General features: G+C 50.2%; 51 protein-coding genes, 3 tRNA genes and 1 pseudogene (1 of these 55 running past the window's edge). 47 read left to right on the top strand and 8 right to left on the bottom strand.

The window, feature by feature from the left end; all coding sequences use genetic code 11:
- Positions 1–591, top strand: partial view of a beta-galactosidase, LacZ type gene (gene lacZ / locus H6A13_RS02090; protein WP_204907965.1) — the 3' end only. It extends 2460 nt beyond the left edge of the window; the window shows 591 of its 3051 coding nt (coding positions 2461–3051); the start codon falls outside the window, past its left edge; the stop codon is at positions 589–591.
- Positions 592–611: 20 nt separating this feature from the next.
- On the top strand, positions 612–2705 hold the full coding sequence (locus tag H6A13_RS02085; protein ID WP_204907964.1) for a beta-galactosidase: 2094 nt from the start codon (positions 612–614) through the stop codon (positions 2703–2705).
- Here H6A13_RS02085 and H6A13_RS02080 read toward each other — a convergent pair.
- Positions 2634–3239, bottom strand: a complete 606-nt coding sequence (locus H6A13_RS02080) for an ATP-binding protein (RefSeq protein WP_204907963.1) — start codon at positions 3237–3239, stop codon at positions 2634–2636. The two genes, H6A13_RS02085 and H6A13_RS02080, sit on opposite strands and share 72 nt — an antisense overlap.
- Here H6A13_RS02080 and H6A13_RS02075 point away from each other — a divergent pair.
- Positions 3172–3732: a Crp/Fnr family transcriptional regulator gene (locus H6A13_RS02075; RefSeq protein ID WP_243424707.1), complete on the top strand. Its 561-nt coding sequence runs from the start codon at positions 3172–3174 to the stop codon at positions 3730–3732. The two genes, H6A13_RS02080 and H6A13_RS02075, sit on opposite strands and share 68 nt — an antisense overlap.
- Before the next feature lie 14 nt (positions 3733–3746).
- Here H6A13_RS02075 and H6A13_RS02070 read toward each other — a convergent pair whose 3' ends face one another.
- Both H6A13_RS02070 and H6A13_RS02065 read right to left on the bottom strand, forming a co-directional pair.
- On the bottom strand, positions 3747–4592 hold the full coding sequence (locus H6A13_RS02070) for an ABC transporter permease (RefSeq protein ID WP_204907962.1): 846 nt from the start codon (positions 4590–4592) through the stop codon (positions 3747–3749).
- Complete coding sequence (locus H6A13_RS02065; RefSeq protein ID WP_204907961.1) at positions 4570–5328, bottom strand: ABC transporter ATP-binding protein; 759 nt, start codon at positions 5326–5328, stop codon at positions 4570–4572. The genes H6A13_RS02070 and H6A13_RS02065 overlap by 23 nt, the downstream gene beginning before the upstream one ends.
- 272 nt (positions 5329–5600) lie before the next feature.
- On the opposite strand from H6A13_RS02065, the gene H6A13_RS02060 reads away from it, so the two are divergent.
- From H6A13_RS02060 to H6A13_RS02050, 3 genes are all read left to right on the top strand, one after another.
- Positions 5601–6254: a sialate O-acetylesterase gene (locus tag H6A13_RS02060; RefSeq protein WP_204907960.1), complete on the top strand. Its 654-nt coding sequence runs from the start codon at positions 5601–5603 to the stop codon at positions 6252–6254.
- Positions 6255–6284: 30 nt separating this feature from the next.
- Positions 6285–6470, top strand: a complete 186-nt coding sequence (locus tag H6A13_RS02055; RefSeq protein ID WP_204908006.1) for a GNAT family protein — start codon at positions 6285–6287, stop codon at positions 6468–6470.
- 596 nt (positions 6471–7066) lie between these two features.
- Positions 7067–8755, top strand: a complete 1689-nt coding sequence (locus H6A13_RS02050) for a carbon starvation CstA family protein (RefSeq protein ID WP_204907959.1) — start codon at positions 7067–7069, stop codon at positions 8753–8755.
- A gap of 236 nt (positions 8756–8991) precedes the next feature.
- Here H6A13_RS02050 and H6A13_RS13540 read toward each other — a convergent pair.
- Positions 8992–9282: pseudogene (locus H6A13_RS13540) on the bottom strand (IS1634 family transposase); the annotation flags it as partial.
- Between the two features lie 265 nt (positions 9283–9547).
- Here H6A13_RS13540 and H6A13_RS02040 point away from each other — a divergent pair.
- The 11 genes from H6A13_RS02040 (at position 9548) to H6A13_RS01990 (ending at position 22231) form a co-directional block, all read left to right on the top strand.
- Positions 9548–9841, top strand: a complete 294-nt coding sequence (locus H6A13_RS02040; protein WP_204907957.1) for a hypothetical protein — start codon at positions 9548–9550, stop codon at positions 9839–9841.
- 426 nt (positions 9842–10267) lie between these two features.
- A complete protein-coding gene (gene hrcA, locus H6A13_RS02035) occupies positions 10268–11314 on the top strand; it encodes a heat-inducible transcriptional repressor HrcA (protein WP_204907956.1) in 1047 nt (348 codons plus the stop codon).
- A 62-nt stretch (positions 11315–11376) separates the two neighbouring features.
- A complete protein-coding gene (gene grpE / locus H6A13_RS02030) occupies positions 11377–12027 on the top strand; it encodes a nucleotide exchange factor GrpE (RefSeq protein WP_204908001.1) in 651 nt (216 codons plus the stop codon).
- Positions 12028–12066: 39 nt separating this feature from the next.
- The gene (gene dnaK / locus H6A13_RS02025; RefSeq protein WP_204907955.1) at positions 12067–13956 is read left to right on the top strand and encodes a molecular chaperone DnaK; all 1890 of its coding nucleotides are present in this window, start codon (positions 12067–12069) and stop codon (positions 13954–13956) included.
- A gap of 21 nt (positions 13957–13977) precedes the next feature.
- The gene (dnaJ, locus tag H6A13_RS02020) at positions 13978–15168 is read left to right on the top strand and encodes a molecular chaperone DnaJ (protein WP_204907954.1); all 1191 of its coding nucleotides are present in this window, start codon (positions 13978–13980) and stop codon (positions 15166–15168) included.
- A gap of 296 nt (positions 15169–15464) precedes the next feature.
- Complete coding sequence (locus tag H6A13_RS02015; protein ID WP_204907953.1) at positions 15465–16847, top strand: carbohydrate ABC transporter substrate-binding protein; 1383 nt, start codon at positions 15465–15467, stop codon at positions 16845–16847.
- An 83-nt stretch (positions 16848–16930) separates the two neighbouring features.
- Positions 16931–17821 carry a carbohydrate ABC transporter permease gene (locus H6A13_RS02010; protein WP_204907952.1) on the top strand — a complete coding sequence of 297 codons (891 nt, stop codon included), beginning with the start codon at positions 16931–16933 and terminating at the stop codon, positions 17819–17821.
- Between the two features lie 17 nt (positions 17822–17838).
- Entirely contained in the window at positions 17839–18711 is an 873-nt protein-coding gene (locus H6A13_RS02005; protein ID WP_204907951.1) for a carbohydrate ABC transporter permease, read from the top strand.
- Positions 18712–18723: 12 nt separating this feature from the next.
- The gene (locus H6A13_RS02000) at positions 18724–18891 is read left to right on the top strand and encodes a DUF6903 family protein (RefSeq protein WP_204907950.1); all 168 of its coding nucleotides are present in this window, start codon (positions 18724–18726) and stop codon (positions 18889–18891) included.
- Between the two features lie 31 nt (positions 18892–18922).
- A complete protein-coding gene (gene gnpA, locus H6A13_RS01995; protein WP_204907949.1) occupies positions 18923–21085 on the top strand; it encodes a 1,3-beta-galactosyl-N-acetylhexosamine phosphorylase in 2163 nt (720 codons plus the stop codon).
- 15 nt (positions 21086–21100) lie between these two features.
- Positions 21101–22231: a radical SAM/SPASM domain-containing protein gene (locus tag H6A13_RS01990; protein ID WP_204907948.1), complete on the top strand. Its 1131-nt coding sequence runs from the start codon at positions 21101–21103 to the stop codon at positions 22229–22231.
- On the opposite strand, the gene H6A13_RS01985 is transcribed toward H6A13_RS01990, so the two are convergent.
- Both H6A13_RS01985 and H6A13_RS01980 read right to left on the bottom strand, forming a co-directional pair.
- Entirely contained in the window at positions 22228–23064 is an 837-nt protein-coding gene (locus H6A13_RS01985; RefSeq protein WP_204907947.1) for an AraC family transcriptional regulator, read from the bottom strand. The two genes, H6A13_RS01990 and H6A13_RS01985, sit on opposite strands and share 4 nt — an antisense overlap.
- A 54-nt stretch (positions 23065–23118) precedes the next feature.
- Positions 23119–24579, bottom strand: coding sequence for an arylsulfatase (locus tag H6A13_RS01980; protein WP_204907946.1), 1461 nt, complete (start codon positions 24577–24579; stop codon positions 23119–23121).
- A 177-nt stretch (positions 24580–24756) separates the two neighbouring features.
- On the opposite strand from H6A13_RS01980, the gene H6A13_RS01975 reads away from it, so the two are divergent.
- The 27 genes from H6A13_RS01975 to pdxR all read left to right on the top strand — a co-directional run bounded on the left by H6A13_RS01975 (position 24757) and on the right by pdxR (position 53647).
- Entirely contained in the window at positions 24757–25551 is a 795-nt protein-coding gene (locus H6A13_RS01975; RefSeq protein ID WP_204907945.1) for a sulfite exporter TauE/SafE family protein, read from the top strand.
- Between the two features lie 18 nt (positions 25552–25569).
- The gene (glgX, locus tag H6A13_RS01970) at positions 25570–27678 is read left to right on the top strand and encodes a glycogen debranching protein GlgX (RefSeq protein WP_204907944.1); all 2109 of its coding nucleotides are present in this window, start codon (positions 25570–25572) and stop codon (positions 27676–27678) included.
- Entirely contained in the window at positions 27675–28625 is a 951-nt protein-coding gene (locus tag H6A13_RS01965; protein WP_204907943.1) for an ornithine cyclodeaminase family protein, read from the top strand. The genes glgX and H6A13_RS01965 overlap by 4 nt, the downstream gene beginning before the upstream one ends.
- A gap of 2 nt (positions 28626–28627) precedes the next feature.
- Positions 28628–29002: a RidA family protein gene (locus H6A13_RS01960; RefSeq protein ID WP_204907942.1), complete on the top strand. Its 375-nt coding sequence runs from the start codon at positions 28628–28630 to the stop codon at positions 29000–29002.
- Between the two features lie 43 nt (positions 29003–29045).
- On the top strand, positions 29046–29876 hold the full coding sequence (locus H6A13_RS01955; RefSeq protein WP_204907941.1) for an Mrp/NBP35 family ATP-binding protein: 831 nt from the start codon (positions 29046–29048) through the stop codon (positions 29874–29876).
- A 321-nt stretch (positions 29877–30197) separates the two neighbouring features.
- The gene (locus H6A13_RS01950) at positions 30198–31511 is read left to right on the top strand and encodes a putative DNA modification/repair radical SAM protein (protein ID WP_204907940.1); all 1314 of its coding nucleotides are present in this window, start codon (positions 30198–30200) and stop codon (positions 31509–31511) included.
- Positions 31508–32308, top strand: a complete 801-nt coding sequence (locus tag H6A13_RS01945) for a TIGR03915 family putative DNA repair protein (protein WP_204907939.1) — start codon at positions 31508–31510, stop codon at positions 32306–32308. The genes H6A13_RS01950 and H6A13_RS01945 overlap by 4 nt, the downstream gene beginning before the upstream one ends.
- A 36-nt stretch (positions 32309–32344) precedes the next feature.
- Entirely contained in the window at positions 32345–34723 is a 2379-nt protein-coding gene (locus H6A13_RS01940; RefSeq protein WP_204907938.1) for an ATP-dependent DNA helicase, read from the top strand.
- Positions 34720–35436: a TIGR01906 family membrane protein gene (locus tag H6A13_RS01935; protein WP_338042983.1), complete on the top strand. Its 717-nt coding sequence runs from the start codon at positions 34720–34722 to the stop codon at positions 35434–35436. Before H6A13_RS01940 ends, H6A13_RS01935 begins: the two co-directional genes overlap by 4 nt.
- A gap of 92 nt (positions 35437–35528) precedes the next feature.
- Entirely contained in the window at positions 35529–39326 is a 3798-nt protein-coding gene (locus H6A13_RS01930) for a phosphoribosylformylglycinamidine synthase (protein ID WP_204907937.1), read from the top strand.
- A 246-nt stretch (positions 39327–39572) separates the two neighbouring features.
- Positions 39573–40907: an NADP-specific glutamate dehydrogenase gene (gdhA, locus tag H6A13_RS01925; RefSeq protein WP_204907936.1), complete on the top strand. Its 1335-nt coding sequence runs from the start codon at positions 39573–39575 to the stop codon at positions 40905–40907.
- Positions 40908–40991: 84 nt separating this feature from the next.
- Positions 40992–41064 (top strand) — tRNA-Val (locus H6A13_RS01920).
- Between the two features lie 8 nt (positions 41065–41072).
- A tRNA-Met gene (locus H6A13_RS01915) sits at positions 41073–41146 on the top strand.
- Between the two features lie 157 nt (positions 41147–41303).
- Entirely contained in the window at positions 41304–41633 is a 330-nt protein-coding gene (locus tag H6A13_RS01910) for a hypothetical protein (RefSeq protein ID WP_204907935.1), read from the top strand.
- 2 nt (positions 41634–41635) lie between these two features.
- Entirely contained in the window at positions 41636–42184 is a 549-nt protein-coding gene (ispF, locus tag H6A13_RS01905) for a 2-C-methyl-D-erythritol 2,4-cyclodiphosphate synthase (RefSeq protein ID WP_204907934.1), read from the top strand.
- An 82-nt stretch (positions 42185–42266) separates the two neighbouring features.
- Positions 42267–43250: a GNAT family N-acetyltransferase gene (locus H6A13_RS01900; protein WP_204907933.1), complete on the top strand. Its 984-nt coding sequence runs from the start codon at positions 42267–42269 to the stop codon at positions 43248–43250.
- 235 nt (positions 43251–43485) lie between these two features.
- Complete coding sequence (locus H6A13_RS01895) at positions 43486–43659, top strand: hypothetical protein (RefSeq protein WP_204907932.1); 174 nt, start codon at positions 43486–43488, stop codon at positions 43657–43659.
- A 1-nt stretch (position 43660) separates the two neighbouring features.
- On the top strand, positions 43661–43948 hold the full coding sequence (locus tag H6A13_RS01890) for a hypothetical protein (protein WP_204907931.1): 288 nt from the start codon (positions 43661–43663) through the stop codon (positions 43946–43948).
- Between the two features lie 168 nt (positions 43949–44116).
- Positions 44117–44818 (top strand): response regulator transcription factor, encoded by a 702-nt coding sequence (locus H6A13_RS01885; RefSeq protein WP_204907930.1) that lies wholly within the window; start codon positions 44117–44119, stop codon positions 44816–44818.
- Complete coding sequence (locus tag H6A13_RS01880; RefSeq protein ID WP_204907929.1) at positions 44790–46856, top strand: sensor histidine kinase; 2067 nt, start codon at positions 44790–44792, stop codon at positions 46854–46856. The genes H6A13_RS01885 and H6A13_RS01880 overlap by 29 nt, the downstream gene beginning before the upstream one ends.
- 156 nt (positions 46857–47012) lie before the next feature.
- The gene (cysS, locus tag H6A13_RS01875) at positions 47013–48419 is read left to right on the top strand and encodes a cysteine--tRNA ligase (RefSeq protein WP_204907928.1); all 1407 of its coding nucleotides are present in this window, start codon (positions 47013–47015) and stop codon (positions 48417–48419) included.
- Positions 48404–48868, top strand: a complete 465-nt coding sequence (locus H6A13_RS01870; RefSeq protein WP_204907927.1) for a Mini-ribonuclease 3 — start codon at positions 48404–48406, stop codon at positions 48866–48868. Before cysS ends, H6A13_RS01870 begins: the two co-directional genes overlap by 16 nt.
- A gap of 7 nt (positions 48869–48875) precedes the next feature.
- Complete coding sequence (gene rlmB, locus H6A13_RS01865; RefSeq protein ID WP_204907926.1) at positions 48876–49631, top strand: 23S rRNA (guanosine(2251)-2'-O)-methyltransferase RlmB; 756 nt, start codon at positions 48876–48878, stop codon at positions 49629–49631.
- 11 nt (positions 49632–49642) lie between these two features.
- Positions 49643–50254 (top strand): RNA polymerase sporulation sigma factor SigH, encoded by a 612-nt coding sequence (gene sigH / locus H6A13_RS01860; RefSeq protein WP_207751828.1) that lies wholly within the window; start codon positions 49643–49645, stop codon positions 50252–50254.
- A 75-nt stretch (positions 50255–50329) separates the two neighbouring features.
- Positions 50330–50402, top strand: a tRNA-Thr gene (locus H6A13_RS01855).
- A gap of 151 nt (positions 50403–50553) precedes the next feature.
- A complete protein-coding gene (locus H6A13_RS01850) occupies positions 50554–52221 on the top strand; it encodes a glutamine--tRNA ligase/YqeY domain fusion protein (RefSeq protein ID WP_204907924.1) in 1668 nt (555 codons plus the stop codon).
- Positions 52222–52225: 4 nt separating this feature from the next.
- Entirely contained in the window at positions 52226–53647 is a 1422-nt protein-coding gene (pdxR, locus tag H6A13_RS01845; protein WP_204907923.1) for a MocR-like pyridoxine biosynthesis transcription factor PdxR, read from the top strand.
- Between the two features lie 41 nt (positions 53648–53688).
- On the opposite strand, the gene H6A13_RS01840 is transcribed toward pdxR, so the two are convergent.
- On the bottom strand, positions 53689–54024 hold the full coding sequence (locus H6A13_RS01840; RefSeq protein ID WP_204907922.1) for a hypothetical protein: 336 nt from the start codon (positions 54022–54024) through the stop codon (positions 53689–53691).
- Between the two features lie 154 nt (positions 54025–54178).
- Here H6A13_RS01840 and cls point away from each other — a divergent pair, with 154 nt between their 5' ends.
- The 3 genes from cls (at position 54179) to H6A13_RS01825 (ending at position 57437) form a co-directional block, all read left to right on the top strand.
- Positions 54179–55741 (top strand): cardiolipin synthase, encoded by a 1563-nt coding sequence (gene cls / locus H6A13_RS01835; RefSeq protein ID WP_204907921.1) that lies wholly within the window; start codon positions 54179–54181, stop codon positions 55739–55741.
- Between the two features lie 72 nt (positions 55742–55813).
- Positions 55814–57088 (top strand): adenylosuccinate synthase, encoded by a 1275-nt coding sequence (locus H6A13_RS01830; RefSeq protein WP_204907920.1) that lies wholly within the window; start codon positions 55814–55816, stop codon positions 57086–57088.
- Between the two features lie 190 nt (positions 57089–57278).
- Complete coding sequence (locus H6A13_RS01825) at positions 57279–57437, top strand: hypothetical protein (protein ID WP_204907919.1); 159 nt, start codon at positions 57279–57281, stop codon at positions 57435–57437.
- Here the strand turns inward: H6A13_RS01825 and H6A13_RS01820 are convergent.
- Positions 57407–57625, bottom strand: coding sequence for a hypothetical protein (locus H6A13_RS01820; protein ID WP_204907918.1), 219 nt, complete (start codon positions 57623–57625; stop codon positions 57407–57409). The genes H6A13_RS01825 and H6A13_RS01820 overlap by 31 nt on opposite strands.
- Positions 57626–57671 lie beyond the last annotated feature (46 nt).

Below are 57671 nucleotides of genomic sequence, written 5' to 3'. Positions count from 1 at the left end.
TACACCTATAAAATGCCCACAAAGCCTGCCAGTGAATGTATGCTTTCCTATGAGGTGCTGGGCGACGGAACGATCCGGACCAGGCTCTCCTGCGACCCGGCAAAGGAACTGGGAGATATGCCTGAGTTTGGCGTGATGTTCAAGTTTGACGCAGATTACGACCATGTGAAATGGTACGGCCTGGGACCGGACGAAACCTACGCGGACCGCATGAAAGGAGCCAAGCTTGGCATTTATGAGAATCTGGTAGAAGACAATATGGCCAGGTACGTAACGCCTCAGGAGTGCGGGGCAAAGCAGCAGGTCCGCTGGGCAAAGATTACGGACAGAAGCGGCCGCGGCATGATCTTTGAGATGGAAGAAGAGAGCGGCCCGATGATGTTTTCCGCTCTGCCTTATACACCTCACGAGATTGAAAATGCAAAGCATGCCTATGAACTTCCGCAGACACATTATACAGTGGTGCGCGCGGCGCTTGGACAGATGGGCGTCGGCGGCGATGACAGCTGGGGATCCTGCACCCATCCGGAATACCTTCTGGATGCAGGAAAGAAGATGGAATTTTGCTTCTCCTTCAGGGGAGTCTGCTAGAGAGATAAGGAGGACAGATTATGTTAAGAGGACATCTGCTTCACGGCGGAGATTATAATCCGGAACAATGGCTGGATCATCCGGAGATTCTGGAGGAAGACATAAGACTGATGCAGGAGGCCCATGTCAACTGCGTCTCGCTTGGCATCTTTTCCTGGGCGGTTCTGGAACCATCAGAGGGAACGTATACATTGGACTGGCTGGAAGAGATCATTGACAATCTGGGAAAGGCGGGGATCCAGGTGATCCTTGCCACCCCTTCCGGCGCCATGCCGCACTGGCTGACCGCCCGGTATCCGGAAGTGATGCAGGTGCAGGCGGACGGCCGCAGGAATCTGCCGGGAAAACGCCACAACTTCTGTTACACTTCCCCGGTGATGCGGGAAAAGATAAGCGCCCTTGACCGGGAACTTTCCAGACGGCTTGGGATGAAAGAAAATGTGATCCTCTGGCATCTTTCCAATGAGCTGGGCGGAAACTTCGCGGATGGCGCCTGCCACTGTGAACTCTGCCAGCAGGCATTCCGCCAGTGGCTGAAAGAACGCTACGGAACGCTGGAGGCCTTAAACAACGCCTGGTGGACCAGGTTCTGGAGCCGTATGTATACAGACTGGGATCAGATCCACAGCCCGGCTCCAAACGGGGAGACTACCATTACCGGACTGGTGGTGGACTGGCGGCGGTTTGTGTCAGACCAGATCAGCGATTTCTGCGGGATGGAGCGCCGTGCGGTGGCGGAGTATTCCGACCGGCCGGCGACAGCGAACTTTATGTACTTTTTCAAGAGCATAGACTATCACCGGCTGCAGAAAGAAATCGACATTGTGTCCTGGGATAATTATCCCTGCTGGCATAAGAAAAAGGACGAGGTGCCGGTGGCGGTGCAGGCTGCTTTGAATCACAGCCAGATGCGCAGCCTGAAAAAAGAGCCCTTCCTCCTGATGGAGAGTACGCCTTCCCAGGTAAGCTGGAGGACCTGCAATCCCCTGAAACGACCGGGTATGCATATGCTTTCTTCCATGCAGGCCGTTGCCCATGGATCCGACAGCGTGCTGTATTTCCAGTGGCGTAAAGGCAGAGGGGCGTTTGAAAAATTTCACGGGGCAGTTGTGGATCATAAGAACGGCAGCAATACCCGCACCTTCCGGGAAGTGACGGAGACAGGAAAGAGACTGGAAGGGTTAGGAGAGATTCTGGAAGGAACAGTGAACCGGCCAAAGGCAGCAGTCGTTTTTGACTGGGCCAACTGGTGGGCGGTGGAAGATATGTCCGGCCCCAGACTGGATCTGAATTATCCGGACTGTGTGACAGAGCATTATCGTGCGCTCTGGGAGAAGGGCATCGAGGCGGACATCGTAGATATGGACGATGATCTCAGTGGATATGCGCTGGTGTGCGCGCCCCTGAATTATATGTACAAACCCGGTTATGCGGAAAAAGTACGGGATTTTGTAGAAAAGGGCGGCATCTATGTCACGACCTATTTCAGCGGCGTGGTAAATGAGACAGACCTTTGCTTTACCGGACACCATCCGCTGGAGGATGTGCTTGGCGTGATCCAGGAAGAAACAGACGCGCCTTCCGAGGAGTTTGAAAATCAGTTCTGCTACCGGGGAGAAAGCTATCCGGCGCGGAATCTGTGCGAGGTGGTCCATGCAAAAGAGACGGCCCGCGTGCTGTCTGTCTATGAGCGGGATTATTATGCCGGATACCCGGTGGTAACCTGTAATCCCTATGGAAAGGGCAAAGCTTATTATCTGGCTGCCGGATCTGACCTTGCGTTTCTCGGGGCATTTTACCAGGATGTATTAAAGGAGGCAGGGCTTGAGAATCCGCTGGGAACCGGACTGCCTTATGGCGTGTCAGTAACAGAACGGTGCACGGCAGGAGACGCAAATGATCCGCATCAGAAGCGGGTTGTGTTCGTTATGAATTTTAAGAACGAGCCGGTGACTGTGGAAGGGATCGGAAGATGGACGGATGCCGAGAACGGAGAAAGTATCCAGGGAAGCCTTGCGCTGGAACCGTTTGGCTGCCGGGTGCTACTCTTTGATTCTGCCGTTCATGCCGATGGTCACGACCTGGCAGGGGAGGTGTTTGCCGCTGGCGTCTAAAGCGGCTGTGGCGGCCCGCTCGATCCCGCCGCAGCAGGGAACCTCCATGCGGACGATGGTCAGACTTCTGATGTCGTTATGCCGGAGGATGTCTGAGAGTTTCTCAGAGTAGTCCACCGGATCTAGCTTGGGACACCCGATCAAGGTGACGTGGTCCTTCATAAACCGTTGGTGAAAATCACCGTAGGCGTAGGCGGTGCAGTCTGCGGCGATCAGAAGGTCTGTGCCGTTAAAGTAAGGCGCATTTACCGGGGCCAGCCGGATCTGGACCGGCCAGTGGGTGAGTTCGCTCTGTGGAGCAGGCGATTTGGGCGATGTTCTGGCAGAGCGGTGTTTCAGATGAAGCTGTACTGCTTCGGCGTCATAAGCTGCAGCCTCCCGCTCTTCAAACGTGATGGCTCCGGTAGGACAGGCCGGCAGGCAGTCTCCCAGTCCGTCGCAGTAGTCATCCCGGATCAGCTTTGCTTTGCCATTTATCATCTGGATGGCTCCTTCGTGGCAGGCAGAGGCGCAGGCGACTCTTTTTGGGGGCATCAAAGGCGAAGAACTGGAAAAACTTCTTGTCTGTATGGACAGTACGAGGAAGAAGTACCGCCGCCAGGAGATGATCCTGTCTGAAGAAGAGATCCCGGACAGGATCGGGATCGTGCTGGAGGGAAGCGTGATCGCGGAAAAAGACTGCGAGATCTGCTGGATGCATATCGGAAAGGTGCTTTCTGTCTGTCCGGCGGCCTGTCCCTGCCATCAGCAGATGCTTCGCAATCTGGTGACGAGCCTGGCAGGAAAGAACGTGGCGTTCAGTGAAAAGATTACCTGCCTGTCCCGCCGGAGTACCAGGGAGAAGCTGTTGTCCTACCTGTCAGAGACTGCAAAAAAAGAAAAGAAGCGGCATTTTGTGATCCCCTTTAACCGGCAGGAACTGGCAGATTATCTCTGTGTGGACCGAAGCGCCATGTCGGCGGAGCTGTCAAAGCTCCGCCGGGAAGGGGTACTGGATTATAAGAGAAGTGAATTCTGGCTTCTGTAAATGGCAGGGCAAAACTATTTAATGTCCCGCTTCTGGAAACTGGCTGCTCCTATGAGGAAGGAGACTGCGAAAAAGCAGATGCCGACGATCAGAGCCCGTAAAACGATGTCGCTGTGAAGGTCTCCCAGAAGGGCGTTCATATTGGTGTCCAGCAGATAATTGGAAATGACAATTTCCTTTCCGGTCAGCTTTTTTACCAGCATTTCGCCGAGTATGGCAAACAGAGACACAAATTCCAGAAAGCAGATGTTGAGCGCCAGGGCGCCTCCGCTTTGCCGGATCAGAAAGCTGAACATGACAAAGAGTGAAAGAAAGGCGCAAAGGAGGAAAAGCTCCAGGCCGGCGGCTCCAATGGTTCTGGCCCACCCTTGAGAAGGCGCATCGCCAATACCCCAGACAAAGGAGGCGGTCAGGAAAGAGAACAGGACATAGATGAGAGTGAGAAAAATCCCGGCCGCCATGGCAGCGATCAGTTTAGAACTGTAGATGGTCAGACGGCTGTACTGGCGGGAGGCTATAAGTTTCATGGTCCCGTGATTGAATTCGCTTCCTACAAAGAGAGAGACGAGCACGGCCAGGATCAGCGTGGTGTTACCGGCAAAAAAGGTCAGAAGCTGTCCGGCGGCGCCCAGATCCTCATAACTTCCGGCGATCCCCTCCACAGAGACGCTGACGCCGCTTTCTGACAGCGCATCCTGCTGGGAAGCCATCTGAGAGGCCATCTGATCTCCTGCGATCCGGTAAGTAAAGTCCAGGAGAAAAACGGTGCCTACAGCCAGTAATATGGTGATGATGAGGCACACCCGGAAATATTTTGCTTTTCTCAGTTTATAAAAATCACTTCTTAATAAATGTGTCATGAGAGATTCCTCCTTGTATTTTCTTTAAAAAGTAATCTTCCAGATCCATCACTTGTGTTCCGTCCGGCCCGGTGCAGCGTCTGATCAGCTGCTCTTCTGTAAATTCATCGATGAGACGGCCCTGATGGATGATCCCGTAACGGGTGGCAAATTTGGACAGTTCGCTTAGGATATGAGAGGAGATCAGCACGGTGATCTGCCGGTCGTGGTTCAGGCGGAGAAGCAGGTCACGGATCTCTTTGATCCCTTCCGGATCCAGACCGTTGGTGGGTTCGTCAAGGATCAGGAATCTGGGATTGCCGATCAGGGCGATGGCGATGGCAAGACGCTGGCGCATGCCAAGAGAGAAGTCTCTGGCCTTTTTCCTGCCTGCGTCTTTAAGCCCTGTCAGGGTCAGGATTGCGTCTGCCCGGGAGGTGTCGCGGATCCCCTGGAGCCGGTAATGGACCAGAAGATTTTCTTTTGCGGTCATGCCGGGATAAAGAGCGGGAGATTCGATCACAGTTCCGATCCGTTTTCTTCCCTTTCTTAAGTCAGCGCTTCCAAACAGCAGCGCATTTCCGCTGGTTGGAGCGGCCAGGCCGGCGATCATACGGATCAGGGTGGTTTTGCCGGCACCGTTCTTTCCGATAAAACCATAGATGTCTCCTTTGTGGATGGTCATGGACAGATGATCCACAACAGGCCTTCCGTTGTAACATTTGGTCAGTTGATTCGTTCGCAGTACAACACTCATTTTCATTTCTCCTTTAGATGTATTAGTGTACTAATTGGTTAATACAATAATATACACGAAACGAAAATAATGTCAAGATAAAAAGAGAAGAAGATTGTAATTTTCTGTTTCAGAAGCCGTGCTCTATACTTGAAATATAGTAATGTTTTATCTTCGCTTACTTTTTTTCTGAATCTCTTTCATTTTGCGTTTTGTTATAAATTGATAGTCTGTGCGGAAACTGCATGCATCATGAAGTTCATCCGTGATCCTTTGCGGGTTCGTTTGCAGCAATGTGGTGTATGGAAAACAAAGAAGAGAAAATCGGATTGATCCCCTGCGCAGAAGGCGGGAGTACAATAGATGACTGGGCGGCAGACAACACGCTCTTTCGGCATGCGGTCTGTCAGGCGAAATTCGCCATGCAGGATACGGAGCTTATCGGTATTTTGTGGCATCAGGGAGAAAGCGACAGCTGCGATGGGAAGTATCAGACCTATTACGAAAAACTTCAGACAATGACAGCGGAGCTGAGACAAGAACTGAACGCGCCGGAGATTCCCTTTATCCTTGGCGGCCTGGGAGGATTTCTGGGAAAATCGGGGCTTGGGGCAAACTGTACAGAATATGAACTGATAAACAGGGAATTATTAAGATTTGCTCAGGAACAGAAAAACAGTTATTTTGTAACAGCAGAAGGCCTGACGCCAAATCCGGATGGGATCCATATGGATGCAGCTTCGCAGAGAAGGTGGGGTGTCCGCTACTATGAAGCTTTTTCTAAAAGGAAAAATGTACTAAGTCCTTTGGAAAATGAGATGGAATTGCTGGACAGGTGCATTAATGTGCCCTATACAAAAGGCGAAAAAATGCATTTGACTATGATGGACTTTATATCCGGCAGGATGACATATGAGGAACTTTGCAGAAAATTTGAAAATATATAGATCCCATGCATGAGATGTCAGGAGGATTTTATGATCAGAGAATTAAGGCAAACAGATACGGACCGAATCGCAGAAATCTGGCTGGATACCAATCTTCGGGCGCATGATTTTATCCCGGCAGAATACTGGGAAGGAAACTTTGATAATGGAACGCTTTACTACGGTAAAATCAAACAAATCTGTTCCCGAACAAAAGGGGAATTTATAAAATATTAACAAAAAACAGAGTGCGTTCTATTTTCTTGTTGACTTTGGAGACAGCTGAGTTATAATGAAACAGGATTGAAAAAAGCCAATGCGAAGAACAGGACAGGACTTCCGAAGTTCAGCTGCTTTCAGAGAGTTCCCGGCTGGTGTGAGGGAACAGCACAGCGAGGAAGCCATCCCCTGCGAGCAGTCGGGGCGAACGCGGTACGCCAAGTAGCCCGGACCGGAATTCCACCGTTATCAGGAAACCTGTTAATCCGCCAGGATCTGAGAGTACCTTCCGGGGATGAACCCAAGAGACGGGGAGGAAACCGGGAAAGTGCTGAGGTCGCAGACAAAGCGGACGACGGGAGTGAGTGACCGAGATGATCGGTAATGAGAAGTGGTAACGCGGAGAAAATATACTTCGTCTTCTGACAGAGTGATCTGTCGGGAGGCGTTTTTCTTTTTCTGTGGACAGATGAAAACGTTCCCTGCAGGAGAACTTTCCGGAGGAAATGTCTACAGAGGAGATTCCGGATGGAGAAAGCTGGCTTTGATCCGAAGATGCCTTGAAAAAGGTGTTTGACACCTCAGTTTTACATTAAAAAGGAGAGTAGAGAATTATGAACACACTGGTAATCGTATTGATCGCCGCCGTCTGCCTTATCGCGGCATACGCGCTGTACGGACGCTGGCTGGCGAAGAAGTGGGGAATCGATCCGAAAGCGAAGACTCCTGCGGTCGTTCACAATGACGGACAGGACTATGTACCGACGGACGGCTGGACCGTATTTGCACATCAGTTTTCATCCATAGCAGGTGCGGGCCCTGTCACCGGAGCGATCCAGGCAGCGGCGTTTGGATGGCTGCCGGTCCTTCTGTGGATCATCCTGGGCGGCATCTTTTTTGGAGCCGTTACAGATTTCGGCGCTCTGTATGCAAGTGTTAAGAACGACGGAAAATCAATGGGGCTGCTGATCGAGAAATATATCGGAAAAGCGGGAAGAAAGCTGTTCCTGGGATTCTGCTGGCTGTTCTGCCTGATCGTGATCGCGGCATTTGCCGATATGGTGGCGGATACATTCAACGCATATGTGGTGACAGACGGAGTACAGACTCTTTCTGAGAATGCACAGGTAAACGGAGCGGCGGGAAGCATTTCCCTGTTCTTTATCCTGTTTGCTGTGGTATTCGGTGTGGTTCAGCACAAAGTGAAGCTGACCGGATGGAAAGAAGTTGTGTTCGGGCTGGTATGTACCGTGCTGGCGTTTGTATGCGGTATGAACTTCCCGGTGATCCTGGGCAAAGAGATGTGGGTATACATCGCATTTGTCTATATCTTCCTCGCGGCAGTGCTGCCCATGTGGTTTGTGATGCAGCCGAGGGATTACATGTCCACATTTATGTTTATCGGTATGATCGCAGGTGCAGTCCTGGGGCTTCTGTTTGCGCATCCGACGATGAACCTTCCGGCATTTACCGGATTCCAGAATGAGAGTCTGGGAACACTGTTCCCGATCCTGTTCGTAACAGTCGCCTGCGGTGCGGTATCCGGATTCCACAGCCTGGTATCGTCCGGTACTTCGTCCAAGACCATCTCCAACGAAAAGGATATGCTCAAAGTCGGATACGGAGCGATGGTGCTGGAAAGCCTTCTGGCAGTGATCGCGCTCTGTGTTGCAGGTGCGGCTGCAGGGGCGGACGGAACTGCAGCAGTGGGAACGCCGTTCCAGATCTTCTCATCCGGAGTGGCAGGATTCCTTGAGATGTTCGGTATCCCGGTCTATGTGGCGCAGAGCTTTATGACCATGTGCGTGTCTGCTCTGGCGTTTACAACACTGGATTCGGTTGCTCGTATCGGGCGTATGTCATTCCAGGAGCTGTTCAGCAAGGATGACATGGAGCACGCCGAAGGCTGGAGAAAAGTCCTGTGCAATAAATATTTTGCAACGGTCATCACACTGGTATTCGGATATATCCTGACCCAGGTCGGCTACTCCAATATCTGGCCGCTGTTCGGAAGTGCGAACCAGCTTCTGAGCGCCCTGGTACTGATCACGCTGTGCGTATTCCTGAAAGTTACGGGAAGAACACTGAAAACACTGGTGCCTCCGTTTGTGATCATGCTGATCGTGACATTCACAGCGCTGGTCCAGAGATCCATTGCCCTTGTGAAGGCATTTTCCGCAGGAACAGCTGTATTTATGGTTGAAGGGCTTCAGCTGATCGTGGCGATCCTGCTTCTGATCCTGGGAGTTACTATCGTGGTCACTTCAGGAAAAGAGCTTGTGAGAAATAAAGCAGAGAAATGATAAATCATACTAATCTCTGACAGTCTATAAAACAGAACAGAGAAAGAAGAACACCGGAGAAAGCGGGGGTGCCTGCTCTCTCCGGTGTTTCTTTAGGGTGGATATTTTTCACAAAGCAGACCATCAGTCAGAGATCTCGCTGACCATAAGGCTTTGCACGGTGCTCCGCCATCAGCCGGTTGATCTTATCCATATATCTGCTGTGGATGGCTTCATAATACCGGCAGCTCAGTGGCGCCTCCATACCGGAACCGAAACATACTATAGTCCATAAGCCTGTTGGAATGGAAGGGGATCATAACAACTGCATCTTCCGTTTCTTTTTTATATTTTTCCGTTTCGATTCTTGCCTGTTCTTTTGCCCATGCCATGACACCATCACGATCAGTGCCAAGCCGTTCCGATAATTCGGCCAGAGTACCTAGTTTTTTAATCGTGGTAGAAGTACTCTTACCCTGGGCATTTGTATAGGACTTTGTAATGTAAAAGGATTCGGAATTTTTTGATTTGGATGTAGTAACACGCATTGAAATCACCTCTGTAATAATTCATATATCACTAAATATTACTAGATAGCAAAACGAAAAACTTGACAAAAAAAGTACAGGCTTTATGCGGCCTGTAAGCACTTTTTTAATTATGCAACTGTCAAACTCCCGAATTGGTTAATACAATAATATAAACGAAACGAAAATAATGTCAAGATAAAAAGAGAAGAAGATTGTAATTTTCTGTTTCAGAAGCTATAATTTACTGTAGAAATATTTTATAGGAAACAGGAGGATACCTATCATGACCATTTATGATTCTGTAAATAAGACAGAAGTAGAAGTAGACGGAACCAAAGGACTGATCGAAAAGATGAAGGAAGGACGTCAGGTGGATCTGTATCTGAAGGAGAAAAAGTCTGACGAAGACGGATACATGTCCTGGGATGTAGAGCACTGGTCCAGCGTTGACGGTAAGAGATTCATCCGCTGCTATTCTCTGGAGGGAAGAGTGTTGAGCGAGTCCACCGGACACAACATCTACGATCTGGCGAATGATTTCAAGCCGGAAGAGGCTGCAAAAGTAGAACTGAGCTAATCAGAGCCTTTCCCTGTTCGCATATTGTGAACGCCAAGATAGGCTTTAACCTTCCCTGGGCGGCTTCCTACGCAATTGGAATCGCGGCTGCGGCCGTATATGCCGGAGCGATCCTCTGGTACGGAAAAAAACGTGCAGCCCGTAAAGCGCAGAAGGAACAGCAGTAATTTGCGGATCGTTTTCTGATAAGAATGACAGCAGAGCATGTTATGTGTGAAAGAATGGTTTCATATATAACATGCTCTTTTTGCGTGATACGCCCGGGATGGCGGCCGCCGTGCTCGCACGGGCGGGCATCCTTTATTCAAAAGAAAAAAATGAGGAAATGGTGTTGACAAACAAATGACAGAGTGCTAAATTAATAGTCGAAGATGTTAGCACTCAATTTTAAAGAGTGCTAATAAGCCGAAGGAAGGAGGAACGCGGATGGTAGCGGACCACGGACTGAGCGAGCGGAAGCTGAAGATTCTGCACGCGATCATCCAGAACTATCTGGAGACCGGAGAACCGGTAGGATCCAGGACCATATCCAAGTACACAGATCTGAATTTAAGTTCAGCCACCATAAGAAATGAGATGGCGGATCTGGAGGAACTGGGCTACATCTTACAGCCTCATACGTCCGCCGGACGGATCCCTTCGGACCAGGGCTACCGCCTCTATGTGGATATGCTGATGGAGGAGAAGGAGCAGGAGCTTACAGAGATGCAGGAGCAGATGCTTGATAAAGCAGACCGTATGGAGCAGCTCTTAAGCCAGGCTGCGAAGGTGCTGGCAAGCAGCACCAACTACGCGACCATGGTCTCCACCCCCGTAAGCAGCGCCAATAAGCTGAAGTTCATCCAGCTGTCCATGGTGGATGAAGAGCAGATCATAGCGGTCATCGTGCTTGGAGGCAATGTGATCAAGAATAAGATCATCAATGTGGAGGAGCCCTTAAGCAATGAAAATCTTCTGAAGTTAAATATGCTTCTGAATACGACGCTGACAGGAATGCCGATCGAGGAGATCAATCTGGGGCTGATCGCCAGGCTGAAAGAACAGGCCGGAATCCACAGTGAAGTGGTGGGCAATGTGCTGGACGCTGTGGCAGAAGTGATCCAGGTGGACAATGAGATGCATATCTATACCAGCGGCGCCACGAACATATTTAAGTACCCGGAGCTCAGCGATAAGCAGAGCGCCCAGGAGATCATCAGTGCGTTTGAAGAGAAGCAGCAGTTAAATGAGCTGGTGACCCAGACGCTGGCCAGAGAGGACAACACCGGGATCCAGGTATACATCGGTGATGAAACTCCTGTCCAGAATATGAAAGACTGCAGCGTAGTGACCGCAACCTATGAATTGGGCGAGGGCATGAAGGGAACGATAGGAATTATCGGACCGAAGCGCATGGATTACGAACACGTACTCAAATCCATGAAGCGGCTTCAAAATGAACTGGATCAGATGTTTCATAAGGAAGAAACATAGGAAGTAAAGAAAGAAAGGTGGAAGAACCCTTGGAAAATAAGCAGGAAAAGAGCCAGGAAGAAATGGTAAAGGAAGCCGTGGAAGAGGCAAGGAAAGCAGCAGAAGAGACTGCGGAAGAAGAGACTGCACAGGAAACTGCGGAAGAGGCAGCTGAAGAGACCGTAGAGGAGACTGCACAGGAAACTTCTGAAGAAGCTTCGGAAGAAGCCGCAGATTCTGAAAAAGCAGAAGAAGGATCCGAAGAAAAGAAGAAATTTTTCGGGAAAAAGAAAAAAGATAAAAAAGACGAAAAGATCGAGGAACTGACGGATAAGCTGACCCGTCAGATGGCAGAGTTTGATAACTTCCGCAAACGTACGGAAAAGGAGAAATCCCAGATGTACGAAGTAGGTGCGAAAGATATCATAGAAAAGATTCTTCCGGTCGTGGATAATTTTGAGCGGGGACTTGCCGCTGTGACCGAAGAAGAAAAGGAAAATGCCTTTGTACAGGGCATGGAAAAAGTTTACAAACAACTGATGACAACACTGGAAGGAATCGAGGTGAAACCCATCGAGGCCGTAGGCAAGGAGTTCGATCCGAATTTCCATAATGCAGTGATGCATGTGGAGGATGAAAATCTGGGAGAAAACATTGTTGCCGAAGAGTTTCAAAAAGGTTACCTGTACCGTGACTCTGTTGTGAGACACAGTATGGTAAAAGTAGCAAACTAACATAAAAAATAGAAATTCATTTTACAGGAGGAATTCAAAATGGGCAAAATTATTGGTATTGACTTAGGAACCACAAATAGCTGCGTAGCCGTTATGGAAGGCGGGCAGCCTACAGTAATCGCAAACACAGAGGGAGCAAGGACCACACCGTCTGTCGTAGCATTTACAAAGACCGGCGAGCGTCTGGTGGGCGAGCCTGCAAAACGTCAGGCTGTTACAAATGCAGAGAGAACCATTTCTTCTATTAAAAGAGAGATGGGCTCTGATTACAGAGTAACGATCGATGACAAGAAGTATTCTCCGCAGGAGATCTCCGCAATGATCCTGCAGAAGCTGAAAGCAGACGCAGAAGGATATCTGGGAGAAAAGGTGACAGAGGCTGTCATCACCGTACCTGCATACTTCAATGACGCACAGCGTCAGGCTACCAAGGACGCAGGAAAGATCGCAGGTCTGGATGTAAAACGTATCATCAACGAGCCTACGGCAGCAGCCCTGGCTTATGGACTTGATAATGAGAAAGAGCAGAAGATCATGGTATATGACCTTGGCGGCGGTACTTTTGATGTGTCGATCATCGAGATCGGCGACGGCGTCATTGAAGTTCTTTCCACAGCCGGAAACAACCGTCTGGGCGGCGATGACTTCGACCAGAAACTGACTGATTACATGATCGCTGAATTTAAGAAACAGGAAGGCGTAGACCTTTCCAATGACAAGATGGCTCTGCAGAGACTCAAAGAAGCGGCAGAGAAGGCAAAGAAAGAGCTGTCTTCCGCAACCACCACTAACATCAACCTTCCGTTCATCACTGCAACCGCAGAAGGACCGAAGCATTTTGATATGAATCTGACCAGAGCAAAATTTGACGAGTTGACCAATGACCTGGTAATGAAGACTTCCGAGCCGGTACAAAGAGCGCTGTCTGATGCGGGCATCACAGCATCCGAACTTGGCCAGGTACTTCTGGTAGGCGGATCTACACGTATCCCGGCTGTACAGGAAGAAGTAAAACGTCTGACCGGCAAAGAGCCCAGCAAGTCTCTGAACCCGGATGAGTGTGTGGCTCTGGGAGCATCTGTACAGGGCGGTAAGCTGGCCGGCGATACCGGCGCAGGCGACATCCTGCTTCTGGATGTAACTCCTCTGTCTCTGTCTATCGAGACCATGGGAGGCGTAGCGACCAGACTGATCGAGAGAAATACCACCATCCCGACCAAGAAGAGCCAGATCTTCTCAACAGCTGCAGATAACCAGACAGCGGTTGATATCAATGTAGTACAGGGCGAGCGTCAGTTCGCAAGAGACAATAAGTCCCTCGGACAGTTCAGACTGGACGGCATCGCGCCGGCTCCGCGTGGAGTACCGCAGATCGAGGTTACCTTCGATATCGATGCAAACGGTATCGTAAATGTATCCGCCAAGGATCTGGGAACCGGAAAAGAGCAGCACATTACCATTACCGCAGGCTCCAACATGTCTGACGACGAGATCGACAAGGCTGTCAAAGAGGCGGCGGCATTTGAAGCGCAGGATAAGAAGCGTAAAGAGGGCATCGACGCCAAGAATGAGGCCGACGCTATGGTATTCCAGACAGAGAAGGCTCTGAAAGAAGTAGGCGACAAGCTGGACGGCGCAGACAAAGCCGCGGTAGAGGCTGACTGCAAGGCGCTCAAAGAACTGCTTGAGAAAGTAAATATGGAAGACATGACAGACGCCCAGATCGCAGAGATCAAGGCCGGCAAAGAGAAACTGACAGAAAGCGCGCAGAAGCTGTTCACCAAGATGTATGAGCAGGCAGGCGCTGCTGCAGGAGCAGGACAGGGCGCAGGCCCGAACCCGGGCGCAGGTGCAGGCCCGAATCCGGGACCGGCTCCGGACGGATTCCAGGGCGACGATGTGGTCGATGGAGATTATAAAGAAGTCTAAGAACTAGAAAAGGGATAAATCATGGCAGAATCAAAGAGAGATTACTATGAGGTGCTGGGCGTTGGCAGAGATGCCGACGCGGCAACTCTGAAAAAAGCATACAGACAGATTGCCAAGAAGTATCATCCTGACATGAACCCCGGAGATGCAGAGGCGGAGAAAAAGTTTAAAGAAGCCTCGGAAGCATACGCGGTGTTAAGTGACCCTGACAAGAGAAGGCAGTATGACCAGTTTGGTCATGCTGCTTTTGAGGGCGGTGCAGGAGGCGCAGGCGGATTTGGCGGATTTGACTTCAGTGGCGCGGATTTCAGCGATATCTTCGGAGATATCTTTGGAGATCTGTTTGGCGGCGGTGGCCGCAGAGGCCGGGCAAACCAGGGGCCGATGAAGGGGATGAATATCCGCAAGAGTGTGCGGCTTACTTTTGAGGAGGCTGTGTTTGGCTGTGAAAAAGAGCTGGATGTGGTTCTCAAAGATCCCTGCCCGAAATGTAATGGGACAGGGGCAAAGCCGGGAACTTCCCCGGAGACCTGTCCGAAATGCGGAGGCAAGGGCCAGGTGGTCTATACGCAGCAGTCCTTCTTCGGAACGGTACAGAATGTACAGACCTGTCCGGACTGCCACGGAACCGGTAAGATCATCCGGGAAAAATGTCCGGATTGCGGAGGCACCGGATATATTTCCAGCCGCAAAAAGATCTCCGTAACGATCCCGGCCGGCATAGACAACGGCCAGAGCGTGCGGATCCGGGAAAAGGGCGAGCCGGGCGTAAACGGCGGCCCCAGAGGAGACCTGCTGGTAGAAGTGGTTGTCTCCAGGCATCCGATCTTCCAGAGACAGGATATGCACATCTTCTCTACGGTGCCCATTTCCTTTGCGCAGGCGGCTCTGGGAGCCGATATCCGGATCAAGACAGTGGACGGAGAGGTTCTCTATACCGTGAAGCCCGGGACCAAGACAGACACCAAGGTACGTCTGAAAGGAAAAGGCGTTCCTTCTGTCCGCAATGCCCAGGTGCGGGGCGATCACTACGTGACTCTGGTGATCCAGACACCGGAACACTTAAGTCCGGAGGCAAAAGAAGCCCTTCGCCGTTTCGACGAACTGTCAGGCGGCACACTGGGAACTTCCGGTGAAAAGGCAGAAGAGCCAAAAGGCGGAAAAAAGAAAAAAGGCTTCATGGATAAAGTAAAAGAAGCGTTTGAAGAATAACAGTCCTTTTAAATGGGGACGGGGGATTTTCAGAAATCCCCCGTCCCCATTTGCGTGTGCGGGAAAGCCAAGAGCAAGAATTATAAAGAATAGAGCAGAAATTATTATGCAACCTGCATAAAAGAAAAAATCATCTAAGGAAATCCTCTCAATAGTTAGAACAAAAAAATGGAGTTTTTTGTAAAAAATATCGAAAAAAGAGCAAGAATTATAAAAGAAAAACCAAGAATCATATGGAAATGATGTATTAAAAAGAATACAATGAAGTTACATTAAAACTTAAAGGAGGTAAGTTTATGAAAAAGAAAACAGTCAAAAAGCTTTTGTCAGTATCTCTGGTTTCTGCAATGACCGTAGTTCTGCTTGCAGGATGCGGCGGCGGAAGCGACAGTGGTGACAGCGGAAGCGATGAAGGCGGAAGCGGAGACGGCAAGACCCTGAAGGTGGCAGCGTTCGAAGGCGGAAACGGAGCTGACATCTGGGAGAAGATCACAGCAGCATTCGAGGAAGAGTTCGATTGCGAAGTGGAACTGGAGCTGTCTTCCGAGCTTGATCAGGTTCTGACAAAAGAGATCCAGAACGGAGATGTTCCGGACGTTGTTTACTACAACCTGGGTCAGGAGAGCGGATTCACAGAGACCATGCTGAAAGAGAAAGCAGTAGCTGACATTTCAGATGTTTTTGATGATGAGCTGAAGGGCAAGATGGTAGAAGGTATCCTGGATGGTACCGCAGCTCAGCCATATGGGGATGGCAAGATCTATTTGGCTCCTATTTTCTACACACAGACTGGTTTCTGGTACAATGCAACACTGGTTGGTGAAGGAAAAGAATATGCAGTACCGACCACATGGGACGAGTTCTTCGAACTTGGCAAGCAGGCTAAGGCAGACGGAAGATCCCTGTTTACCTATCCTCAGCCGGGATACTTTGATGCAACTATGTATGCAATGCTGGCTCAGGCAGGCGGAACAGACTTCTACAACAACGCTTTGACCTATGATGAGAACACCTGGACTTCTGACGAAGGAAAGAAAGTTCTTGACACCATCGCAACACTGGTATCTTCTGACAACCTGTGGGCAGACACCGTATCCAATGCCAATACTGACGGCGGATTCAAGGTAAACCAGCAGGCAGTTATCGACGGCGATGCACTCTTTATGCCGAACGGAAGCTGGGTAGTTGGCGAGATGGCTAACTCCACACCGGACGACTATGAGTGGGGCGTAATGGGAGTTCCGAAGTGGAGCGCTGACGAGTCCCAGTCCGTTTACACCTTTACAGAGCAGATGTGGATTCCGGCAGATGCACCGAATATTGACCTTGCAAAAGAATTCATCAAGTTCATGTACTCCGACACTGTTGTTGACCTTTGCCTTGCAAACAAGACAACAAACGCTGAGACCGGAGAAGAGTCCGATGCACCGATCGTAGTACCGGTACAGGGCGCTGCAGAAAAACTTCCGGAAGGCGTTATTAAGACAAGCTTCCAGACAGGCGACGATGTTGTTGCTGTAACAGGAACATGGGCAACCACAGCTCCGATCGAAGGTCTGGATATGAAAGGTTCCGTATACGGAGCAATCGATTCTGTCAGCACAGGAGATATGAGCGTTGACGAGTGGCAGGAGCAGCTTGTTGATGTTTGGTCACAGTGCGCAGACGCAATGGAATAAGAAACATAAAAACTGCGAAAGCATTTGTGTGGGAAAACGGTGAGTGATCTGCTCACCGTTTTTCAAAGGAAAGGAGAAATGGTATGAATCGAAAAAAGGCGCAGGGACGGTTCGTGTTCTGCTGTATAGCGCCGGCTGCCATTCTTGTAACACTCTTCATCTTCGTTCCGACGTTCAATGTGTTTAGAATGTCGCTGTACCGGATGGGCGGTATCACAAACAAAAGAGAATTTGTTGGTTTCAGCAATTTTGAATCCCTGATGGGAGATGAAAATTTCCTGCAGGCTATGCAGAATACGATCGCGATCATTGTACTTGTAACACTGTTCACTATCTTTTTTGCAATCTTGTTCGGCGCGATCTTACACCGCGGCAAGTTTAAGGGGAAAAACTTCTTCCGCGTTATCTTTTACGTCCCGAATATTTTAAGTATCGTAGTTATCGCCGGTATTTTCGGCGCAATCTATAATCCCAGTACCGGACTTCTTAATACCTTTTTAAGAGCCATCGGGCTGGACGCTCTGGCACACCAGTGGATGGGAGATCAGAAGATCGTACTGTATTCCATCATCTTCGCGCTGGTATGGCAGGCGATCGGTTATTATATGGTTATGTATATGGCCAGTATGGCGGCGATCCCGGAGGATCTCTACGAGGCGGCTTCCCTGGACGGAGCCACAGAACTCCAGATGTTTTTCCAGGTAACGCTTCCGCTGATCTGGAGCAATATCCGGACCACCCTTACTTTCTACATCATCAGTACGATCAACTTAAGCTTCCAGTTCGTTCAGATCATGTCCGACGGCGGCCCCAACGGCCACTCGGAAGTATTCCTGAACTATATGTACAAGCAGGCATATGGCGCAGGCGTATATGGTTACGGTATGGCCATTGGCGTAGTGGTATTTCTTTTCTCGTTTGTACTTGCAGCAGTTGTCAATAAGATTACGGACAGAGAAGTTCTGGAATTTTAGAAAGGAGGGCCTGAAGTATGAAAAAGCAGAATCCGGCAACGAAGGCTTTATTCAAAGTACTCGTTTATGCCGCGTTGATTATCATGACGATCTCGATCATCATTCCTGTGGCCTGGGTATTTATGGCCAGCTTCAAACGGAATGCTGAGTTTATCGGGAAAGGGACCAATCCCTGGGCGCTGCCTGAACAGCTTCAGTGGCAGAACTATGTGACTGCGTTTGTGGACGCGGAAATGGGAAAATTCTTCCTGAATTCTGTGATCATTACCGCACTGTCCCTGGTCCTTCTTCTGGTGATCGCCCTTCCGGCGGCCTATGCGCTGTCCCGATTTGATTTTAAGGGAAAGAAGTTTTTAAATATTGCCTTTATGGCAGGTTTGTTTGTAAATGTAAACTATATCGTAGTACCGATCTTCCTGATGCTCTCCGGCGCGAACCGGATGCTGGGAGTGGAATTTTTCCTGGATAACCGGTTTATCCTGTCCCTGGTTTACGCGTCCAGTTCCCTGTCGTTCTCAATCTACCTTCTGAGCGGTTACTTTAAGACACTGCCAAAGGGATATGAAGAGGCGGCCTACATAGACGGATGCGGATACTTCAAGACCATGGTGAAGATCATGATCCCCATGGCAAAACCCAGTATCATCACAGTCATCCTGTTCCAGTTCCTGTCCTTCTGGAATGAGTACATCATTGCATTTACCCTGATGGACGAGAACAGCACGCTGGCTGTTGGACTGAAGAACCTGATGGCAGTGGAGAGAACAGCTACCAACTACGGTATCATGTATGCAGGTCTTGTGATCGTTATGATCCCGGTACTGATCCTGTATGTATGCGTACAGAAACAGCTGACCAAGGGTATGACGCTTGGCGGACTGAAAGGTTAGGAGGAGAAGAGAATGAGTAATGTTGTAAGAAATGTGATCATGATCATTGTATTTATCGTTTGTCTCGCCCTGATCTTTATCGGACAGAAGAATATCAGCGCCACCGGCCTGTGCATGGAGCTTGCAGGGCTGGTGGGACTGCTGGTCCTGTTATTCATTTACAATCGCAGATATAAGTAACGACGGAATACAAGATTGAAAGGAGAACAATGTGAAATCACAGACTAAAGGCAGAGTTACAATTCCAACAGACGTAGATGTGGTGCCGGAGACTCTGGAACTGGTAGAACGCTGGGGAGCGGACGCGATCCGCGACTGCGACGGTACCGACTATCCGGAAGAACTCAAACATGTAGATGCAAAAGTCTACTCCACTTATTATACAACCAGAAAGGATAATGAGTGGGCCAAAGCCAATCCGGATGAGATACAGCAGATGTATATTATGACACCTTTTTATACCGCTGTGGATGAGGAGCTGTCCGTTCATCTGATGGATCATCTGTATCCCGACATGTTAAAGGTAAATGACCGGGATGACATTACAAGATGGTGGGAAGTGATCGACCGCACCACAGGAGAAGTTGTCCCGGCATCCCAGTGGACTTACGACGGGGAGACCGGAAATGTGACCATCCACGGGGCAAAAGCATTCCACGATTATACTGTCAGCTTCCTGGCATATATCATGTGGGATCCGGTGCATATGTACAATGCCGTGACCAATGGCTGGACCAATTTTGAAAAGCAGATCACCTTTGATGTGCGCCAGCCGAAAACCCACAAATATTCCATGGAGCGTCTGCGGAAATTTATCGCGGACAATCCGCATGTGGACGTGATCCGCTATACCACCTTTTTCCATCAGTTTACGCTGATCTTCGATGAGCTGGCCCGGGAGAAATATGTGGACTGGTACGGATATTCCGCATCTGTGAGCCCCTATATCCTGGAGCAGTTTGAAAAGGAAGTGGGATATAAGTTCCGTCCGGAATATATCATTGACCAGGGATATATGAATAATACCTATCGTATCCCCTCCAAAGAATTCCGGGATTTCCAGGATTTCCAGAGAAGAGAAGTGACAAAGCTGGCAAAAGAGATGGTGGATATCACCCATGAGTGCGGCAAGGAAGCCATGATGTTCCTGGGCGATCACTGGATCGGTATGGAACCATTTATGGACGAGTTTAAGAAAGTCGGCCTGGACGCAGTGGTAGGAAGTGTGGGCAACGGCTCCACCCTTCGCCTGATCAGCGACATTGACGGCGTGAAATATACAGAAGGACGTCTCCTTCCATACTTCTTCCCGGATGTGTTCCATGAGGGCGGAGATCCGGTGAAAGAAGCCAAGGTGAACTGGGTAACTGCGAGAAGGGCGATCCTTAGAAAGCCCATCGACCGGATCGGATATGGCGGTTACTTAAAGCTTGCCATGGAGTTCCCGGAGTTCGTGGACTATGTAGAGAGCGTCTGCGATGAGTTCCGGACCCTGTATGATAATATTAAGGGAACCACCCCCTACTGCATCAAGAAAGTAGCAGTCTTAAACTGCTGGGGCAAGATGCGGGCCTGGGGCAACCACATGGTGCACCACGCGATTTATTATAAACAGAACTATTCTTACGCAGGCATCATTGAGGCCTTAAGCGGCGCGCCCTTTGACGTGAAGTTCATCAGTTTTGACGATATCCGTAAGAATCCGGATATCCTGGACGACATCGATGTGATCCTGAACGTGGGAGATGCGGATACCGCTTACTCCGGCGGGGAGAACTGGACGGATGAGACGATTGTTACCGCAGTGAAGAAATTTATCTACAACGGCGGCGGTTTCATCGGTGTGGGCGAGCCGGCGGCACATCAGCACGAAGGACATTTCTTCCAGCTTGCCACTGTGATGGGTGTAGAAGAAGAAAACGGATTCACCCTGAATGTGGACAAATACAACTGGGAGGAACACGCACACTTTATCACCGAGGACTGTAAAGGAGAGGTGGATTTCGGAGAAGGCAAGAAAAATATTTACGCCTACGAAGGAACGACCATCCTTTCTCAGAAAGACAGAGAAGTGCAGATGGCGGTGAAGGAGTTTGGCGGCGGCCGCAGCGTTTATATCAGCGGACTGCCCTACAGCTTTGAGAACAGCCGTGTGCTGTACCGTGCGATCCTCTGGGCTTCCCATGACGAGGACAACCTTCACAAGTGGTTCAGTACCAACTACAATGTAGAGGTGCACGCTTATGTGAAGAACGGAAAATACTGCGTGGTAAATAATACCTATGAGCCGCAGAGCACAACCGTGTACAAGGGAGACGGCACAAGCTTTGACCTTGACCTGGAGGCAAACGGTATCTACTGGTATGAGATCTAAAAGAAGAGGGATCCAATGAAAGAATTGCAGCTGCTGATCAAACCGGTTTCTTCTGCCTGCAACCTGGCCTGCCGTTATTGTTTTTATATGGATGAGGCCGGGCACCGCCAGGTGGGAGACTGCGGGCGGATGACAGAAGAGACGGCGAAGATCGTAATAGAAAAAGCACTTGCAGCGGCGCAGACCTGCGTGTTCGGCTTCCAGGGAGGGGAGCCGGCACTGGCAGGTCTGCCTTTTTTTGAAATGTTTTATGCCTGGGTGGAAAAGCTGAAAAAGCCGGACCAGCAGGTGTATTATACGCTGCAGACCAATGGCACGCTTCTTGATGAAGCGTGGTTGAGATTTTTAAAAAAGACCCGTACCCTGGTGGGACTATCTATGGACGGCGTCCGGAAAACCCACGATGAAAACAGGAGAGGAAGAGACGGAGAGGGAACTTTTTCTGAAGTGTTTGATACGGCGCAGAGACTGAAGCAGGAAGGAATTCCCTTTCATATCCTGTGCGTGCTGACCGCAGAGACTGCCGCCAGGATCGAGGCCATTTACCGGTTTTTTATGCGGAAAGGGTATCTCTGTCAGCAGTATATCCCCTGTCTGGATCCACTGGGAGATCGCAGGGGAGAGGAGCCTTATTCACTGACGCCGGCTCTTTATGAAGAAGCGTTGAAAAAACTGTTCGATCTGTGGTATGAGGACAAGGTAAAGGGAGTGCCTGTGTATCTCAGGCAGTTTGAAAATTATGTGGATATGCTGCTGGGCGGACAGCCGGAGGCCTGCAGCATGTACGGACAGTGCAGCATGCAGAATGTGATCGAGAGCGACGGGACAATATATCCCTGTGATTTTTACGCACTGGACGAATACCAGATGGGAAATCTTACGGATCCGGAACTGACTTTTGAGTTTCTGCAGCAAAAGGCAAATGCGATGGAGAAAGGTTCATTCTTTGAAACGGCCGGGAAGCGTGATGACAGATGCCCCGGCTGCCGGTGGTATCCTCTGTGCAGGGGCGGCTGTAAAAGAGACTGCTATCGGATCGACGGCAGAGAGAAGAATTATTACTGTGAAGCATTTCAGGGATTTTTCGCCTATGCGGAGAGCAGGCTGGAACTACTGGCGGACGTAAGAAGCCGGGGACGGATCTAGTCTGTGGCGGCGCGGTTTTCCTGCCTGTAACGGATGGGCGTTGTGCCGTATTTCTTGCGGAATGCCTGCGTAAAGTAGGACTGGGAGGAAAATCCCACAGACTCTGCAATAGAGGAAATGGAATGGTCCGTGTCCTCAAGAAGCGTGCAGGCGGCCTGCAGCCGGCGCTGGTTCAGGTACTGGATGGGCGACTGGCCGGTATATCTGGCAAATGAGTGCGCCATATAATATTTATTCATATGGGTCAGTTCGGTCAGAGTATCCAAAGTGATCTGATCTGCATAATTTGCGTCCAGATATTCTTTGATCTGGGCGCATTCTTTGGTCATATGGGTGGGAGAGATGGCCACCGGGATCAGATGCTGGGAGCGGATGATCCGGAGGATCAGAACCTCCAGAAGATTCTGGCAGATCTTGTCTGATCCATAGGACTGATTGCGGACTTCGTAGAGCATCTGGGCAAACAGGTCGGAGATCAGGGACAGATTGTCAAAGTTACAGAAAACCTGCACGCCGCCTTTGCCGGATTCCGGCTGAAAGGAGATCCCTTCCAGGCCGATGACATAATACTGCAGAGGCATGTTGCGGGTGGACTGTTCGGTGTGCTCCATGTAAGGCGGGATGATGACCAGGTCGCCGGTCTTGATCTGGTAGGATTTCTCCCGGAAGAGAAACTTTCCTTCTCCTGCCACCACAAAAAACAATTCCGTAAACGGATGGGTGTGGAGAACGCTTCTCCAGTCCTTTTCGTCTTTGGAAAAAGAAATGGATAGAAGACGGACATTCAGTTTTTCTACATCTGTGGTCTGTACAACATATTGTCTGTGGCTCATAAGCGTTCTCCTTATCAGGTGTGACAGGCGGGACCGATGACTGGAAAAGAGTTATCAGGCCTTTGTGGCGCCTGCCATGGTGGGCGGATAGGGCCGTCCCGGGATCAGCCGTTTTCCATCGGTAAATCCTTCCGGGCGTCCGGTCAGGGACTGGATCAGGCAGGAGCGGAGCGTATCAATGCGCTCCAGACATGCCGGGTCATGGATCCTATCGGTCAGTTCATGGGGATCTTCTGTCAGGCAGAAATACTGTTCCCTGCCTGTGACAGAATGCCAGATGAATTTGTCTGTTTCTGTGACGATCCAGTGGTTGGAATATTCCCCGTAGGAATGCTCCCCGTGGAGCCAGGGGCGTACCGTTTCTTTGGGATCCCTGGCCAGAGAAAGAAGTTCATGGCCGTCCACGCTGTCAGGAACCGGGGCTCCTGCCATGGCAAGAAGCGTGGGCATGACGTCTCTTAATTCCACAACGCTGTGGCAGACACTGTGGGCTTTGATCTCCGGAAATACATTCTTTCCGGCGGCGATCAAAAGCGGGATCCGGCAGCTTCCCTCATAAGGCCTGGATTTGCGGAACATGTGGTGGTCACAGAGCTCTTCGCCGTGATCAGCGGTAAAGACGATAACAGAATCATCGTAAAGTTCCTGCTCGATCAGGGCCATGATCAGACGTCCGATCTGGTGGTCCAGATGTGTAATGCAGGCATAGTAGCCGATCTGGGCCTGGCGGGCCAGTTCCGGATCCAGAGGTCCGGTTTTGGAATCAAAGATCCGGCCGTTCTTTTCCAGGTCCTCTGTCGTTTCCCAGGTGCCGATGAAAGGCTTTCGCAGATCTTTATCCTTATATAGATCAAAGTAATGGGACGGCGCGTCAAAAGGCGGGTGAGGCCGCAGGTAGGAGGCCATCAGGAAGAAAGGCTTCCTGGGATCTCTTCGCCGCAGAAAATCAAGACACCGGTCGGTAACCCAGTTGGTGGGATGGTATTTCTCCTCATGGGTCCAGGGCCTTGCAAGAAAGCTGTTGCAGTCAATGCCGGTATCGGTAACGTCGGCGTCTGCGCCCAGTTCCTGCTTAAGCCAGTGGAAATAGTCGTCTGCCACAAACTGGGATTCCTGATAAGGAACACTGGCATAACGGGCACAGTGGAGATAACCGTCATGCAGGTCCACATTGTGGAAGCCCAGATAATTTCTTAACGGATGCACATGCATTTTTCCAACGCACTGGGTATAATATCCGGCTTTGGATAATTGTCCTGCCATTGTATGGGAGTAGTTCCAGGGAATGTTGTCTTCGTAGCCGACTCTGCCGTGATGGCTTGGCTCCATGCCGGTGTGCAGGGCAGCCCGGGCGGCAATGCAGCTGGGGCAGGCGCTGTAGGCGCGGTCAAAAACCACGCCCTTTGAAGCCAGAGTATCCAGATAAGGCGTTTTTACGTCTGGATGACCGGCATAGCCAAGGGCGTCGCCCCGGAGCTGGTCGGTCATGATCAATATAATATTAGGCTGTTTCATAGCTGGTCTCCTTTGATTTTTTACAATGAATCTATGATATTGCTTTTTTCTTCTGATAATTACACAATAATACATTCAACAGGGAAAAGCAAGCAGCGGGGTAGATGAAAAGGGGAAAACAAGGTATAATAGTGATACGATGTACGAAAAAGAAAGGTTAAAGATGAAGATATGGGAATGATAGTGTTATTTTTTGCGGTCAGTATTTTATCCTGCGGGGCAGGTTCTATCTGCGGGATCGGCGGAGGCGTGATCATTAAGCCGGTGCTGGACGCAATGGGGATCATGAGTGTAAGCAGCATCAGTTTTCTTTCCGGCTGTACGGTGCTGTGTATGACCGTGGTTTCTGTATACCGGAACATGCGCTCCGGGGCGGCGAAGATCGATCTGAAGATTTCTACGGCCCTGGCTCTGGGCGCGGCGTTTGGAGGCGTGGCTGGAAAGGTTCTGTTTGAATCCTTAAAAGAGGCTTCCGGCAACGAAGAGATGGTGGGGTTCACCCAGGCGGTGGTACTGATCCTGATCACTCTGGCGACGCTGATCTATACAGTCTGTAAAGAGAAGATCCACACCAGAACCTGCAGCCAGATCTGGATCTGTGTGGGGATCGGTCTGGCGCTGGGAGTGATGTCCAGTTTTCTGGGGATCGGCGGAGGGCCGATCAATCTGATGGTGCTGGGATATTTCTTTTCCATGGGAACAAAAGACGCGGCGCTCAGTTCCCTGTATATCATTATGTTTTCCCAGATCACAAGTCTGGTGCAGACGTTTGCAACAGGAAATATCCCGGAGATGGAGATTTCATATCTGGTCTTTATGATCGCAGGCGGGATCCTGGGAGGAACCATCGGAAGCAAGATCAATAAGAAGATCAGCGAGCGGGGAGTGGACAAGCTCTTTATCTTTCTGATGGGTGTGATCGTGCTGATCAACATTTATAATGCGCTGAAGTTTTCCGGAGTCCTGGGATAGACAAAAAGGAGGGATGGTATGGCGGCAGATGCGGAGCAATTGTTGCACGAAGGAGAAGCAAGACATATGCTTGCGCTGGACCGGATCGGCGAGTACGAGGTGCGTCCGGGGTTTTACGACTATGAGGGGGCCTCACCGATCCCCGGAGGGGTGAATTTTACGGTCCATTCCCACGGGGCAGTATCCTGCGAGCTCCTTCTTTATCACAGGAAAGAGTCTGAACCCTATGCGGTGCTGCCTTTTCCGGAAAACTACCGGATCGGCGACGTATATTCCATGATCGTGTTCGGGCTGAATGTAGAAGAGTTTGAGTATGCCTACCGGGTGGACGGGCCCTATGACCCGGCAAAAGGGCTTTTGTTTGACAAAAGCCATGTGCTGCTGGATCCTTATGCAAAAGCGGTCACCGGACAGAGCACCTGGGGGAAAAAGGTCAGCGACGACGGATACCGGGCCCGGGTGGTGCGCAATAATTTCGACTGGGGAGCTTTGAAACAGCCGAAGATCCCTATGGAGGATCTGATTATTTATGAAATGCATGTGCGTGGATTTACGAAGCTTGCAAAAGATGTGAGTGCGCCGGGAACATTTCTTGGCATCCGGGAGAAGATTCCGTATCTGAAAAAGCTGGGAATCAACGCCATTGAACTGATGCCGGTTTTTGAATTTGACGAACTGGCGGGCAGAAGGATCGTGGACGGAAAAGAGGTGCTGAATTACTGGGGATATAATACGGTCAGCTTTTTCGCGCCCAATACCAGTTACGCCTCTGCGGTGGAATATAACCAGGAGGGGCTGGAGTTTAAGCAGCTGGTCCGGGCGCTCCATGAAAACGGGATCGAAGTGATCCTGGATGTGGTGTTCAACCATACGGCGGAAGGAAATGAAGACGGGCCGTTTATATCTTTTAAAGGCTTTGACAATAACATTTATTATCTGCTGACGCCGGAAGGGTATTATTATAATTTCAGCGGCTGTGGAAATACCATGAACTGTAATCATCCCGTGGTCCAGCAGATGATCGTCTCCTGTCTGCGCTACTGGGTTACCACCTACCGGATCGACGGGTTCCGGTTTGACCTGGCTTCGATCCTGGGAAGAAATGAGGACGGCTCGCCCATGGAGAAGCCGCCGCTTTTGCAGGCGCTGGCCTGTGATCCCATCCTGGCGGACACCAAGCTGATCGCGGAAGCCTGGGATGCAGGCGGTCTCTATCAGGTGGGAGCGTTCCCCGCGTTCCACCGTTGGAGCGAGTGGAACGGGCGCTACCGGGATGATCTGCGGGAATATTTAAAAGGCGGGCTTTGGTGCGCCGGTGCAGCGCTTGAGCGGATCACAGGGTCAAAGGATCTGTATGATCCGGCTGTCCGCGGAACGCACGCATCCGTGAATTTCCTGACCTGCCACGATGGATTTACGTTGTATGACCTGTATTCTTATAACCAGAAACACAACGAAGCCAACGGCTGGGAGAACACAGACGGCGCCAATGACAACCGGAGCTGGAACTGCGGCTGGGAAGGGGATACCAAAGATCCGGAAGTTATAAAGTTAAGGATGCGGCTGATCCGCAATGCCTGCGCGGTGCTGTTCGCCAGCCGGGGAACGCCCATGTTCCTGGCGGGGGATGAATTCTGCAATACCCAGTTTGGCAATAATAATGCCTACTGCCAGGATAATGAGATTTCCTGGCTGGACTGGGGGAGACTGGAGCTGTTCCCGGAAATCCACCGGTTCTTCCGCCAGATGATCCGGTTCCGGAAGGAGCATCCGGCTGTCCGTGGAACGAAGGTGCCTGCAGTCTGCGGGCTTCCGGAGACGAGCATTCACAGTGAGATCCCCTGGATGGCGCCGGCGGAAGGAAGCAGGGCAGGGGCAGTGCTGTTTGCCTGCTATGATCCGAAGCGGAAGAAGGATGATATTGTCTATCTGGTCATCAACCCCTTCTGGGAGGCGGTGGAAGTAAAGCTTCCGGGGCTGCCGGACGGACTGAAATGGTATATGAAGGTCAATACCAGCGCGCAGGGAGAGGAGTTCCTGGAGCTGGCGATATGGATCCGCAACGACCGGGTGCTGGCCGGAGCGCGCTCTGTTATGATATTATTAGGTGAGAGGAAAGAAAAATGATTGTTTTAGGAAAAGAACAGATTGAAGAATTGATGGACTGCAACATGATGATGGATCAGATCGAGGAGTGTTACCGGATCTTCCGGGCAGGCACTTATTATATGCCGCCAAGACCCGTGATCGAGCATGACAATAAGACGTTGATCTATATGCCCTGCTACACAGAGGAGATCATCGGGACAAAGATGCTGACCATGTTTCCGGAAAATGCGAAGCTGGGTCTGCCGTCGATTGACGGGCTGGTGATCTTAAATGATCAGAAAACAGGAGCGCCTCTGGCGGTTCTGGACGGGCAGTCAGTGACGGCCTGGCGGACAGGCGCCGTAGGCGGGACGGCCATCCGGCATCTGGCGGACAAAGACGCGCATACGGTGGGGATCATCGGCGCCGGGACACAGGGATTTTACCAGGCCCTGTATGCCTGCGCGGCCAGAGAGATCCGGCAGGTGTCGGTGTACAATCACAGTGGCAGGGACCTGACGGAATATCTGGAGAGGCTGAAAAAAGCTATTGATAATCCGGGTGTAAAGGTAGTACAATGTAAGACAGCGGAGGAACTGGTAAGACAGAGCGAGATCATCTGTACGGCCACGCCTTCGACTGAGCCGGTACTTCCTGACGACAAGGAGCTGTTAAAAGGGAAGTGTATCATTGCCATCGGTTCTTATACGCCTAAGATGCGGGAGATCCCGGACGCGATCTGGGACATGGCGGACCGGGTGTATATCGAGCTTCCTTACGCCTGCGAGGAGAGCGGTGATTTAAGCCAGCCTCTGGCTGACGGAAAGCTTACAAAGGACCGGATCGTTCTGATGAGCGATTACCTGGCTTCCGATGAACGGGAAGAATCCGGAAACGGAAAGACCACGTATTTCAAATCAGTGGGAATGGGTCTTTTTGACGTGTGTATCGCACAAAAAATATTAGAGATAGCAAAGGAGAGGTAACTATGAAAATCGTAGCAACAGAAAAAGCACCTGCAGCACTTGGACCGTATTCACAGGGATATATCCACGGAGGAATGTTCTACTCCGCAGGACAGCTGGGAGCAGATCCGGCTACCGGAAATCTGGCAGAAGGGATCGAGGGACAGGCTGACCGCGCATGCCAGAACATGGCGGCTGTACTGGAAGCGGCAGGAACCTCTTTCGATAAAGTTGTAAAGACCACCTGTTTCCTGGCAGACATGGGAGATTTTGCTGCATTTAACGAAGTATATGCTAAATATTTCACTTCCAAACCGGCCAGAAGCTGCGTGGCAGTTAAGACACTTCCGAAGAACGCGCTGTGCGAGATCGAAGTGATCGCAGCAGTAGAAGAATAAAAGCAGAGTTTGAAAACGAAGCAAAGAAAAGAGGTTATTATAAATGGCAGAACAGCAAAACGGATGCTCTCCATCCGACTGCGCCGGATGTGCACATGCGGACAGCTGTACCAGTAAGCCCGTCGACTTTAAAAAGCCGGCCAACGCTCATTCCCGGATCGGGAAAGTGATCGCAGTGGTCAGCGGAAAAGGCGGCGTGGGTAAATCCATGGTCACAGCGTCCCTTGCAAGGATCATGCGAGAGCAGGGATTTTCCGTGGGCATCCTGGACGCAGACATTACAGGCCCCTCTATCCCGAAAATGTACGGGATCCACGAGACGGCAAAGGGAACAGGAGAAGAGATCCTTCCGGCAGAAGCAAAAGACGGGACAAAGATCATGTCCGTCAACCTGCTTCTGGAGCATGAGTCCGATCCGGTCATCTGGAGAGGACCGATCATCGCAGGCGTAGTCACACAGTTCTGGACCGACGTGGTCTGGGGCGATCTGGATTATCTGTTTGTGGATATGCCGCCGGGAACCGGCGACGTGCCGCTGACCGTATTCCAGTCTCTGCCGGTGGACGGCGTGGTGATCGTCACATCCCCCCAGGACCTGGTACAGATGATCGTAGAAAAAGCCTACAATATGGCAGTGCAGATGAACATCCCGGTGCTGGGCGTGGTAGAAAACTACAGCTACCTGGTATGCCCGGACTGCGGAAAGAAAATATCCGTATTCGGCGAGAGCCATGTAGACGATGCGGCCGCAAAGCTCGGGATTCCGGTGCTTGGCAAGATGCCCATAGACGCTGGGCTTGCACAGGCTGTGGAAGAAGAGAAGTTTTATGAGGTCAGCAATGAATACCTGGCCGGAGTTGTAAACAAGATGTAACGCAAAACAAATTTGGGACGTAGACCTTTGCAAAAGGTCTACGTCCCAAATTGCGTTTTGCGGTGTCCCCAATCGCATTTCAGGGTGTCCCTTTTTGGCGTTAGGGGTGTCCCCGTACCCTGTCGCCAAAACTCGTGCCTGTCCGATATGAAAAACAGAGAATGGCTAAAACAGAGAGCAGAGTTGACAAAAAGAACATTTGTTCGTATAATAAATATACCGAACAAATGTTCTTTTACGATGCGTTGGGGACGTAGACCTTTTGCATTCACCCGCGGGTACTTTTGCATTTTACCGCGTCCCCATCCGGGAGGTGATACTATGTGGCTCCAGGAGTCGATGGATTTGTATGAGAAGCTGGAGATTTTGACGGATGCGGCCAAGTATGACGTGGCATGCACGTCCAGCGGCGCGGACGGGCGGGGAGACGGCGCCGGCATGGGCAGTTGCGAACGTGCGGGGATCTGTCACAGTTTTTCTGCGGACGGCCGGTGTATTTCTCTTTTGAAGATCTTGTTTACGAATGAGTGTATCTATGACTGTAAATATTGTATTAACCGCCGGAGCAACGATGTGCGCCGGGCTTCTTTTACGCCGGACGAGGTGTGTACGCTTACGATGGAATTTTACCGGAGGAACTATATTGAAGGGTTGTTCCTGAGTTCCGGGGTGCTGGTGAGCCCGGATTATACCATGGAGCTTCTGTACGCCACTTTATGGAAACTGCGACGGGAGTGCCGGTTTCAGGGATATATCCATGTGAAGGCGATCCCGGGAGCCAGCCGGGAACTGGTGGAGCGGCTGGGATTTCTGGCTGACCGTATGAGCATCAATCTGGAACTTCCCACAGCGGAGGGCCTGCAGATGCTGGCGCCTCATAAGACCCGGAAAAAGATCCTGGAGCCTATGCGGCTGGTGCAGACGAGAATGATGGAAAATAAGCAGGAGATCCAGTTGTACCGGGGCGGGCCACAGTTTGTGCCTGCCGGCCAGAGTACGCAGATGATCATCGGGGCCACGCCGGAGACGGACTACCAGATTGTCCGGGTGGCCCAGTCCCTTTACGACAATTTTGATCTGAAGCGGGTGTTTTATTCGGCCTTTGTCCATGTCAATGACGATGCGGCCCTGCCTGCCAGGACAGACGCCGGGCCGCCGCTTCTCAGGGAACACCGGCTGTACCAGGCGGACTGGCTGCTCCGGTATTATCACTTCCGGGCAGAAGAACTTCTGTCTGAGGAGCAGCCGAATTTTAACATTCATTTTGATCCGAAATGCAATTGGGCGCTGAACCATCTGGAACAGTTTCCGGTTGAGGTGAACCGGGCGGACTACCGGATGCTTTTGCGGGTTCCGGGGATCGGATACAAGTCCGCCTCCAGGATCGTGAAGGCCAGAAGACTGGGAGTCCTTGGGTTTCAGGATCTGAAGAAAATGGGCGTGGTTTTGAAACGGGCTCTGTATTTTATTACCTGTCAGGGGAAGATGATGTATCCCGTCAGACTGGAAGAGGATTATATCGCAAGAAATCTTCTGGAAACAAAGGAAAAACTGCCGGCTGAAGTAAGAGATCTGGGATACCGGCAGCTGTCACTGTTTGATGATGTAAGATTCAGGGAGAATGTGATCGTGTGAGGACCATTTATATTTGTACAGATTCCGTGACAGGGATCTATTCAGGAATTTATGATGCCTGGAAGCAGGCGGTGGTAAACCGGCAGGAAGGCTGCGGGATCGCACTGAAAGGCCAGGTGGAGCAGGAACTGTTCTGTGAATACACGGAGGTAGAGGAAGATCTGAAAAAAGCGGCAGCGGTAGACCGGCTGATCCATAAGAACATGGGAGAGAAGGCCCGGAGGGATCTTTATTACGCGTTGCTGACAGAAGATCCGGAGAAAGGAAATGCAGTGCTTGGAACCATGTTTGCGGCAAGAAGCCTTCCGGACAGCCGGAAGATCATGGAGCATCTGAGCCATCCCATGGTGGAAAAAGTGTTTGAGTTAAGCCGGGCGGCGGGAGGAGAAGCCCATAACTACAAAGGATTCTTAAGATTCCGGGAACTGGAAAACGGGGTGCTGTACGCCGCGATCCGGCCCAAAGCCCAGGTGCTTCCCTGCCTGGCGCCGCATTTTGCAGACCGGCTTCCCAAAGAGAACTGGATGATCCATGATCAGCATCACGGCCAGTTTGCGGTTCATGAGGCGGGAAAAAAGTGGGTGCTGCTGCAGCAGGATCCGGAAGAAAAGCTGGAGATCCGGTTTCAGGTCTCCGATGCCGAGCGGCAGTATGCGCGGCTGTGGAAGGGCTTCTGCCGGGCGATCACCATTGAAGAAAGGCGCAATCCGGCCTGTCAGCTTCAGCATCTGCCGCTCAGGTACCGGTCTGAAATGACGGAATTTCTTGCAGAAGAGTTTCCGGGTGTGGTAAGATGATTGCAGCAATCAGACACAGGATAGGAAGAGATGTTTATGGATACAGAGCAGCCGCTGATCCGGATTTCTGTCCGCAATCTGGTGGAATTCATTCTTCGAAGCGGTGACATTGACAACCGGGCCGCAGGAGCGGATAAAGACGCCATGCTCCTGGGCGGGAAAATCCACCGGAAGATCCAGCGAAGCATGGGCGCGGACTATCAGGCAGAAGTTTCCTTAAAAATGAAGATTCCCTGTCAGGGGTTTGATCTGTCTGTGGAGGGGCGGGCAGACGGTATTTTCCGCACGCCTTCCGGCATTGTGGTCGATGAGATCAAGGGGATTTTTAAAGATCTGGAATACTTAAAGGAACCGGAGCCGATCCATCTGGCTCAGGCAAAATGTTACGCATATATTTACGCAGTCCAGCAGGAACTGGAGGAGATCGGGGTTCAGATGACCTATTGCAACATGGATACTGAGGATATCAAACGGTTTCAGAGCGCTTATCAGACAAAAGAACTGGGCGTCTGGTTTCTGGAGGTTGTGGGGGAATATGAAAAATGGGCCCGTTTCCAGATCCGCTGGCAGGAAAAGAGAAATGCCTCGATCCGGGAGGTTCAGTTCCCGTTTGCCTACCGGGAGGGACAAAAGAAACTGACAGCGGCTGTTTACCGTACCATTGAGCAAAAAAAGAAATTATTTATCCAGGCCCCTACCGGCGTGGGGAAAACCATTGCCACCGTCTTTCCATCCGTCCGGGCCATGGGAGAAGGACTGGGAGAGAAGATCTTTTATCTGACCGCCAAAACCATTACCCGCACCGTGGCCTGGCAGGCGTTTGAGACGCTGAGGGAGCAGGCTCTGCGGATGAAAGTGATCGTACTGACCGCCAAAGAAAAGATCTGCTTCTGTGAAGAAACGGAGTGCAATCCCGATGCCTGTCCCTATGCGAAAGGACATTTTGACCGGGTCAACGACGCGGTCTATGAGCTTTTGAACACCACCGATGCCATCAGCAGAGAAGTGATCGAGGAGCAGGCAAGAAAATGGCAGGTCTGTCCCTTTGAAATGGGTCTGGACGTGTCCACCTGGGTGGACGCTGTCATCTGCGATTACAACTACGTCTTTGATCCCAATGCGCATCTGAAACGCTTTTTCGGGGAAGGAAACAAAGGAGACTATCTGTTTCTGATCGACGAGGCGCATAATCTTGTGGACAGAGGAAGAGAGATGTACAGCGCCGCTATCTGCAAGGAGGACTTTCTCAAGATCAAAAAGCTGGTCAAAGAAGAAGACCCCAGGCTTTCCAAAAGACTGGAAGAGTGCAACAGACAACTGCTGGCCCTGAAGCGGGAGTGCGAGGGATGTCAGGTTCTTGACAGCGCGGCAAATGTTTACCTGAAACTGGTTTCGCTGATGGGAGAGATGGAGCGGTTCCTGGAAGAATGCAAGAATGAGGAAATGCATGCAGAGGTTCTGGAACTGTGTTTTGCAGTCCGCTCGTTCCTGGGGATCTATGAAGATCTGGATGAAAACTATCTGATCAATTCCGAACTGGGAGAGGACGGGCGGTTTTATCTGCATCTTTTCTGTGTCAATCCGGCCAGAAAGCTGCAGGAATATCTGGAAAAAGGAAGAAGCACGATCCTCTTTTCCGCCACGCTTCTGCCGGTCCATTATTATAAAAAGCTTCTCAGCACTTCAACGGACGATTACGCCGTTTATGCCGAGTCGCCCTTTGATCCGGCCAACCGGCTGTTGCTGCTGGGAAATGACGTGAGTACAAAATACAAACTGCGGGGAAAGCAGATGTACCGGAAGTACGCCAGGTATCTGGTAAATGTGGCAAAGGCGAAGGCAGGAAACTATATTGCTTTTTTTCCTTCCTATCATTTTATGGAAGAGGTACACGAAGAGTTTCTGGAAATCCTGGAAGATACGGGAGAGGATATCGATGATGTCATGCAGTCTCCCTATATGTCCGAGGAGGCAAGGGAGATTTTCCTGGAAAATTTTGAGGACGTCCGGAACCGCAGTCTGATGGGATTCTGCGTGCTGGGCGGAATCTTTTCCGAGGGGATCGATCTTTCCGAAGATCAGCTGATCGGCGCGGTGATCATAGGAACCGGTCTTCCCCAGGTGTGCAGGGAACGGGAACTTCTGAAACAATATTTTGACGCCCGGGGATTCCGGGGCTTTGATTATGCCTATCTTTATCCGGGAATGAATAAAGTCCTGCAGGCTGCGGGACGGGTGATCCGTACAGACGAAGATCAGGGAGTGATCCTTCTTCTGGACGACCGGTTCCGGGAACGCCGCTGCCAGGAAATATTCCCCAGAGAATGGGCGTCCCGCGGCTGGTGCAGTCTGGGAAATGTGTCGGAACAGATTGCCCGGTTCTGGGAGGAAAAGAACGGAGGAGAGACCAGTTGAAAACAATACAGAGGGCGGCGGCCTTTACCGCCATGTTTTGCGTAATCATCGCCATGCTGATCACCAGCTTCCAGATCGCGATCTATGGGGATCCGGATTACAGATTTTATCAGAAGGAATACGAAAAATACCAGGTGACAGAATCGCTCTATATGGATATGGAGGATGTGATGGAGGTCACTTCCTATATGATGGATTATCTGATCGGAAAAGAAGAAGTGCTTTCGATTGAAACCGAGGTGGAAGGCAGGACTCAGGATTTCTTCAATGAACAGGACCGGCTTCACATGGAAGATGTGAAAAATTTATTTCTGGGCGGGTTGAAACTCCGTACTGTCATGTTACTCGTTGCCGCGGTCCTCGTCCTGTTTCTGATCCTTACAAAAGCGGACTTAAAGAAAATGCTGACCGGAGCATATTTTGCGGCTCTGGGAGTCTTTGCGATCCTGATCGCGGGACTTCTGGTTTCTTTTGCCGTTGACTTTACAGCAAGCTTTACGGTGTTCCACGAGATCTTTTTTACCAATGACCTGTGGATGTTTGATCCTGCGGAAGATTACATGATCCGGATGCTGCCGGAAGGCTTTTTCTACGACATGGTTATGCGGATCGGAGCCTTCTTTGTGGGCGGACTGATGCTCCTGTTTGCAGTGATGATGGCCGTCAGGCAGAAAGCATTCTGGAAATACAGAGGAAAAACCGGGGAAAAATAGAACGCCGGGGTTTTACTAATCTGCATTCCTGTGGTATGATGAAATAAGGGCAAAAATTCATAATGAATCAACAATAAGATGGAGGAAGTTTTATGGGCAATGTAAAACGAGTGTATGTAGAAAAGAAGCCGGAGTATGCGGTTCAGGCAAAGGATCTGTACCACGAGCTTCACGGATATCTGGGGATCAAAGATCTGAAGAATGTCCGGGTGCTGATCCGGTACGATGTGGAAAACATTACCGACGAGACTTTTGAAAAGGCCTGCAACGGCATCTTTTCAGAACCGCCGGTGGATACTCTTTATAAAGAAGAATTCCCGATGGCTGAGGGAAGCCGTGTGTTTTCTGTAGAATTCCTGCCGGGTCAGTTTGATCAGAGAGCGGATTCCGCGGTACAGTGCGTGCAGTTTATCAAAGAGGACGAGCAGCCGGTGATCCATACCGCCACCACCTATGTGGTAGAGGGAAATCTTACGGATGAAGAGTTTGCGGCAGTGAAAAAGCACTGCATCAATCCGGTGGATTCCAGAGAGACTGGCATGGAAAAACCGGACACTCTGGTGACAAAATTCGAGGAGCCGGAAGATGTGCGGATCTTTGAGGGATTCAAGGACATGGAAGAAGCGCCGTTTAAGGAGCTTTACGATTCTCTGGGGCTTGCCATGACATTTAAAGACTTCCTTCATATCCAGAATTATTTCCGGAATGAGGAGCACAGAGATCCGTCCATGACGGAGATCCGGGTTCTGGATACTTACTGGTCTGATCATTGCCGTCATACCACTTTCTCCACGGAACTGACAGACGTTTCCTTTGGAGAAGGAGACTATAAAGAACCGATCCAGGAAACCTACCGCCAGTATCTGAAGGATCACAGCGAGATCTTTAAAGGCAGAGAGGATAAGTTTGTCTGCCTGATGGATCTGGCTCTGATGGCAATGCGGAAGTTAAAGAGAGAAGGAAAACTGGAAGATCAGGAAGAATCTGAAGAGATCAATGCCTGCAGTATCGTTGTGCCGGTAACAGTAGACGGCGTGGAAGAAGAATGGCTGGTGAACTTCAAGAACGAGACCCACAACCATCCGACAGAGATCGAGCCTTTCGGAGGGGCGGCTACCTGTCTTGGCGGCGCCATCCGTGATCCTCTGTCCGGCAGAACCTATGTATATCAGGCGATGCGTGTGACCGGAGCGGCAGATCCCACTGTTTCTGCAAAAGATACCCTGAAGGGCAAGCTTCCCCAGAAGAAACTGGTAAGAGAGGCGGCCCATGGATATAGTTCCTATGGCAACCAGATCGGCCTTGCCACCGGCGCGGTGAAAGAAATCTATCATCCCAACTATGTGGCAAAACGTATGGAGATCGGAGCGGTGCTTGGCGCGGCTCCAAGAAGAGCCGTGATCCGCGAGACTTCGGATCCGGGAGATATCATCATCCTGCTGGGCGGACGCACCGGCCGTGACGGCTGCGGTGGAGCGACCGGATCCTCCAAGGTACATACCGAAGAGTCCACCACCACCTGCGGCGCGGAGGTCCAGAAGGGAAATCCGCCTACAGAGCGCAAGATCCAGAGACTGTTCCGCAGAGAAGAAGTCAGCAGGCTGATCAAAAAATGTAACGACTTTGGCGCAGGCGGCGTATCCGTTGCCATCGGAGAGCTGGCTGACGGCCTGAGAGTAGATCTTGATAAAGTGCCGAAAAAATATGCGGGACTTGACGGAACCGAGATTGCTATTTCCGAATCCCAGGAACGTATGGCGGTTGTGGTAGATCCCAAAGACGCCGATGCATTTATGGCGTATGCTTCCGAAGAAAACCTGGAGGCTACCAGAGTGGCTGTTGTAACAGAAGAACCCAGGCTGGTGCTCTGCTGGAGAGGAAAAGAGATCGTCAATCTTTCCCGCGCTTTCCTGGATACCAACGGCGCTCATCAGGAGACTGCAGTGGCTGTTGATATTCCGGACCGGAAGGATACCGTTCTTACCAGACAGGAAGTAAAAGACGTAAAAGAGCAGTGGATGAATACCCTGAAAGATCTGAACGTATGCTCCCAGAAGGGACTGGTGGAGATGTTTGACGGTTCGATCGGAGCCGGATCTGTCTTCATGCCCCACGGCGGAAAATATCAGATGACAGAGACCCAGGCTATGGTGGCAAAACTTCCGGTGCTGAAAGGAGACTGCGACACCGTGACGATGATGAGTTACGGATTTGATCCCTACCTTTCTACCTGGAGCCCGTATCACGGAGCCATTTATGCTGTGACAGAATCCGTTGCAAAGATCGTGGCTTCCGGAGGAGATTACTCGAAGATCCGGTTTACCTTCCAGGAGTATTTCCGCCGTATGACAGAAGATCCGCACAGATGGAGCCAGCCTTTTGCGGCGCTCCTTGGAGCATATAACGCACAGCTCGGATTCGGGCTGCCGTCCATCGGAGGAAAGGACAGTATGTCCGGTACTTTCGAAGATATTGATGTGCCGCCTACACTGGTATCCTTTGCCGTGGATGTGGCAAAAGAAAAAGACATCATCACACCGGAGCTTAAGAAGGCCGGCAGCAAGCTGGTATGGCTGCGGATCGAGACCGATGATTACGACGTACCGGTCTACGAAAAAGTGATGGAGCAGTATGGCAAATTTACAGAAGATATCCGCGCGGGCAGGATCCTTTCCGCATATGCGCTTGACCGCCACGGTATTGCAGCAGCAGTCAGCAAGATGGCGTTTGGAAACGGGCTTGGCGTAAAGATCGAACACAATCTGGATCCCAGAGACTTCTTTGCGCCGGGATTTGGAGATATTATTGCAGAGGTTCCGGACGGACAGGTTGGAAATCTTCAGATCACCTATACTGTGATCGGAGAAGTAACAGAGAACGGCAGATTCTCCTATGGAGACTGTGTCATCGGGCTTGATGAAGCCGAAGATGGATGGAAAGGAACGCTGGAGAAGGTATTTGCCACCAGATCCGGGGCAGAAGAATCTGCAGAGAACTGGGTTCTCACTCCTTCCGAAACAGCAGACGGCGAACTGAAGGAAGACGGATGCTTCTATGCGTCCCGCGTTCATATCTGCAACCACAAGATCGCGCAGCCCACGGTATTTATTCCGGTGTTCCCGGGAACCAACTGTGAGTATGACAGCGGAAAGGCCTTTGAGCGGGCCGGCGCAAAGGTTGTGACGAAAGTATTTAAGAACTTAAGCGCTGCGGATATCGTGGATTCTGTCCAGGTATTTGAGCAGGCTATTGCACAGGCGCAGATCATCATGTTCCCGGGCGGCTTCAGCGCAGGCGACGAGCCGGACGGTTCCGCAAAATTCTTTGCGACTGCGTTCCAGAACGCGAAGCTCAAAGAAGCGGTAGAAAAACTGCTGAATGAAAGAGACGGACTGGTACTTGGCGTATGCAACGGCTTCCAGGCACTGATCAAACTTGGCCTGGTACCGAATGGAAAGATCACCGGACAGACCGATGTTTCTCCGACGCTGACTTATAATACCATCGGACGCCATATTTCCAAGATGGTTTATACAAAGGTTGTTACCAACAAGTCCCCGTGGCTTGCACAGGCTGAACTTGGCGGTGTCTATGTCAATCCGGCTTCTCACGGAGAAGGAAGATTTGTTGCACCGGAAGAGACCATCCAGAGACTCTTTGCAAACGGCCAGGTGGCTACCCGTTACTGCGACCCAAGCGGTAATATCACAGGGGATGAAGAGTGGAATGTGAACGGTTCCTATTATGCGATCGAGGGTATCACAAGTCCGGACGGAAGAGTGCTTGGCAAGATGGCCCATTCCGAGCGTAGAGGCCGCAGCGTTGCCGTAAATATCTACGGAGAGCAGGATATGAAGATCTTCGAGTCCGGAGTTGCATATTTTAAGTAAAAAGTGAATTTTGCAAGTAAATAAGTTGCATTTCCATCTGCAAAAGTTAACAAAAATCAATAAAAATGCAGGAAAAAATTTATATAGTTGCAAAAAATCAATAAAAATGCAAAAAAACACTTGTGTTTTTTGCCGGGATACTTTATTCTGTTAAAGAGACAAAGGTGTCAACGGTGTAGGAAGGAGCAGACATGTTTGTCTGCTCCTTTTTCTATACAAAATCAAAGCATCAAGGAGGAAGAAACTATGTCATATGTGGATGAAGTCTTGGAAAGAGTAGTAGCAAAGAACCCGGCAGAGCCGGAATTTCACCAGGCAGTGAAAGAGGTTCTGGAGTCTTTGAGAGTTGTGATCGAGGCAAATGAAGAGAAGTACAGAAAAGACGCATTGCTGGAACGTCTGGTAGAGCCGGAGAGACAGTTTAAGTTCCGTGTTCCGTGGGTAGACGATAAAGGACAGGTGCAGGTAAACACCGGCTACAGAGTACAGTTTAACAGCGCCATCGGACCTTACAAGGGCGGTCTTCGTCTTCACCCGTCTGTAAACCTTGGAATTATCAAGTTCCTCGGTTTTGAGCAGATTTTCAAGAATTCATTGACAGGCCTTCCGATCGGAGGAGGAAAAGGCGGTTCCGACTTTGATCCGAAGGGCAAATCTGACAGAGAAGTCATGGCTTTTTGTCAGAGCTTTATGACAGAACTTTGCAAATATATCGGCGCTGACACAGACGTGCCGGCTGGAGACATCGGTACCGGCGCAAGAGAGATCGGCTATATGTTCGGCCAGTATAAGAGAATCCGCGGACTGTACGAAGGCGTGCTGACCGGAAAAGGATTAAGCTACGGTGGATCTCTGGCAAGAACAGAAGCTACCGGATATGGTCTTCTGTATCTGACAGAGGAACTTCTGAAACTGAACGGCATTGAACTTGCAGGCAAGACCGTTGCCGTATCCGGTTCCGGAAATGTGGCAATCTACGCGACAGAAAAAGCGCAGCAGCTGGGCGCCAAGGTAGTGACAGTCAGTGATTCTACCGGATGGGTCTATGATCCGGAAGGCATCGATGTGGCTGCATTAAAAGAGATCAAGGAAGTAAACCGCGCCCGTCTGACCGAGTACAAGAAATATCGTCCGAATTCCGAATACCATGAGGGCCGCGGCGTATGGTCTGTAAAAGTAGACATCGCCCTTCCCTGTGCAACCCAGAACGAGCTGCTTCTGGAGGATGCAAAACAGCTGGTTGCAAACGGATGCATCATCGTGGCAGAAGGCGCCAATATGCCGACTACCATTGAGGCAACCGAATACCTGCAGAAAAACGGCGTGATGTTCGCACCTGGAAAAGCAGCGAACGCCGGCGGAGTTGCGACTTCCGCACTGGAGATGTCACAGAACAGCGAGCGCTTAAGCTGGACCTTTGAGGAAGTGGACAGCAAGCTGAAAGGAATCATGGTCAACATCTGCCACAACATGGTGGATGCGGCAAAACGCTACGGCATGGAAGGCAACTATGTGGCAGGAGCAAACATTGCCGGATTTGAAAAAGTAGTGGACGCTATGACCGCTCAGGGAATCGTCTAAAAAAATTGAAAAAAAGTGTTGACATTTGAAAGAAGTTAATAGTATAATAGCAAAGCGGGTTCGAGATACGGACCCGCAGGATATGGGGTCTTAGCTCAGCTGGGAGAGCATCTGCCTTACAAGCAGAGGGTCATAGGTTCGAGCCCTATAGGCCCCATACCATATGGCGGGATAGCTCAGTTGGCTAGAGCACACGGTTCATACCCGTGGTGTCGCTGGTTCAAATCCAGTTCCCGCTATTTTTTATGCCCGGATAAAGAGGGGCGTCCGAAGCGATCCAGAGATTCCTTCGGATGCTCCTCTTTTGTTTTACAAAGAAAGACAAATCATGTATAATGACTGTATTGCGGATCCCGGAACTGTGCCGGGACGAAGGAGAACATGGAGGACAGACAGATGTTAGATAAAAAGACACTGACATTTCGGGTGATCGCAGGACTTGCCCTTCTTTATGTGGGCGGGAACCTGATCCTTTCATCCGTCAAAGAACAGCCGGAGCATTACGTCATCTATGCGCTGGCCGGAGCTGCATTTGCACTGCTTGGCCTGGCCTGGGGCGGACTGGCGGTGAAAAAGCTGGCAACGCATGATTACAAGGAAATGATGGATGATGACGCGGATGAGATGGAGCGAGCTCTGAAGGCGGCAGAGAAGGAAACGGCTTCTGCAGGGGAAGAAGATGCTGCAGATACCACGGACGCGGCCAAAGAAAATGAGGAGGAATAAACATGCGGATCGGAATGGGATATGATGTTCACCGGCTGGTGGAAGAACGGGATCTGATCCTGGGCGGAGTCAGGATCCCCTATGAGAAAGGACTGTTGGGCCATTCAGATGCAGATGTGCTGCTGCACGCGATTATGGACGCTCTTCTTGGCGCTGCGGCTCTGGGAGATATCGGGAGACATTTCCCGGATACAGATCCTGCCTATAAGGGTGCTTCCAGTCTGCGGCTGCTTGCCCGGGTGGGAGAACTGATCGGAGAAGAAGGATATGTGGTGGGGAATATCGACGCCACCATCATTGCCCAGAAGCCTAAAATGGCGCCTCATATTGAAGAGATGCGAAAAAACGTGGCAGAAACTCTTGGCATAGACATTTCCCAGGTAAATATTAAGGCGACTACGGAAGAAGGCCTTGGCTTTACCGGAACCGGAGAAGGGATATCCTCTCAGGCTGTGGCAGCGCTGGAATCGATCCGGGACGTCAGCTTTCTGGCCGCTGACAGTGAAGAAGGATGCCAGGGATGCGCCCGTTGTCCCGGACATGCGCATTAGATGCGGCTGCCGGGAAGGGAAATGCCGGAAATGCCAGATCCGGGCAGGCCATGATTAGAAAAGGAAAGAGGCGGACGAATAGATGCAGGTGCGAAGATTAAGTCCAGAGGAACACATCCTGACCAGGCCTCTCTATGAAGAGGCATTTTCAGAAGACAGCCAGGAGTTTGTGGATTACTATTATACAGAAAAGACGGCGGATAATCAGATCTATGTGCTGGAAGAAGACGGTGTGATCTCCTCTATGGCACATCTGAATCCTTATACGCTGGCAGTGAACGGAAATGAAAAGAAGGCGCACTATATTGTCGCTGTGGCGACAAAAGAGGACTGCAGGAGACGGGGTTATATGGCGGCAGTATTAAAGAAAGCGCTTCGGGATCTGTATCAGGCAGGTGAGATCTTCACATTTCTGATGCCAGCTTCCGAGCAGATTTACGAGCCTTTTGATTTCCGGACTGTTCTGGAACAGGAAAGACCTTATGTTGACAGCGTGGAAGGCTGGATGCAGGTAAAGGAAGCGGATTGCCAGGCTCTTGCGGATGCGGCAGACAGGTATCTGCAGCAGAAGTATCAGGTATATGCCGTCCGTGACGCGAAGTATTATCACCGGATGCTGCGAGAGTATGAAAGCGATGGCGGCAAGCTGCTGATAAAGAAAGCGGAAGATGGGACGGTAAAGGATTTTGCTATCTGGGTGCCGGAGCCGGAAGAGAAAAAGCCAAAGATCATGATCCGGATCCTGGATGTGCGCCGGATGCTGATGTCCCTTCGCTTAAACTATCTGACCGGCGTGTGTTTTACCGTGACCGATCCCCTGATCGAAGAAAATAACCGCTGCCTGGTGCTGACAGGCACAGAATTTTCCGGTATCATGCTGATGGATGCAAAGCTGGAGAACAGTGAAGGAATTTTACCGATCCGGGCGCTGACGGATCTGATATTCGGCGTGAAGACGCCGGAAGAACTGCGGAAGACGCCCGGTGTGGAGATGACAGACCGGATGGAAGAAGAACTGAAAAAGATTATTCCGTTGTCCGGAATGTATCTGAATGAAGTGGTATAAAAATAGAAGAGGAATAAGAATGCGCCGTGGCAAAAGCCACGGCGTTTTTTTGTACGTATGAAAAATCTACAGGTGATTAACAAGATAATCCTCTTGATATCCGGGTGGTTTTGTATAGTGTGGTTATCTGGGATATTTTTGGCGAAATGCCATACTTCATTATCTACATCGTAATCTTTACATTTCGTTTTGGGAATGCTATACTTGAGAAAACAAATCGGAAGGGAGGATTGTCATGAACTACGCTTGCATATCAGATCAACCTTTTGTTACAACGAAAGATTTAAGTAAGAGAAAGCCGCTTTCTGAAGAGGCGAGAGCGCGGAGAGAGTTTATTCGCGGACATCAGTTTGAAATTGATACGAATCCTTCCACCCAGGAGGCAGAGCTAAAAGTTTTTAAGGAGTAAAATGAAGCAAAAGATTGTAGTTGTTCTTTATGATGCCAGTTATCAAAAGCTGGCATCGTCTTTCCATTCTGGTAATGATTATCTTGATCGATTCTTACAAATTCCCGATTCTTTAAATGATAACATAGGAAAAACTTACATATTGATATTTGAAGATGAGAAGACAATTATTGGCTATTTTAATCTTGGTGTTGGGTATATAGAGCAGGCAACTGATGGAATAACAGTAAGAAAAATAGGAGGGGCTATACACATTAATTGTCTTGCACTGGATGAATTTTTCAATTGAAGAGTCAGAAGACGGGTGTATTCAAATGTATTATGCGATTGATGTTGAATGATGTATCCATTAGAAAAACCTGGCATCTTTTTCTTTAGAATTTCTTTCGAAATATGTCTTTACGTTCTTTAGAAATATAAGCTATGCTTATACACAAGAAGACAAGGAGGTGGGGATATGGATCATATACTGGTGGCGGAAGACGATAAAGAGATCCGCCAGGGGATCGAGATCTATCTAAAGAGCCAGGGCTATCAGGTGTTTCAGGCAGCAGACGGGATCGAGGGCCTTGAGATCGCGGAGAAAGAAAAGATCCACCTGGCCATCGTGGATGTGATGATGCCCCGGATGGACGGGATCCGGATGACGGAAAAGCTGCGGGAGAAATATGATTTCCCGATTATCTTTTTATCGGCTAAATCAGAAGAGGTGGACAAGATTCTGGGGCTTAACATCGGGGCCGACGATTATGTAACCAAACCGTTTCAGCCCATGGAACTTCTGGCAAGGGTAAATTCCCAGCTTCGCCGGTATAAACGGTTTCTGGAGAAGCTGGATCAGAATGCAAAAAGCGAGAATATCCATGTGGTCGGAGGACTGGAGCTGAATGAGGACGCGGTGACCGTGAGCGTGGACGGCGAGCCGGTGAAGGTGACGCCTACGGAATACAAGATCCTGCTGCTTTTGATGAAACACCCGGGGAGAGTGTTTTCCGCCGAAGAGATTTATGAATGGGTCTGGCAGGAGAGGGCTGTCAGCACAGACACCATTATGGTACATGTAAGAAATATTCGGGAAAAGATTGAGATCAACCCGAAGGAACCGAAATATTTGAAGGTGGTGTGGGGAGTTGGATACAAGATTGAAAAACAGACATAAGATGGCAGTGGTTCTGATCGTGGCAACGATCGTGCTGCTGGCGTATCATATCACATCTTATTATGGCATTTATAATCAGATGATGAAAGAGAATCAGGAAGAGACGGAAAAACAGATGCTGTTATCGGAAGATTTTCTGGGACAGTTTCTGCAGGCCTCCTGGATCCTTTATGAAAGGGAAGACGAAGACCGCCCGAATGGGGACGGCCTGAGGGGAGGAAGCTTTCTCCCGGCAGAGATCCAGAATGAGTATGAGACCTTTTATCCCTATCTGGAATATGTGATGAAGGACCGGAAGGGAGAAGTGATGGCCACCAGCCTGGGAAACAGCAGCGGGGACTTTGATCATTACCGGATCACCACGTATGCGGTGGGCCTGACGCTTGTCTACGATCAGAATGGGGAGGCGGATGTGGAGATTGCGACAAGGGAGCATAAGTCAGAGCTTGAGAGAGGGTTCCGTGAGGTTTTGAACCGGCTGGAAAATGGATCTTACCGCGGGTATACAAAGGAAGATCTGTATTACGCGATGCCGGAAGACTGCTCGTTTACGTTTGCCATGTCAGAGGAGAATCTGCAGACCTATCTGAGCGAAATCTTTTACATGGACAGCGATCAGCTTCCAAAAGCGGCGGTGTCTCACATCCTGATCCTGACGGCGGTGGCGGCTCTGGCCGCGTGTCTCTATCCGTTAATCCGCTCTTTTGGAACAGGGGAAGAAAAAGTGTTCTTTGCCCCTCTGGAAGCGGTAGCGGCCGGGACAGCTGTTGTGGCCATCGGGGTATGGGTGAATGCCGGAAGGATGATCTGGCAAAGCGAAGGAAGGACCGGGATCCTGGATCTGGCCGTCTGGGCTCTGTATGCCGGAGTTATTTACTGGTGCGCAGGAAATGTAAGGAATCTGATCCGTTTCCGGTCCAAAGCGTACGTCCGGGAACACAGCCTGTTCTTTGCCCCGGAGAGCCGCGTGCGGGCGGGGATCCAAAAAGCCAGGCAGACAACGGGAGATTCTATCCGCAAAGCCTATCAGTCGGTTTCGGATCTGAAGCTTTCGGATATCACCAACCGGCAGGTTCTGGAGGTGGTGGGCGTCAACTTTGTGATCCTGACCGTGATCTGCTGTACCTGGTATTACGGGATCATTTTACTGGTGCTTTATTCGATCCTTCTGTTTTACTTCCTGGAAAAATATCTGAATGAGATCCGGGAAAAATACGACCGGATGCTCGATTCGGTGAATGCGATCGCAGATGGAAGCCTGAAGACAGAGATCCCGGAGGAGACCGGCGTTTTTGCACCTGTGGCGGAAGGCCTGGAGAAGATCCGGCAGGGCTTTGACAAGGCAGTGGAGGAAGAGGTGAAGAGCCAGAAGATGAAGACGGAGCTGATCACCAATGTGTCCCATGACCTGAAGACTCCGCTGACTGCGATCATCACCTATGTGGATCTTTTAAAGAAGGAAGAAGATACGGAAAAGCAAAAGGAATATGTCCAGGTGCTGGAAAGCAAATCCCAGAGGCTGAAGGTGCTGATCGAGGATCTTTTTGAAGTGAGCAAAGCCAGTACGGATAATGTGAAACTGGAACTCATGGATGTAGATATCGTGAATCTGCTAAAGCAGGTGAAACTGGAACTGGAAGATAAGATCAAAGACGCGGATCTGGAATTCAAATGTACCTTTCCGGAAGAGAAACTGATTGTCCGGCTGGACAGTCAGAAAACCTATCGGATCTTTGAGAATCTTCTTATGAATATCGTGAAATATGCCCTTCCTCATACACGGGTCTATGTGGAGATCGAGAAGCAGGAAAAAGCGGCGGTGATCCGGATGAAAAATGTATCTGCGCAGGAGCTGAATTTTCACGGACAGGACATCACGGACCGCTTCGTCAGGGGGGATATGTCCAGAAACACAGAAGGCTCCGGCCTTGGCCTTGCCATCGTAAAAAGCTTTACGGAACTTCAGGGAGGGGAGTTTCTGATAGACACGGACGGAGACCTCTTTAAAGCGGAGGTCAGGTTTCCAGATCCGTGTTGACAAATCGGGGATTTTCACATATGATAGAACCGATATGACAAAGACGTGGAATGGCGGATATACTTCGTCTCTTGCATGCAGGAGACGAAGTATTTTGTTATCAGGCAAAGGATCCAATAGACCGCGAGAAATAGAAAAAGGCAAGGAGGACGGCAAATGAAACTTTACAACACCCTTTCAAAGCAAAAAGAAGAGTTTGTACCCCTGGAAGAGGGAAAGGTCAGGATGTACGTCTGCGGACCGACCGTTTATAATTTCATCCATATCGGGAACGCCAGACCTATGATCGTATTTGATACGGTGCGCCGGTATTTTGAATACAAGGGATATGATGTGAATTATGTTTCCAATTTCACGGATGTGGACGACAAGATCATCAAAAAGGCGATCGAGGAAGGCGTGACTGCGGACGAGATCTCCAAGCGGTATATTGCGGAGTGCAAAAAGGATATGGAAGGCATGAACATCAAGCCAGCCACAAAGCACCCGCTGGCAACAGAGGAGATCTGCGGCATGGTGGACATGATCCAGACGCTGATCGATAAGGGCTATGCTTATGAGAAGAACGGAACGGTTTACTACCGTACCAGAAAGTTCCAGGATTACGGCAAGCTGTCCCACAAGAATCTGGATGATCTCCGTTCCGGAGAGCGTTCTCTTCTGGTGACCGGAGAGGATGAAAAGGAAGATCCGCTGGATTTTGTGCTCTGGAAACCGAAAAAAGAAGGAGAGCCTTTCTGGGAGTCTCCCTGGTCCGAGGGCCGTCCGGGCTGGCATATTGAGTGCTCAGAGATGTCCAAGAAATACCTGGGCGAGCAGATCGATATCCATGCAGGCGGAGAGGATCTGGTATTCCCTCATCACGAGAACGAGATCGCGCAGAGCGAGGCCGCTAACGGCAAAGAATTTGCGAAATACTGGATGCACAATGCATTCCTGAATATTGATAATAAGAAGATGAGCAAGTCTCTCGGCAATTTCCGCACGGTGCGGGAGATCAGCGAGCAGTACGATCTGCAGGTGCTCCGTTTCTTTATGTTAAGCGCCCACTACAGAAGCCCCTTAAATTTCAGCGCGGATCTGATGGAGGCTTCGAAAAATGGTCTGGAGCGTATCGTCAATGCGGCGGAGAATCTGAAGTACAAGAGGAAAAATGCAAAGACAGAGGCCATGACAGAGGAAGAAAAGAGCGCATATGCCCAGACAGAAGAATTCGTAAAAGAGTTTGAAGACGCCATGGATGACGACTTTAATACGGCCGATGCGGTGGCAGCAGTCTTTGATCTGGTAAAATATCTGAATACCAATACTTCAGAGGAAAGCTCCGGGGAATATCTGGACGCCCTTCTGAAACGTCTGGTGACGCTGACGGATGTGCTGGGCCTGATCGTGGATAAGAAAGAAGAAATGCTGGCAGAAGATATTGAAAAGATGATCGAAGAGCGTCAGGCGGCCAGAAAGGCAAAGGATTTTGCAAAAGCAGACGCGATCCGGGATGAACTTCTCTCCAGGGGCATTATTCTGGAGGATACCCGGGAAGGAGTAAAATGGAAAAAGGCTTAGAGTGGCAGTTTGATTCATATCTGCAGGAAATCTTTCAGTTAAAAGAGGTGGATGTCCAGGAATATTCACCTCTTACACTGGCCTATATCGGGGACGGCATCTATGACCTGGTGATCCGTACGCTGGTGATCAACAGAGGCAACAAACAGGTGCAGAAACTTCACCAAGAGACCAGCGCCCTGGTGCAGGCGTCCGCGCAGTCGCGGATGATGCGTGTTCTCCAGGAGAAGCTTACCGAAGAAGAACACGCAGTCTATAAAAGAGGAAGAAACGCGAAAAGCGTTTCCCCTGCCAAAAACCAGTCGGTGACAGATTACCGCAGGGCAACCGGTTTTGAAGCGCTGATGGGGTATCTGTATCTGAAAAAAGACTGGAAGCGGATGCTGGAACTGATCCGTGACGGATTAGAAAGTCTGGAAGAGGAAGACGATAGATTGACAAAGGAATGAAGGTCGTATGCAGGAAGAAAAGAAAGTAAATGAAAACAGGATCGAGGGAAGAAATGTGGTGCTGGAGGCGTTCCGCTCCGGGAAAACCGTAGACAGGCTCTATGTGCTGGACGGATGCAAGGACGGGCCGGTGCAGTCTATTATAAGAGAAGCCAGAAAGCAGGACACCATGATCCAGTTCGTGAGCAAAGAACGGTTAAATCAGCTGTCTGAAAGCGGGAAGCACCAGGGCGTGATCGCAGTCACTGCTTCCTATCATTATTCTACCGTAGAGGATATGCTGGAGCTTGCCAGAGAAAAAGGCGAGGATCCTTTTTTGATCCTGCTGGATAACATGGAAGATCCCCACAATCTGGGAGCCATTATCCGTACCGCCAATCAGGCGGGAGCACACGGCGTGATCATTCCCAAAAGACGGGCGGTGGGACTTACCGCTGTGGTGGCAAGGACTTCAGCAGGAGCACTTCACTATACGCCGGTGGCAAAGGTGACCAATCTGGTAAAGACCATGGAAGAATTAAAGGAAAAAGGATTGTGGTTTGTCTGCGCCGATATGGACGGCACGCAGATGTATGACCTGAATCTGAAAGGACCCATCGGACTGGTGATCGGAAGCGAGGGAGAAGGCGTCGGCCGTCTGGTAAAAGAGAACTGCGACTTTACGGCATCCATTCCCATGAAAGGAGATATCGATTCTCTGAACGCTTCTGTGGCGGCCGGTATTCTGGCCTATGAGATCGTAAGACAGAGACTGAAAGGATAGTCGGGAGGCGCATGGTGGCAAAGTATGAGCAGATGACAGATGAAGAACTGATCCGCAGATACAGGGAGGGAGATAAAGCCGCCCTGGATCACATCATGGAAAAATATAAGGATCAGGTGCGTAAAGAAGCCAATGCCATGTACCTTCTGGGAGGGGAAAACGAAGATCTGATCCAGGAAGGGATGATCGGTCTGTTTAAGGCGGTGCAGGATTATGACGGAAAGCAGGAAGCCTCCTTTTTCAGTTTTTCCAGACTCTGCATCACCAGACAGATGTATTCAGCCATTGCGGCCTCCAGGAGAAAAAAGCATTCTCCTTTAAATTCCTATGTTTCTTTTTATGAGGATGATGAGGAGAAAACGCCGCTCATTGATACCATCACCGCCAGGCAGGAGACGAATCCGGAAGAGATCTTTCTTAGCCGGGAATATGCGCAGCAGCTGGAAGCCAGATTGGAAGAATCGTTAAGCGACCTGGAAAAAAGGGTGCTGTATCTGCATCTGAGAGGCACGGATTATAAAACCATTGCAAAGCTTCTGGATAAAAGCCCCAAGACCGTGGACAACGCACTCCAGAGAATCAAGGCAAAGACCCAGAAGATCCTGGAGAAAGAAAAAGAGTAAAAATCCCAAATTTATTATTGACAAACCAGTACAACATATTGTATATTATCAATGTTGCATATGACTGATATGCGTGCTGCCGTGGCTCAGTCGGTAGAGCGTCGCCTTGGTAAGGCGGAGGTCGGCGGTTCGATTCCGCTCGGCAGCTTAGACTCCCTTTTTTGGGAGTTTTTTTATTATCTGATGCGGATCAGGGGGCCAGAGTTGTTCCGGCCCTTTCGTGCTTAAGAGAACGGCTTGTTTCACCAAAACATTTATGATAAGATAAGGTACAGTGATGTTAGACGAGGAGGAAAAACATGGCAGAAGAAGCAGTTTCCAGGAATTTTATCGAACAGGAAATAGACAAAGATCTGGCAGAAGGAGTGTATACAGAAGTCTGCACCAGATTCCCGCCCGAACCCAACGGATATCTCCACATCGGGCACGCCAAGTCCATTCTGTTAAACTATGGACTGGCTGAAAAATACAACGGCACCTTCCATCTGAGATTTGACGATACCAATCCGACCAAAGAGGATATGGAGTTCGTAGAATCCATCAAAGAAGATGTAAAGTGGCTGGGGGCAGACTGGAAGGATCACCTTTATTTTGCTTCCGATTATTTTGATATCATGTATGAGTGCGCGGTAAAGCTGATCAAAAAGGGCAAGGCCTTTGTCTGCGACCTTTCCGCAGAAGAGATGCGGGAATATAGAGGCACGCTTACCGAGCCCGGCAAGAACAGTCCTTACAGGGACCGTTCCGTAGAGGAGAACCTGCGCTTATTTGAAGAAATGAAGGAAGGAAAATATCAGGACGGAGAAAAGGTTCTGCGGGCGAAGATCGACATGGCTTCTCCCAATATCAATATGAGAGATCCGGTCATTTACCGGGTGGCGCATATGACACACCACAATACCGGCGACAAATGGTGCATTTATCCCATGTATGATTTTGCTCATCCCATCGAAGATGCGGTGGAAAAGATCACCCATTCTATCTGTACGCTGGAGTTTGAAGACCACAGGCCGCTCTATGACTGGGTGGTAAGAGAGTGCGAGTTTGATCCGGCGCCCAGACAGATTGAGTTTGCCAAACTGTACCTGACCAATGTGGTGACAGGAAAGCGCTATATCAAGAAACTGGTGATGGACGGCATTGTAGACGGCTGGGACGATCCCAGGCTGGTATCCATCGCCGCTTTAAGACGCCGGGGATTTACACCGGAGTCCATCAAGATGTTCGTGGAACTGTGCGGTGTGTCCAAGAGCCAGAGCTCTGTGGATTATGCTATGCTGGAATATTGTATCCGCGAGGATCTGAAGCTGAAGAAGCCAAGAATGATGGCAATCCTGGATCCCATTAAGCTGGTGATCGACAATTATCCGGAAGGCGAGATCGAATACCTGGATGCGGACAACAATCTGGAGAATCCGGAACTGGGCACCCGTAAGCTTCCCTTCGGAAGAGAATTGTATATTGAGAGAGAAGATTTTATGATCGAACCTCCGAAGAAATATTTCCGTCTGTTCCCGGGCAATGAAGTGCGTCTGATGAACGCATATTTTGTCAGATGCGAAAGCTATGAGACAGATGAAAACGGCAATGTGACGGTGGTACACGGCACCTACGATCCGGAAACCAAGTGCGGCACCGGATTTACCGGAAGAAAGGTAAAAGGAACGATCCACTGGGTAGAGGCTTCCCATGCCAGACAGGCAGAGATCCGTCTCTATGAGAACCTGGTGGATGAAGAAAAGGGTGTGTATAATAAAGAAGACGGTTCTCTGAACCTGAATCCAAACTCCCTGGAAGTGCGGAAAAACTGCTTCGTGGAAGACAGCTTTGGAGAGGCTCTGGCAGGCGACAGCTTCCAGTTTGTACGGAACGGTTATTTCTGTATTGATTCTAAGGATTCCACACCGGAAAATCTGGTATTTAACCGGATCGTTTCATTAAAGAGCTCATTTAAGCTGCCAAAATAAGAGTATGAACGAATTGACCATCAGCCTGAAAACAGACAGTAAGGTTCCATTGTATGAACAGATCTATGCATATATCCGGGGCGATATCCGCAGCGGCAGGATCCCCTGCGGGGAAAAACTGCCTTCGACCCGGGCCCTTTCCAGACATCTGGAGGTGAGCAGAAGTACAGTGGAGCTGGCCTATGAGCAGCTTCTGTCAGAAGGGTATCTGGAATCAGAGCCCTGCAGAGGCTACTTTGCGGCCCGGATCGATGACCTGTATCGTCTGGACCGGCCGGGGCGTCTGGAACGCCGGGAGCAGGAGCCAGAAAAGGCTCCGGAATCCTGCGAAGAAAAGGAGAACTATCTTTTTGATTTTACGCCGAACGGCGTGGATGTGGACAGTTTCCCTTATAATGTGTGGAGAAAGCTGTCAAAAGACATCCTGAAGGATAACCGGACGGAACTGTTCCGGACCGGGGATTCCAAAGGAGAAGAGGGATTCCGCAGGGCGATCGCCAGTTATCTCTACCAGGCAAGAGGCGTGGAATGCAGGCCGGAGCAGATCATCATCGGCGCAGGCAATGATTATATGCTTATGCTGCTTGGGACGATTCTGGGACCGGACAGAAAGCTTGCCTTTGAAGATCCGACTTATATGCAGGCCTGCCGTCTGTTTGAATGCCTTTCATACGAGACCGTTCCGGTGTCCATGGATAAAAGTGGCATGCGGGTGGACAGACTGGCTCTGACTGACGCGGACATTGCGTATGTGACGCCGTCCCATCAGTATCCCACCGGGATCGTGATGCCTGTGGGCCGCCGGCAGGAGCTTTTAAAATGGGCCGATCAGGCGGAGAACAGATATATCATTGAAGACGACTATGACAGCGAGTTCCGTTATAAAGGAAAGCCGATCCCTGCGCTGCAGGGAATGGACGCCCATGGGAAAGTCATTTACCTGGGCACCTTTTCCCGGTCCGTGGCGCCGGCCATCCGGCTCAGCTATATGGTGCTGCCTGCGTCGCTTCTGGACATCTATGAAAAGAAAAACCGGTTCATTCATTCCACGGTGTCCAAGGTGGACCAGAGGATTATGGAGCGGTTTCTGGAAGAAGGCTATTATGAACGGCATCTGAATAAGATGCGTGCGCTGTACAGGGGGCGTCACGACGCCCTGATCGAGGCGCTGAAACCCTTATCCGGGATCTGCCGGATCTCGGGAGAACATGCGGGAGTGCATCTCCTGCTTCATTTCGGGAAAGAAATCAGCGAAGAGGAGAGGATCCTTCAGGCAAAAGAGGCCGGGATCCGTGTCTACGGCCTGTCTGATTACCGGATCCGTCCCGCAGGCGGCGAGGAGCCGGCTATCCTGCTTGGATATGCAAATCTGACAGAAGAAGAGATCAAAAAAGCGGTGGAACTTCTGATCCGCTTCTGGCAATAAGAAAAACCTGTCTCGTATAAGGGACAGGTTTTCTTAAGGTCTTATTCGGACGTTTTTTCTGATGTTTCTTCTGATGTTTCCTCGGAGGCTTCCGGTTCTTCGGCCGGTTCCTCTCCAGCCGCTTCTTCTTCCGGTTCTTCGGATGCTTCTCCTGCAGGAGCTTCTTCTCCGGCGTCATCGGCCTTGGGCGTCAGGGGTACATATTCCCGGTCGCCGACAGGCTTTAAGTCGCTGTCGAGATCAAAATCATCGTCCTCGAAGTCATCTTCCAGATCCTCGTCGCGGCCCTTGTAGATTTTCTTAAAATAATAGATAAGTCCGGCGGCTGCACTGCCTATAGCTGCCAGGCTTAACAGGCGTTTTACCCACTTCGTCATATTGATGGACTCCTTTCGTTCGTTCTATATCCTTTATCATAACACATATTGTATCATTTTTCCGCAAAAATCAAAAGAAAATACCTGTAAGTTGAGAAGAAGTCTAAAGTATGTTACACTGTACCCGTGTAACAGATAAAGGAGAGTTATTTGTATGAACCAACAACCGCAGACAAGTACAGCTAAAAAAGGTCTGTTCCGCATCGTATTCAGCAGAACCGGGATCATCCTGCTTCTTCTGGCGGCGCAGATCGCGCTTATGTTCGGCACCATCTATTATCTGCATGAATATATCCATTATGTATATGGAACTCTGGTAATCCTGCAGGTCATCGCACTGATCTATCTGATCAATGCCGAGGGGAACCCTGCGTTTAAAATGACCTGGATGCTGTGCATCCTGGCGTTTCCTTTGTTCGGCGTGGTCTTTTACATCTTTGTAAAGATGCAGCTGGGGACCCGCTATATGCGGGACCGGCTGGCAGCCTTAAAGATCGAGACGGATCCCTATATGACCCAGGATCCGGACGTGATCGAAGCCATCTGGGCCAGCAAATCAGCCAACGCCAATCTGGCTTACTACCTGTCAGATAAGCTGGGATTTCCGACTTACCGGAATACGGACGTCAAATATTTCCCTCTGGGAGAGTACAAATTTAAGGCTCTGGTACAGGAACTCCAGAAGGCGAAGAAATTCATTTTCATGGAATATTTCATCGTAGAAAAGGGATATATGTGGGGCACGATCCTGAAGATCCTGCGCCAGAAAGTAGAAGAAGGCGTGGAAGTCCGGTTTATGTACGACGGAATGTGCGCCATCTCCATGCTGCCTTACCGGTATCCGGCGCAGCTGAGACGCTACGGTATCAAGTGTAAGATGGCAAATAAAGTGCGTCCCTTCCTGTCTACGACCCAGAACAACCGGGATCACCGCAAGATCTGCGTCATCGACGGCAAAGTGGGATTCACAGGCGGGATCAATCTGGGGGACGAGTATATCAACCGCAAGGTAAGATTCGGCCACTGGAAGGACACGGCCGTGATGCTGCGAGGAGACGCGGTACAGAGCCTGACCATGATCTTTCTGCAGATGTGGAACGCGGACGTCAGGAAGAATGAGGATTACAGCCGGTATCTGACGCCGAAGAGGAAAGGCTTAAAAAGAGAGCTGGGTTATGTGATCCCTTATGCGGACAGCCCCTTTGACAATGAAAATGTGGGAGAAGAAGTGTATTTCCACATCCTTAATCATGCGAAAAAGTACGTCCACATCATGACGCCGTACCTGATCCTGGACCATGAGATGCTGAACACCTTAAAACGGGCGGCAAAGAGCGGGATCGAAGTGATCATTATCATGCCGCACATCCCGGATAAATGGTATGCGTTTGCCGTGGCCAAGACCTATTACAAAGAGCTGATCGAAGGCGGCGTGCAGATTTATGAATACCGGCCCGGATTCGTCCATGCCAAGGTATTTGTTTCCGATGACGATACAGCAACGGTGGGAACCATCAACCTGGATTACCGGAGTCTGTACCTGCATTTTGAAAATGGTGTATTTATTTATAATAATTCCGAGATCGACCGGATCGAGCGGGACTTCCAGCAGACTCTGGCAAGATGCCACAAGGTGACGCTGATAGAGGTCCGCAGGCGGACGATGCTGACCAAACTTATCGGGCAGGTATTGCGATTGTTCGCTCCGTTGATGTAGACAGAAAAACGAAATTGTAGTATAATGCTAAAGTGGCTTTGAAAGTCAGTTTATCACACAGGAGGAATGGATATGGTTAAAGCGGTAGTAGGCGCGAACTGGGGAGATGAAGGAAAGGGAAAGATAACAGATATGCTGGCCGAGAAGGCGGATATCATCATCCGTTTTCAGGGCGGGGCAAATGCCGGCCATACGATCGTCAACGATTATGGCAAATTTGCGCTGCATACACTGCCTTCCGGTGTCTTTTACGGGCATACCACAAATATTATCGGCAATGGAGTTGCCCTGGATATCCCGGTATTATTTAACGAGATCAAGTCTATCGTGGACAGAGGCGTGCCGGCGCCGAAGATCCTGGTATCAGACCGGGCGCAGATCGTGATGTCTTATCACAAAATGTTCGATGCATATGAGGAGGAACGTCTGGGAGGAAAATCCTTTGGCTCCACCAAATCAGGCATCGCTCCGTTTTATTCAGACAAATATGCCAAGATCGGCTTCCAGGTCAGCGAGCTGTTTGATGATGACCTGTTAAAAGAAAAGGTCGTAAGAGTGGCAGAGCAGAAAAATGTCATGCTGGAGCATCTCTACCACAAACCAGCCATTTCACCGGATGATTTATATAAAGAATTAAAAGAATATAAAGAGATGGTCGCACCTTATGTGTGCGATACCGCCCTTTATCTGCATAATGCATTAAAGGAAGGAAAGGAGATCCTTCTGGAGGGACAGCTTGGAACCCTGAAGGATCCGGATCACGGTATCTATCCGATGGTGACCTCTTCCTCTACACTGGCGGCATACGGCGCGATCGGCGCAGGACTTCCGCCTTATGAGATCAAGAAAGTGATCACCGTGTGCAAGGCATATTCCAGCGCAGTAGGCGCGGGCGCTTTTGTCAGTGAGATCTTTGGCGACGAGGCGGATGAGCTCAGACGCCGGGGAGGAGACGGCGGAGAGTTCGGCGCAACCACCGGACGCCCGAGAAGAATGGGCTGGTTTGATTGCGTGGCTTCCAAGTACGGATGCCGGATGCAGGGGACCACAGACGTGGCCTTCACTGTTCTGGATGTGCTGGGTTATCTGGATGAGATCCCGGTATGTGTCGGATATGAGATCGATGGAGAAGTGACCACAGACTTCCCGACCACCCACCTTCTGGAGAAGGCAAAGCCGGTGCTGAAAAAGCTGCCGGGATGGAAATGCGATATCCGCGGTGTCCGCAAGTACGAAGAACTTCCGGAAAACTGCAGAAATTATATCGAGTTCGTGGAAAAAGAGATCGGTTATCCGATCACCATGGTTTCCAACGGACCGGGCAGAAACGATATTATATACCGTTAGAAAAAGGGCAGGTGCGAAAAGCGCCTGCTTTTTCTGTGTCATAAAATTTTAAGAAAAATCTCAGGAAAAATTTCGCATATCGACATCAGATGGTCACAGATCATGCATAGAATAAGATATGCGCCAATATAATAGTAATGTTGGAGCAAAGGGGGTAAGAGTATAAATGAAATGAAAAGGAGGGATCCATATGTACAGCAGAAAACAGGAACGGACAGAAGCGGATGTTCTGTCTATCGAGGAATATCTGGACAAAAGAAAAGCCCGGAAGGGAACGAAAGACCCGGACATGCCGGATGAAGTGATTCCCTTTGAACTTTATCTTTCTTCGTCATTTTCCCTGTCATGAGACAGGAGACGGTATACCAGCAGATAGCCGTAGAGGAGTACGGGGATCAGGATCGTGCAGGCGATGGAGACCATCAGAAGGTCTTTTGCCGCCGGATGGTCGATCAGGGCGAAGACCAGGGTGCATAGATACATCAGGATAAGAACCACGGCTCCGGCAAGGGCAAGTATACGTTTTCCTTTTTTCATGTGAATCATCCTTTACATCTGAATTAGACTTTAGTATATTATATAG

This window comes from Mordavella massiliensis (genome assembly GCF_016902415.1).
Classification (GTDB): Bacteria; Bacillota; Clostridia; order Lachnospirales; family Lachnospiraceae; genus Merdimonas; species Merdimonas faecigallinarum.
This window is presented reverse-complemented; position numbering and strand designations above follow the sequence as displayed.

Bases quoted from the DNA above. Each gene is read 5' to 3' on its own strand.
- H6A13_RS01930 (WP_204907937.1), top strand. From the start codon at position 35,529: ATGGGCAATGTAAAACGAGTGTATGTAGAAAAGAAGCCGGAGTATGCG.
- H6A13_RS02005 (WP_204907951.1), top strand. From the start codon at position 17,839: ATGAAAAAGCAGAATCCGGCAACGAAGGCTTTATTCAAAGTACTCGTT.
- ispF (WP_204907934.1), top strand. From the start codon at position 41,636: ATGCGGATCGGAATGGGATATGATGTTCACCGGCTGGTGGAAGAACGG.
- H6A13_RS01840 (WP_204907922.1), bottom strand. From the start codon at position 54,024: ATGACGAAGTGGGTAAAACGCCTGTTAAGCCTGGCAGCTATAGGCAGT.
- H6A13_RS01825 (WP_204907919.1), top strand. From the start codon at position 57,279: ATGTACAGCAGAAAACAGGAACGGACAGAAGCGGATGTTCTGTCTATC.
- H6A13_RS01820 (WP_204907918.1), bottom strand. From the start codon at position 57,625: ATGAAAAAAGGAAAACGTATACTTGCCCTTGCCGGAGCCGTGGTTCTT.
- H6A13_RS01950 (WP_204907940.1), top strand. From the start codon at position 30,198: ATGTGGCTCCAGGAGTCGATGGATTTGTATGAGAAGCTGGAGATTTTG.
- H6A13_RS01890 (WP_204907931.1), top strand. From the start codon at position 43,661: ATGAAGCAAAAGATTGTAGTTGTTCTTTATGATGCCAGTTATCAAAAG.
- H6A13_RS01850 (WP_204907924.1), top strand. From the start codon at position 50,554: ATGGCAGAAGAAGCAGTTTCCAGGAATTTTATCGAACAGGAAATAGAC.
- H6A13_RS01955 (WP_204907941.1), top strand. From the start codon at position 29,046: ATGGCAGAACAGCAAAACGGATGCTCTCCATCCGACTGCGCCGGATGT.
- H6A13_RS02010 (WP_204907952.1), top strand. From the start codon at position 16,931: ATGAATCGAAAAAAGGCGCAGGGACGGTTCGTGTTCTGCTGTATAGCG.
- H6A13_RS02015 (WP_204907953.1), top strand. From the start codon at position 15,465: ATGAAAAAGAAAACAGTCAAAAAGCTTTTGTCAGTATCTCTGGTTTCT.
- grpE (WP_204908001.1), top strand. From the start codon at position 11,377: ATGGTAAAGGAAGCCGTGGAAGAGGCAAGGAAAGCAGCAGAAGAGACT.
- H6A13_RS01960 (WP_204907942.1), top strand. From the start codon at position 28,628: ATGAAAATCGTAGCAACAGAAAAAGCACCTGCAGCACTTGGACCGTAT.
- cysS (WP_204907928.1), top strand. From the start codon at position 47,013: ATGAAACTTTACAACACCCTTTCAAAGCAAAAAGAAGAGTTTGTACCC.
- H6A13_RS02055 (WP_204908006.1), top strand. From the start codon at position 6,285: ATGATCAGAGAATTAAGGCAAACAGATACGGACCGAATCGCAGAAATC.
- H6A13_RS02085 (WP_204907964.1), top strand. From the start codon at position 612: ATGTTAAGAGGACATCTGCTTCACGGCGGAGATTATAATCCGGAACAA.
- H6A13_RS01990 (WP_204907948.1), top strand. From the start codon at position 21,101: ATGAAAGAATTGCAGCTGCTGATCAAACCGGTTTCTTCTGCCTGCAAC.
- H6A13_RS01895 (WP_204907932.1), top strand. From the start codon at position 43,486: ATGAACTACGCTTGCATATCAGATCAACCTTTTGTTACAACGAAAGAT.
- pdxR (WP_204907923.1), top strand. From the start codon at position 52,226: ATGAACGAATTGACCATCAGCCTGAAAACAGACAGTAAGGTTCCATTG.
- sigH (WP_207751828.1), top strand. From the start codon at position 49,643: ATGGTGGCAAAGTATGAGCAGATGACAGATGAAGAACTGATCCGCAGA.
- H6A13_RS01870 (WP_204907927.1), top strand. From the start codon at position 48,404: ATGGAAAAAGGCTTAGAGTGGCAGTTTGATTCATATCTGCAGGAAATC.
- H6A13_RS02000 (WP_204907950.1), top strand. From the start codon at position 18,724: ATGAGTAATGTTGTAAGAAATGTGATCATGATCATTGTATTTATCGTT.
- H6A13_RS01965 (WP_204907943.1), top strand. From the start codon at position 27,675: ATGATTGTTTTAGGAAAAGAACAGATTGAAGAATTGATGGACTGCAAC.
- H6A13_RS02080 (WP_204907963.1), bottom strand. From the start codon at position 3,239: ATGCCCCCAAAAAGAGTCGCCTGCGCCTCTGCCTGCCACGAAGGAGCC.
- H6A13_RS01980 (WP_204907946.1), bottom strand. From the start codon at position 24,579: ATGAAACAGCCTAATATTATATTGATCATGACCGACCAGCTCCGGGGC.
- H6A13_RS01975 (WP_204907945.1), top strand. From the start codon at position 24,757: ATGATAGTGTTATTTTTTGCGGTCAGTATTTTATCCTGCGGGGCAGGT.
- H6A13_RS01910 (WP_204907935.1), top strand. From the start codon at position 41,304: ATGTTAGATAAAAAGACACTGACATTTCGGGTGATCGCAGGACTTGCC.
- dnaK (WP_204907955.1), top strand. From the start codon at position 12,067: ATGGGCAAAATTATTGGTATTGACTTAGGAACCACAAATAGCTGCGTA.
- dnaJ (WP_204907954.1), top strand. From the start codon at position 13,978: ATGGCAGAATCAAAGAGAGATTACTATGAGGTGCTGGGCGTTGGCAGA.
- H6A13_RS02040 (WP_204907957.1), top strand. From the start codon at position 9,548: ATGACCATTTATGATTCTGTAAATAAGACAGAAGTAGAAGTAGACGGA.
- hrcA (WP_204907956.1), top strand. From the start codon at position 10,268: ATGGTAGCGGACCACGGACTGAGCGAGCGGAAGCTGAAGATTCTGCAC.
- glgX (WP_204907944.1), top strand. From the start codon at position 25,570: ATGGCGGCAGATGCGGAGCAATTGTTGCACGAAGGAGAAGCAAGACAT.
- H6A13_RS01830 (WP_204907920.1), top strand. From the start codon at position 55,814: ATGGTTAAAGCGGTAGTAGGCGCGAACTGGGGAGATGAAGGAAAGGGA.
- H6A13_RS01885 (WP_204907930.1), top strand. From the start codon at position 44,117: ATGGATCATATACTGGTGGCGGAAGACGATAAAGAGATCCGCCAGGGG.
- H6A13_RS02065 (WP_204907961.1), bottom strand. From the start codon at position 5,328: ATGAGTGTTGTACTGCGAACGAATCAACTGACCAAATGTTACAACGGA.
- rlmB (WP_204907926.1), top strand. From the start codon at position 48,876: ATGCAGGAAGAAAAGAAAGTAAATGAAAACAGGATCGAGGGAAGAAAT.
- H6A13_RS01940 (WP_204907938.1), top strand. From the start codon at position 32,345: ATGGATACAGAGCAGCCGCTGATCCGGATTTCTGTCCGCAATCTGGTG.
- H6A13_RS02050 (WP_204907959.1), top strand. From the start codon at position 7,067: ATGAACACACTGGTAATCGTATTGATCGCCGCCGTCTGCCTTATCGCG.
- gdhA (WP_204907936.1), top strand. From the start codon at position 39,573: ATGTCATATGTGGATGAAGTCTTGGAAAGAGTAGTAGCAAAGAACCCG.
- H6A13_RS01900 (WP_204907933.1), top strand. From the start codon at position 42,267: ATGCAGGTGCGAAGATTAAGTCCAGAGGAACACATCCTGACCAGGCCT.
- H6A13_RS02060 (WP_204907960.1), top strand. From the start codon at position 5,601: ATGTGGTGTATGGAAAACAAAGAAGAGAAAATCGGATTGATCCCCTGC.
- H6A13_RS02070 (WP_204907962.1), bottom strand. From the start codon at position 4,592: ATGACACATTTATTAAGAAGTGATTTTTATAAACTGAGAAAAGCAAAA.
- cls (WP_204907921.1), top strand. From the start codon at position 54,179: ATGAACCAACAACCGCAGACAAGTACAGCTAAAAAAGGTCTGTTCCGC.
- H6A13_RS01985 (WP_204907947.1), bottom strand. From the start codon at position 23,064: ATGAGCCACAGACAATATGTTGTACAGACCACAGATGTAGAAAAACTG.